Origin of the sequence: Streptomyces sp. NPDC002057, assembly GCF_040296665.1 — a bacterium.
In the GTDB taxonomy this organism is placed as follows: Bacteria; Actinomycetota; Actinomycetes; order Streptomycetales; family Streptomycetaceae; genus Streptomyces.
Genome location: NZ_JBEOXR010000044.1, coordinates 1 through 57,671, shown reverse-complemented (window position 1 = coordinate 57,671; position 57,671 = coordinate 1). Strand labels below are relative to the sequence as shown.

Annotated in this window: 49 protein-coding genes; 34 read left to right on the top strand and 15 right to left on the bottom strand. The window is 73.5% G+C overall.

What is annotated here, in order from left to right:
- Window positions 1-387 precede the first annotated feature (387 nt).
- A complete protein-coding gene (locus ABT129_RS27970; protein WP_351907146.1) occupies window positions 388-972 on the top strand; it encodes a suppressor of fused domain protein in 585 nt (194 codons plus the stop codon).
- Between the two features lie 105 nt (window positions 973-1,077).
- Here ABT129_RS27970 and ABT129_RS27965 read toward each other — a convergent pair whose 3' ends face one another.
- Window positions 1,078-1,350, bottom strand: a complete 273-nt coding sequence (locus ABT129_RS27965; RefSeq protein ID WP_351907144.1) for a hypothetical protein — start codon at window positions 1,348-1,350, stop codon at window positions 1,078-1,080.
- Window positions 1,351-1,523: 173 nt separating this feature from the next.
- On the opposite strand from ABT129_RS27965, the gene ABT129_RS27960 reads away from it, so the two are divergent.
- From ABT129_RS27960 to ABT129_RS27950, 3 genes are all read left to right on the top strand, one after another.
- Window positions 1,524-2,162 (top strand): DUF6758 family protein, encoded by a 639-nt coding sequence (locus ABT129_RS27960; protein WP_351907142.1) that lies wholly within the window; start codon window positions 1,524-1,526, stop codon window positions 2,160-2,162.
- Between the two features lie 138 nt (window positions 2,163-2,300).
- On the top strand, window positions 2,301-3,164 hold the full coding sequence (locus tag ABT129_RS27955) for a PHP domain-containing protein (protein WP_351907140.1): 864 nt from the start codon (window positions 2,301-2,303) through the stop codon (window positions 3,162-3,164).
- Between the two features lie 513 nt (window positions 3,165-3,677).
- The gene (locus tag ABT129_RS27950; RefSeq protein WP_351907138.1) at window positions 3,678-4,283 is read left to right on the top strand and encodes a MarC family protein; all 606 of its coding nucleotides are present in this window, start codon (window positions 3,678-3,680) and stop codon (window positions 4,281-4,283) included.
- Between the two features lie 99 nt (window positions 4,284-4,382).
- On the opposite strand, the gene ABT129_RS27945 is transcribed toward ABT129_RS27950, so the two are convergent.
- Entirely contained in the window at window positions 4,383-4,535 is a 153-nt protein-coding gene (locus ABT129_RS27945) for a DUF8834 family protein (RefSeq protein WP_086024648.1), read from the bottom strand.
- 175 nt (window positions 4,536-4,710) lie between these two features.
- Between ABT129_RS27945 and ABT129_RS27940 the strand changes: the two genes are divergently transcribed.
- The gene (locus ABT129_RS27940) at window positions 4,711-5,640 is read left to right on the top strand and encodes an NYN domain-containing protein (protein ID WP_351907136.1); all 930 of its coding nucleotides are present in this window, start codon (window positions 4,711-4,713) and stop codon (window positions 5,638-5,640) included.
- 54 nt (window positions 5,641-5,694) lie between these two features.
- Here the strand turns inward: ABT129_RS27940 and ABT129_RS27935 are convergent, their stop codons facing one another.
- The gene (locus ABT129_RS27935; RefSeq protein WP_351907134.1) at window positions 5,695-6,582 is read right to left on the bottom strand and encodes an alpha/beta fold hydrolase; all 888 of its coding nucleotides are present in this window, start codon (window positions 6,580-6,582) and stop codon (window positions 5,695-5,697) included.
- 104 nt (window positions 6,583-6,686) lie between these two features.
- On the bottom strand, window positions 6,687-9,242 hold the full coding sequence (locus ABT129_RS27930; protein WP_351907132.1) for a DEAD/DEAH box helicase: 2,556 nt from the start codon (window positions 9,240-9,242) through the stop codon (window positions 6,687-6,689).
- A gap of 485 nt (window positions 9,243-9,727) precedes the next feature.
- Here ABT129_RS27930 and ABT129_RS27925 point away from each other — a divergent pair, with 485 nt between their 5' ends.
- Window positions 9,728-10,450, top strand: coding sequence for a ferritin-like fold-containing protein (locus ABT129_RS27925; RefSeq protein WP_351907130.1), 723 nt, complete (start codon window positions 9,728-9,730; stop codon window positions 10,448-10,450).
- Between the two features lie 35 nt (window positions 10,451-10,485).
- On the opposite strand, the gene ABT129_RS27920 is transcribed toward ABT129_RS27925, so the two are convergent.
- From ABT129_RS27920 to ABT129_RS27905, 4 genes are all read right to left on the bottom strand, one after another.
- Window positions 10,486-10,758, bottom strand: coding sequence for a hypothetical protein (locus ABT129_RS27920; protein ID WP_351907128.1), 273 nt, complete (start codon window positions 10,756-10,758; stop codon window positions 10,486-10,488).
- Window positions 10,759-10,949: 191 nt separating this feature from the next.
- Entirely contained in the window at window positions 10,950-11,177 is a 228-nt protein-coding gene (locus ABT129_RS27915; RefSeq protein WP_030207540.1) for a DUF3107 domain-containing protein, read from the bottom strand.
- Between the two features lie 140 nt (window positions 11,178-11,317).
- Complete coding sequence (locus ABT129_RS27910; protein ID WP_189835731.1) at window positions 11,318-11,977, bottom strand: TetR/AcrR family transcriptional regulator; 660 nt, start codon at window positions 11,975-11,977, stop codon at window positions 11,318-11,320.
- 145 nt (window positions 11,978-12,122) lie between these two features.
- Window positions 12,123-12,338: an Rv3202a family protein gene (locus ABT129_RS27905; protein WP_351907126.1), complete on the bottom strand. Its 216-nt coding sequence runs from the start codon at window positions 12,336-12,338 to the stop codon at window positions 12,123-12,125.
- Between the two features lie 143 nt (window positions 12,339-12,481).
- On the opposite strand from ABT129_RS27905, the gene ABT129_RS27900 reads away from it, so the two are divergent.
- The 12 genes from ABT129_RS27900 (at window position 12,482) to moeZ (ending at window position 26,999) form a co-directional block, all read left to right on the top strand.
- Complete coding sequence (locus ABT129_RS27900) at window positions 12,482-13,450, top strand: alpha/beta fold hydrolase (RefSeq protein WP_351907124.1); 969 nt, start codon at window positions 12,482-12,484, stop codon at window positions 13,448-13,450.
- Window positions 13,451-13,458: 8 nt separating this feature from the next.
- Window positions 13,459-14,871 (top strand): DUF3152 domain-containing protein, encoded by a 1,413-nt coding sequence (locus tag ABT129_RS27895; protein WP_351907122.1) that lies wholly within the window; start codon window positions 13,459-13,461, stop codon window positions 14,869-14,871.
- A complete protein-coding gene (locus tag ABT129_RS27890) occupies window positions 14,871-15,068 on the top strand; it encodes an Ms4533A family Cys-rich leader peptide (protein WP_351907120.1) in 198 nt (65 codons plus the stop codon). Before ABT129_RS27895 ends, ABT129_RS27890 begins: the two co-directional genes overlap by 1 nt.
- 229 nt (window positions 15,069-15,297) lie before the next feature.
- The gene (locus tag ABT129_RS27885; RefSeq protein WP_351907118.1) at window positions 15,298-17,028 is read left to right on the top strand and encodes an ABC transporter substrate-binding protein; all 1,731 of its coding nucleotides are present in this window, start codon (window positions 15,298-15,300) and stop codon (window positions 17,026-17,028) included.
- The gene (locus tag ABT129_RS27880) at window positions 17,025-18,002 is read left to right on the top strand and encodes an ABC transporter permease (RefSeq protein WP_351907116.1); all 978 of its coding nucleotides are present in this window, start codon (window positions 17,025-17,027) and stop codon (window positions 18,000-18,002) included. The genes ABT129_RS27885 and ABT129_RS27880 overlap by 4 nt, the downstream gene beginning before the upstream one ends.
- The gene (locus tag ABT129_RS27875; protein WP_351907114.1) at window positions 17,999-18,988 is read left to right on the top strand and encodes an ABC transporter permease; all 990 of its coding nucleotides are present in this window, start codon (window positions 17,999-18,001) and stop codon (window positions 18,986-18,988) included. Before ABT129_RS27880 ends, ABT129_RS27875 begins: the two co-directional genes overlap by 4 nt.
- Entirely contained in the window at window positions 18,985-20,616 is a 1,632-nt protein-coding gene (locus tag ABT129_RS27870) for a dipeptide ABC transporter ATP-binding protein (protein ID WP_351907112.1), read from the top strand. Before ABT129_RS27875 ends, ABT129_RS27870 begins: the two co-directional genes overlap by 4 nt.
- A 190-nt stretch (window positions 20,617-20,806) precedes the next feature.
- On the top strand, window positions 20,807-22,507 hold the full coding sequence (locus tag ABT129_RS27865) for a DUF3492 domain-containing protein (protein ID WP_351907110.1): 1,701 nt from the start codon (window positions 20,807-20,809) through the stop codon (window positions 22,505-22,507).
- A complete protein-coding gene (locus tag ABT129_RS27860; RefSeq protein WP_351907108.1) occupies window positions 22,500-23,858 on the top strand; it encodes a hypothetical protein in 1,359 nt (452 codons plus the stop codon). The genes ABT129_RS27865 and ABT129_RS27860 overlap by 8 nt, the downstream gene beginning before the upstream one ends.
- Before the next feature lie 202 nt (window positions 23,859-24,060).
- Window positions 24,061-25,032 (top strand): NAD-dependent epimerase/dehydratase family protein, encoded by a 972-nt coding sequence (locus tag ABT129_RS27855; RefSeq protein ID WP_317878378.1) that lies wholly within the window; start codon window positions 24,061-24,063, stop codon window positions 25,030-25,032.
- Window positions 25,020-25,757 carry a spherulation-specific family 4 protein gene (locus ABT129_RS27850; protein WP_351907106.1) on the top strand — a complete coding sequence of 246 codons (738 nt, stop codon included), beginning with the start codon at window positions 25,020-25,022 and terminating at the stop codon, window positions 25,755-25,757. The genes ABT129_RS27855 and ABT129_RS27850 overlap by 13 nt, the downstream gene beginning before the upstream one ends.
- Before the next feature lie 63 nt (window positions 25,758-25,820).
- Window positions 25,821-26,999, top strand: a complete 1,179-nt coding sequence (moeZ, locus tag ABT129_RS27845) for an adenylyltransferase/sulfurtransferase MoeZ (protein WP_351907104.1) — start codon at window positions 25,821-25,823, stop codon at window positions 26,997-26,999.
- Between the two features lie 66 nt (window positions 27,000-27,065).
- On the opposite strand, the gene ABT129_RS27840 is transcribed toward moeZ, so the two are convergent.
- The 3 genes from ABT129_RS27840 to ABT129_RS27830 form a co-directional block, all read right to left on the bottom strand.
- Window positions 27,066-28,646, bottom strand: coding sequence for an alpha/beta hydrolase (locus ABT129_RS27840; RefSeq protein ID WP_351907103.1), 1,581 nt, complete (start codon window positions 28,644-28,646; stop codon window positions 27,066-27,068).
- Window positions 28,647-28,702: 56 nt separating this feature from the next.
- Window positions 28,703-30,277 carry an alpha/beta hydrolase gene (locus ABT129_RS27835; protein ID WP_351907101.1) on the bottom strand — a complete coding sequence of 525 codons (1,575 nt, stop codon included), beginning with the start codon at window positions 30,275-30,277 and terminating at the stop codon, window positions 28,703-28,705.
- A gap of 92 nt (window positions 30,278-30,369) precedes the next feature.
- A complete protein-coding gene (locus ABT129_RS27830) occupies window positions 30,370-33,021 on the bottom strand; it encodes a lysylphosphatidylglycerol synthase domain-containing protein (RefSeq protein WP_502981938.1) in 2,652 nt (883 codons plus the stop codon).
- A gap of 198 nt (window positions 33,022-33,219) precedes the next feature.
- On the opposite strand from ABT129_RS27830, the gene ABT129_RS27825 reads away from it, so the two are divergent.
- From ABT129_RS27825 to nudC, 7 genes are all read left to right on the top strand, one after another.
- Entirely contained in the window at window positions 33,220-33,585 is a 366-nt protein-coding gene (locus tag ABT129_RS27825) for an MGMT family protein (RefSeq protein ID WP_351907097.1), read from the top strand.
- Between the two features lie 224 nt (window positions 33,586-33,809).
- Window positions 33,810-37,097 (top strand): ATP-dependent helicase, encoded by a 3,288-nt coding sequence (locus ABT129_RS27820; RefSeq protein WP_502981937.1) that lies wholly within the window; start codon window positions 33,810-33,812, stop codon window positions 37,095-37,097.
- 141 nt (window positions 37,098-37,238) lie between these two features.
- Window positions 37,239-38,012 (top strand): hypothetical protein, encoded by a 774-nt coding sequence (locus tag ABT129_RS27815; protein ID WP_351907093.1) that lies wholly within the window; start codon window positions 37,239-37,241, stop codon window positions 38,010-38,012.
- Window positions 38,013-38,107: 95 nt separating this feature from the next.
- Window positions 38,108-38,917, top strand: a complete 810-nt coding sequence (locus ABT129_RS27810; RefSeq protein ID WP_351907091.1) for a hypothetical protein — start codon at window positions 38,108-38,110, stop codon at window positions 38,915-38,917.
- 176 nt (window positions 38,918-39,093) lie between these two features.
- Window positions 39,094-42,522 carry an ATP-dependent helicase gene (locus ABT129_RS27805; RefSeq protein WP_351907089.1) on the top strand — a complete coding sequence of 1,143 codons (3,429 nt, stop codon included), beginning with the start codon at window positions 39,094-39,096 and terminating at the stop codon, window positions 42,520-42,522.
- A 10-nt stretch (window positions 42,523-42,532) separates the two neighbouring features.
- On the top strand, window positions 42,533-43,960 hold the full coding sequence (locus ABT129_RS27800; protein ID WP_351907087.1) for a dipeptidase: 1,428 nt from the start codon (window positions 42,533-42,535) through the stop codon (window positions 43,958-43,960).
- Between the two features lie 35 nt (window positions 43,961-43,995).
- Window positions 43,996-44,943, top strand: coding sequence for an NAD(+) diphosphatase (gene nudC / locus ABT129_RS27795; RefSeq protein ID WP_351907085.1), 948 nt, complete (start codon window positions 43,996-43,998; stop codon window positions 44,941-44,943).
- 89 nt (window positions 44,944-45,032) lie between these two features.
- Here the strand turns inward: nudC and ABT129_RS27790 are convergent, their stop codons facing one another.
- Both ABT129_RS27790 and ABT129_RS27785 read right to left on the bottom strand, forming a co-directional pair.
- Window positions 45,033-46,103, bottom strand: coding sequence for an acyltransferase family protein (locus ABT129_RS27790; RefSeq protein ID WP_351907083.1), 1,071 nt, complete (start codon window positions 46,101-46,103; stop codon window positions 45,033-45,035).
- Window positions 46,104-46,477: 374 nt separating this feature from the next.
- Window positions 46,478-46,720: a mycoredoxin gene (locus ABT129_RS27785; protein WP_351907081.1), complete on the bottom strand. Its 243-nt coding sequence runs from the start codon at window positions 46,718-46,720 to the stop codon at window positions 46,478-46,480.
- 148 nt (window positions 46,721-46,868) lie between these two features.
- Here ABT129_RS27785 and ABT129_RS27780 point away from each other — a divergent pair, with 148 nt between their 5' ends.
- The 5 genes from ABT129_RS27780 (at window position 46,869) to ABT129_RS27760 (ending at window position 50,726) form a co-directional block, all read left to right on the top strand.
- Window positions 46,869-49,049, top strand: coding sequence for an ATP-dependent DNA helicase UvrD2 (locus tag ABT129_RS27780; protein ID WP_351907079.1), 2,181 nt, complete (start codon window positions 46,869-46,871; stop codon window positions 49,047-49,049).
- A gap of 172 nt (window positions 49,050-49,221) precedes the next feature.
- Window positions 49,222-49,563, top strand: a complete 342-nt coding sequence (locus ABT129_RS27775; RefSeq protein ID WP_351907077.1) for a hypothetical protein — start codon at window positions 49,222-49,224, stop codon at window positions 49,561-49,563.
- A 173-nt stretch (window positions 49,564-49,736) separates the two neighbouring features.
- Window positions 49,737-50,114 carry a WhiB family transcriptional regulator gene (locus ABT129_RS27770; RefSeq protein ID WP_351907075.1) on the top strand — a complete coding sequence of 126 codons (378 nt, stop codon included), beginning with the start codon at window positions 49,737-49,739 and terminating at the stop codon, window positions 50,112-50,114.
- A complete protein-coding gene (locus ABT129_RS27765) occupies window positions 50,111-50,434 on the top strand; it encodes a putative WhiB-interacting protein (protein ID WP_351907073.1) in 324 nt (107 codons plus the stop codon). Before ABT129_RS27770 ends, ABT129_RS27765 begins: the two co-directional genes overlap by 4 nt.
- Window positions 50,435-50,543: 109 nt before the next feature.
- A complete protein-coding gene (locus ABT129_RS27760; protein ID WP_351907071.1) occupies window positions 50,544-50,726 on the top strand; it encodes a hypothetical protein in 183 nt (60 codons plus the stop codon).
- An 88-nt stretch (window positions 50,727-50,814) separates the two neighbouring features.
- On the opposite strand, the gene ABT129_RS27755 is transcribed toward ABT129_RS27760, so the two are convergent.
- A complete protein-coding gene (locus tag ABT129_RS27755; protein WP_351907069.1) occupies window positions 50,815-52,164 on the bottom strand; it encodes an ABC1 kinase family protein in 1,350 nt (449 codons plus the stop codon).
- Window positions 52,165-52,205: 41 nt separating this feature from the next.
- Window positions 52,206-53,495, bottom strand: coding sequence for a TOMM precursor leader peptide-binding protein (locus ABT129_RS27750; protein ID WP_351907067.1), 1,290 nt, complete (start codon window positions 53,493-53,495; stop codon window positions 52,206-52,208).
- Window positions 53,496-53,703: 208 nt separating this feature from the next.
- On the opposite strand from ABT129_RS27750, the gene ABT129_RS27745 reads away from it, so the two are divergent.
- The 4 genes from ABT129_RS27745 (at window position 53,704) to ABT129_RS27730 (ending at window position 57,533) form a co-directional block, all read left to right on the top strand.
- Complete coding sequence (locus ABT129_RS27745; RefSeq protein ID WP_351907065.1) at window positions 53,704-54,279, top strand: M48 metallopeptidase family protein; 576 nt, start codon at window positions 53,704-53,706, stop codon at window positions 54,277-54,279.
- A gap of 133 nt (window positions 54,280-54,412) precedes the next feature.
- Window positions 54,413-56,065, top strand: a complete 1,653-nt coding sequence (locus ABT129_RS27740) for a TerD family protein (RefSeq protein WP_351907063.1) — start codon at window positions 54,413-54,415, stop codon at window positions 56,063-56,065.
- 14 nt (window positions 56,066-56,079) lie between these two features.
- Window positions 56,080-56,760 (top strand): AIM24 family protein, encoded by a 681-nt coding sequence (locus ABT129_RS27735; protein WP_351907061.1) that lies wholly within the window; start codon window positions 56,080-56,082, stop codon window positions 56,758-56,760.
- 17 nt (window positions 56,761-56,777) lie between these two features.
- On the top strand, window positions 56,778-57,533 hold the full coding sequence (locus tag ABT129_RS27730; protein ID WP_351907059.1) for an AIM24 family protein: 756 nt from the start codon (window positions 56,778-56,780) through the stop codon (window positions 57,531-57,533).
- Window positions 57,534-57,671: the final 138 nt, after the last annotated feature.

The window sequence follows — 57,671 nt, the reverse complement described above, 5'->3', positions numbered from 1 at the left end:
GAGCGTGGCACAGCCCGGAATGGGGACGTGGAGCTACGTCGTCCACAAAGCGGGCGGCACCGAGGGATCGCGGTGACGGCGTTCGCTACAGACAGGCAAAGGCGAGATGCTCTTCCGTCGTGCGAGATGCCGGGGAGCGGGCCCGTACGGTCACGGGCCGGGGATCACCGGAGGTACGTACGCACCGGGCTCGGGTGCGGGTCGGAAGAGCGGCTGGTACTGCCCGATCGACTTCGGTCCATCGCAGCCCCACCTCCTCCGGCCGGTCCCTCGTGAGGGATGACGTGTGACGAGTAGTCGGGAGTCCCGACCAGCGGCCAAGACTATCAGCCGACTGAGGGTCAATCCCTTACTTTGCCCGTTCCATACGCGCTTTATGCTCAACCCATGGGAGAAGTTCTTGCTCTGGTCGAGGCCCGGCTGCGGACGGCGCTCGGAGAACCGGACGCGCGGGCCGCGGTGACGTTCCTCGGCACGGACCGGATCGAGGTACTCCGTTTCATCGACGGCGATCTCGTGCGGTACGCCACCCTCGGCATGTCCGCCCAGCCGATGGCCGACCCGACCGCCGCGCTCGCCGACCCCGTCAAGGGGCCCCGCGCGGAGCTCGTCCTGACCGTGCGGGCCGGACTCGCCGACACCGACAAGGTGCTGCGCCCGCTCGCCGTCCTCGCCGCGACCCCGCAGGTCGAGGGCGTGATCGTGGCCGCGGGCGCCTCGCTCGACGTCGGCGACCCGCTCTGGCCGGGCGCCGCCTTCAGCTCCGTCCTGGTCGCGGAGTCGGGCGGGCTCGTGGCGGACCTGGAACTCGACGAGCCGATGGACCCGGTGCGCTTCCTGCCGCTGCTCCCGATGACCTCGAACGAGGCCGCGTGGAAGCGGGTGCACGGGGCGCAGGCCCTGGAGGAGCGCTGGCTCGCGCGGGGCACGGACCTGCGCGACCCGCTGCGCCGCTCCGCGAACCTGGACTGACGCACCCCGACGGCCGGGGCGCGCCGCGGACCCCGGAGGGCTCCACCGGGCGGGGACGGCGGGCGTCCGGCCCACCGGCGCCCCGCCTGCGGGCTCCGGTTCGGGTCACCGGGTGGTGGCGACCCGGCCGGCGACGAGGTTGGCGATCAGTACGTAGACGACGGCGGGGATGCCGTAGTCGAGCAGGACCTGGAAGGTGTGCTGGGAGACGCTGAACAGTCCGATCGACCAGCCGGCGAGCCAGTCCGCGGCGCTGTGGAACCAGCCGACCACGGTGTTGCCCCTGTTGGCGTCCAGCAGGTCCAGGGCGATCCAGACGATCAGGATGCCGGCGAGGACGTGGGCCACGGTTCTTATGACGGAGTCGATGCCTCTCATGGGTTCCGTCTAGCCCGAGCCCGCCGAAGCAAACCGGCCACGGCGGTCCAGGACCCCGCCGCCCGCCGGATTCCGGTCGCGGCGCCCACCGCGGGTGAACGCCACGGGCCGGACGGGTGATCGTCGGTGATCGTCCTTGACGCGGGGCCCCGGTGGTAGGACCGTTGAGCCCTATGAGGGGCGAACCCAGTTGTCCGAAGTGCGGTGGCCGGGTCAGGGCGCCCGGGCTCTTCGCCGACTCCTGGCAGTGCGACGTGCACGGCTCGGTGCACCCGCTCCAACCCGTGATCCCACCCAGTGTCGAGGCACTCGGCGTCGTGGTGCACCGGTCCCAGGTGCCGGTGTGGATGCCGTGGCCCCTGCCCGTCGGCTGGCTGTTCACCGGCGTCGCCTACGCCGGTGACGACCGCAGCGGCGGACGCGCGACCGCCGTCGCCTGCTCGGGTCCCGGACCGCTCGGCGGGATCGGCGAGCTGCTCCTGATCGCGGAGGAACTCGGAGTCGGCCTCGGCGCCCGGTACGCCGGCATCGACGGCCCCGATCCCGGCGCCGGCATGGCCATCGACAAGCCCCCGCAGACCAAGGTCCTCGCCGCCGGACGGCCCACCGCGCTCTGGCACGTCAACGGAGCCCCGCACGACCGCGCGGTCTTCGCCGGTGAGGCGCGCGGCCTCTGGCTGTGGGCGATCGTCTGGCCCGAGCAGTCCGGCCTGCTGATGTACGACGAACTCGTCCTGACGGACCTGCGGGACGCGGGGGCCGAGGTCGAACTGCTGCCCTGCGGCGCGCTGACACCGAGGCTGCTGAACTAGCCGGACCACCCCCGGCCGCTCCCGTCGACCGGAGCGCTCGCGGCCCCGGCGGCGCCGTCGCTTCCGTACGGGCGTGTTCGATTCGCCCGTTATGCTGGAGCGTCCCTCGTCCGTGCCGAGTTCCTGGAGTACCGCGTCGTGCGCATCGACCTGCACACCCACTCCACGGCCTCCGACGGTACGGACTCCCCGGCCGAACTCGTCCGCAACGCGGCAGCCGCCGGACTCGACGTCGTCGCGCTCACGGACCACGACACCACCCGCGGCCACGCCGAGGCGATCGCCGCGCTCCCCGAGGGACTGACCCTCGTCACCGGCGCGGAGCTGTCCTGCCGGGTCGACGGCATCGGCCTGCACCTGCTGGCGTACCTCTTCGACCCCGAGGAGCCCGCGCTCCTCGCCGAGCGCGAGCTCGTCCGGGACGACCGGGTGCCGCGCGCGCGGGCCATGGTCGGCAAGCTCCAGGAGCTGGGCGTCCCCGTCACCTGGGAGCAGGTCGCCCGGATCGCCGGCGACGGCTCCGTGGGCCGGCCGCACGTCGCCGAGGCGCTCGTCGAACTCGGCGTCGTACCGGACGTGTCGGGCGCGTTCACGCCCGAGTGGCTCGCCGACGGCGGACGCGCGTACGTCGGGAAGCACGAGCTGGACCCGGTCGACGCGATCCGCCTCGTCAAGGCGGCCGGCGGCGTCACCGTCTTCGCGCACCCGCTCGCCGTCAAGCGCGGCCAGGTGCTGTCCGAGGCCTCGATAGCCCGGCTCGCCGAGGCCGGGCTCGACGGCGTCGAGGTCGACCACATGGACCACGACGAGGCGACGCGCGCGCGGCTGCGCGGGCTCGCGAAGGAGCTCGGTCTGCTGACCACGGGCTCCAGCGACTACCACGGCAGCCGCAAGACCTGCCGCCTCGGCGAGTACACGACCGACCCCGAGATCTACGGCGAGATCACCCGCCGTGCCGCGGGGGCCTTCCCGGTCCCCGGCGCGGGGGGACCCACCGCCTAGGCCCTGTCCGGGCCCGGCTCGGGGGTGACGGTCCGCTTCGGGACCCGGCTCCTCCCGGCCGTCCCGGGGAGCGGGTCGGGTCCGGTCCGCCTGGGCCCGCTTCGGTCGGGTCGTCTCAGGCAGCCGGTCAGGTCAGGTCCGCCTCGGGCCGGTCGTCGGTCCGTCCCGGACCGCGTCCGGGACGCGGTTCCGCCGGCCCGGCCCGTCGGGCGCGCCCCGTCGGGACCCGTTCCGTCGGGCGGGTTCCGTCCGGTCGGCTCCGGCCCCCGTCCGACCCGCCCGCCCGTACCGCGTCCCGTCCGTCGCCGCTCCCGCGGTGACGTCCGCGCGTGCTCCGGGCTCCTGCCGGACGCGCCCGGGCCTCCTCAGGGCTTCTTCCGCCTCCTGGTCCGCCCCCGTACGGCTCCGTGCCGTGCGCGGGGCGGCGCTCCTCCTGCCCCGCCCGCGGAATCCCGCATTCCGTCGTGCCGGGCCACACCCCACCGTTCGACCTCTCCCGCAAGGCACTCCACCGTGTTCGACGTCGCCGTCTTCGGCTCGCTGTTCCTGACCCTCTTCGTGATCATGGATCCCCCCGGGATCACCCCGATCTTCCTCGCCCTCACCTCCGGCCGCGCGGCCAAGGTGCAGCGCCGGATGGCCTGGCAGGCCGTCGCCGTGGCCTTCGGTGTCATCACCGTCTTCGGCATCATGGGGCAGCAGATCCTCGCGTATCTGCACGTCTCCGTCCCCGCGCTGATGATCGCGGGCGGTCTCCTGCTGCTGCTCATCGCGCTCGACCTGCTCACCGGCAAGACCGACGAGCCCCAGCAGACCAAGGACGTGAACGTCGCCCTCGTCCCGCTCGGCATGCCGCTGCTCGCCGGGCCCGGCGCGATCGTCTCGGTCATCCTCGCCGTGCAGAACGCCGACGGCGCCGCCGCGCAGGTCTCCGTCTGGGCCGCCATCGTCGCCATGCACGTCGTGCTCTGGCTGACCATGCGGTACTCGCTGCTGATCATCCGGGTCATCAAGGACGGCGGTGTGGTCCTGGTGACCCGTCTCGCCGGCATGATGCTCTCCGCGATCGCGGTCCAGCAGATCATCAACGGCGTCACGCAGGTGATCCAGAACTCCTGACCCGCCGCGGGAGACCCCCGGACACCACTGCGCCCCCGTACGGATTCCGCTCTTGCGAAGTCCGTGCGGGGGCGCGGTGCGTGGTGTGGACCTGGCCTGTTACGAGGCCGAGGTCTCGGCGGGGCGGATCCAGATGCGCTGGCCGATCGAGGCGGCCTGCTGCACGATCCGGTTGACGGAGGCGGCGTCCACGACGGTCCGGTCGACGGGCGTGCCGTCGATGTCGTCGAGTCGCAGGATTTCGAAGCGCACAGGCTTCTCCCTTCGTCTGAGTTGATCCTCCTGGTGGAGAACTGCGTTACGTATGGGTTCAACGACATGCATCCTGCAAACATTCCTTACGCTAAGGAAAATTTTCGGATGACTAACTACTAGCTGGTAGGAGGGTGTGGCGGCCGGGCCTCCCACGGCGGACAATGAGCCCCGTATGAACGACGCAGACACCCCACAGGTGACCGAGACCGACGCCCGCCTTCGCGCACTGGACACGCGCCTGGAGCGCACCAATGAGCTCCTCCAGCGGATGCTGGCCGAGGTCGCCAAGACTCCCTCCACCCACGCCATCTTCGTCGACGCAGGTTACGTCCATGCTGCGGCCGGGTTGCTGGTGGCGGGCACCGAGGACCGGCGCTCCTTCGACCTCGACGCGGAGGGCCTCATCGAGGCCTTCATCGACAAGGCCCGCACGATCTTCGCCGACAGCCGGCTCCTCCGCGTCTACTGGTACGACGGGGCCAGACGCCGCATCCACACCCCCGAGCAGCAGGCCATCGCCGAGCTGCCCGACGTCAAGGTGCGCCTCGGCAACCTCAACGCCAACAACCAGCAGAAGGGCGTCGACTCCCTGATCCGCACGGACCTGGAGTCCCTCGCCCGCCACCGCGCCATCAGCGACGCCGCCCTCGTCGGCGGCGACGAGGACCTCGTCTCGGCCGTCGAGGCCGCCCAGGGCTACGGGGCCCGTGTCCACCTCTGGGGCATCGAGGCCGCCGAAGGACGCAACCAGGCCGAGGCGCTCCTCTGGGAGGTCGACAGCCAGCGCACCTTCGAGCTCGACTTCTGCCGCCCGTACGTCACCCGCCGCCCCGTCACCACGTACGAGAACGAGGGCGAGCCGCCGCCCTCCCGCGAGGAGGTGCGGTTCGTCGGCGCGCAGATCGCGGCGACCTGGCTCGGCGAGCGCGGCCGGGACCGGCTTGCCGAGCTGCTGCCGGGCGCGCCCTATCTGCCGGGGCCCGTCGACCAGGACCTCCTCGTCGAGGCGGAGCGCCTGCTCAGCCGCTCGCTGCGCGGCCACGCCTCGCTCCGGCGTGCCCTGCGGGACGGCTTCTGGCAGCACCTCAAGGCGCAGTTCTGACGGCCTTCGGCCCCAGGTCCCGCGGCGCTGTCCCGGCGGTTCCCGCTCCGGCCCCTATCGCGCCGTGCCGGCTCCGGCGGGTGCGGCCGTCTGCTCCCAGAAGCCGGTGAGCCGGTCCGTCAGCTCGCGCGGGTGCGACACGTTGGGGGAGTGGCCCGCGCCCGCCACCACCGTGTGGTGGGCGCCGGTGCGGGCCGCCGCCGCGGCGAGGTCCGCGACGGGCCAGACCATCTCCTCCGCCCCGTACGCGATGTGCAGCGGCGTCCGCAGCGCGGCCAACTCCGCCGTACCGTCCCGACGGCTGAGCAACAGCCGTCCCGCACCCGCCAGTTGGGCGATCCTGGTGCGCATCCAGCGCCGCCGCAGGAAGCCCGCGAGCTCCGGGGCGTCGTCCGTGTCCGGCTCCTCGCCGCGGCTGTCCAGCCAGCACATCGCCTGCCACACCCGCTCCTTCGGCAGCAGCGCGAGCGCGCCGCGCAGCACCCTGATCCGGATCCGCTGCGGCCGGGCGACCCGGCCGGGGCCCGAGGAGAGCAGGGTGAGGGACCGGAAGGCGGTCGGGGCGAGCGCCACCGCCGCACGGGCCACCAGGCCGCCGAACGAGTGACCGAGCAGATGGACGGGGCCGTCGCCGAGGGCGGCGGCCTGCGCCACGGCGTCGAGCGCCAGCGCCCTGCGCCGGTAGCCGGCCCGGCCCCGGGAGCCGGGGGACTGGTACTGCCCGCGCCCGTCGACCGCCACGGCCCGGTACCCGGCCTCGCTCAGCGGCCCGAGCAGGGCCAGGAAGTCCTCCTTGCTGCCGGTGTACCCGGGCAGCAGCAGCACCGTTCCGCGCCGCGCGCCCAGCGGTTCCGTGTCGAGGACGGCGAAGTCGCCCCGCGCCGTCGTGAGGTGGCGGGCGCGGGTGCCGGGCGGCAGGACGAGGGACCGGGGCTTGCTCATGTCTGGACTGTAACCGCGCGGGGTGCGGGCCCGCGCCGTGGGAGGACGACCGCGGCCCGGCCCCTGGGGAGGGGCCGGGCCGCGGTCGTGAGGGTCGGACGGGATCAGCTCTCCGGCTGAGCCGCCGCCTTCTTGGTGGTGCGACGGCGCGGTGCCTTCGGGGCCTCGGCCTCGGCGACCTCGGCGACCGGCTCCGCGACGGCCTTCTTCGTCGTACGGCGACGCGTCGGCGTCTTCGGCTCCGAGGCGTCGGGCGCCTCGGCGGCGACGGCCTTCTTGGTCGTCCGGCGACGCGGGGCCTTCTTCGGCTCCTCGGCCGGGGCCTCGGCGGCGGGCGCCTCGACGGTCTCGGCGACCGGCTCGGCGACGGCCTTCTTGGCCGTACGGCGACGGGGAGCCTTCTTCGGCTCCTCGGCCGGGGCCTCGGCGACGGGGGCCGGAGCGGCCTCCACGACCGGGGCGGCCTCGACGACCGGGGCCGCCGCGACGATCACGGTCTCGGCCGGGGCGGACGACGCCGGCGAACCGGCGGCCTTGCGGACCACACGGCGACGCGCGGGCTTCTTCGGCTCCTCCTCGACGACCGGCGCGGGCGCCGGCTCGACGACGGCCTCGACGACCGGGGTGGAGGTCACCGGCGAACCGGCGGCCTTGCGCACCACACGGCGACGACGCGGCGCGGGAACCTCGGCCGTGACCGTGACCGCGGGTGCGGCCTCGACGACGGGCGCGACGGGCTCGGCGACCACCGGGGCGGCGACGACGGGCTCGGCCACCACCGGGGCGGTGACGACGGGCTCGGCGACCGGCTCCGCGACGGCCTTCTTGGCCGTACGGCGACGGGGAGCCTTCTTCGGCTCCTCGACCGGGGCCTCGGCGACGGGAGCGGCCGGAGCGGCCTCCACGACCGGGGCGGCCGACGCGGCGCGCAGGGCGGCCGCGGCCGTCTCGACCGTCTGGAACGAACCGGTGTCCTCGACCGGCCGGGCCACCCGGGCACGGCGGCGGCGCGGCGCCGGAGCGAGCTCCTGTGCCACGGGGGCCGGGGTCGCGGGCTTCACGGCCTCCGGGCGGGCGGCGGTGCGGCTGCGACGGCGGGGCGCCTTCGGCTCGGCCGCCGGGGCCTCGGCGACGGGCGCCGGAGCCTCCTCGACCAGGACCGGGGCGGCGACCGGAGCGGCCTGGGCGACGGGGGCCGCCTGGGCCACCGGCGCGGCGGCCTGGGTCGCCGGCGCGAAGCCGGGGGCGCCGACGCGGGTGCGGCGACGACGGCGCGGGGTGCGCGGGCCGGACTCGGCCTTCGCCTCGTCCGCCACCGTCTCGACGGCCGGGGCCGCCGACGCCGGGGCGCCGTCGAGGTCGCCGCCGCCACGGGTGCGCCGGCGCTGACGAGGGGTCCGCGTCCGCTCCGGGCGCTCCTCGGTCCGCTCCGGCCTGTCGGCCTTCGGACCGCGCGCACGGCGTCCGCCGGGCTCGCCCAGGTCCTCCAGCTCCTCCGCGCCCAGACCCGCCCGGGTCCGCTCGGCGCGGGGCAGGACGCCCTTGGTGCCCGCCGGGATGTCCAGCTCCTCGAAGAGGTGCGGGGACGAGGAGTACGTCTCGACCGGCTCGTGGAAGTCCAGCTCCAGGGCCTTGTTGATGAGCTGCCAGCGCGGGATGTCGTCCCAGTCGACCAGCGTCACGGCCGTGCCCTTGTTGCCCGCGCGGCCGGTGCGGCCCACGCGGTGGAGGAAGGTCTTCTCGTCCTCCGGGGACTGGTAGTTGATGACGTGCGTGACGCCCTCGACGTCGATGCCGCGGGCGGCGACGTCGGTGCAGACGAGCACGTCCACCTTGCCGTTGCGGAAGGCGCGCAGCGCCTGCTCGCGGGCGCCCTGGCCGAGGTCGCCGTGGACCGCGCCGGAGGCGAAGCCGCGACGCTCCAGCTGCTCGGCGATGTCGGCCGCCGTGCGCTTGGTGCGGCAGAAGATCATCGCGAGCCCGCGGCCGTTGGCCTGCAGGATGCGGGAGACCATCTCCGGCTTGTCCATGTTGTGCGCGCGGTAGACGTGCTGCTTGATGTTGGCGACGGTCACGCCCTCGCCGTCGGGCGAGGTGGCGCGGATGTGCGTCGGCTGCGACATGTAGCGGCGGGCCAGGCCGATGACCGCGCCCGGCATGGTCGCCGAGAACAGCATGGTCTGACGCTTCGGCGGCAGCATGTTGATGATCTTCTCGACGTCGGGCAGGAAGCCCAGGTCGAGCATCTCGTCGGCCTCGTCCAGGACGAGGACCTTGACGTGCGAGAGGTCGAGCTTGCGCTGCCCGGCCAGGTCGAGCAGGCGGCCGGGGGTGCCGACGATGACGTCGACGCCCTTCTTCAGCGCCTCGACCTGGGGCTCGTACGCGCGGCCGCCGTAGATGGCGAGCACGCGGACGTTGCGCACCTTGCCGGCGGTCAGGAGGTCGTTGGTGACCTGCTGGCACAGCTCGCGGGTCGGGACGACGACGAGCGCCTGCGGGGCGTCGGTCAGCTGCTCGGGCTCGGCCCGGCCCGCCTCGACGTCCAGCGGGACGGTGACGCGCTCCAGGATGGGCAGACCGAAACCGAGGGTCTTGCCGGTGCCGGTCTTGGCCTGGCCGATGACGTCGGTGCCGGTGAGGGCGACCGGAAGGGTCATCTCCTGGATGGGGAAGGGGGTGACGATGCCGACCGCCTCAAGGGCTTCGGCCGTCTCGGGAAGGATTCCGAGGTCTCGGAAAGTCGTAGTCAGGGTGCTGCCTCTTCTGTGAGACGCGGTGCGAGGCGAACGAAGGGGGTCGTACCGTGCCGGGAACTGCCGGCGCGATCGGGAAGATCGCTGCCGGGTGGCGCGGGACCACTGCCGTCGCTCGAGCGTCGTACCGCTGAGGGTGACCCTTCCGCGGGTCCGCCGGAAGGGCTGTCGGGCCGGAGCCGATCGGGCCACCGACCGGGCATCCTCATTCATGAGTCGGCCCACCGGATACGTCCGAACGTGCGAAAGCATGTCCGCATACTCAGCAGGCGCCTTACCACTGTACCCCGGAATCGTGCATGTGTGTTGGGGGAAATGGTGATGAGGGCACCGTCACACTGACTGACCAGCGCCTTACCCGGGTGCGCGAGCGGGCTATTGTGCGCTCCATGGAGACGCCTGACAACGCCACACCCACCGGGATCGCCGCCAAGGACTGGGCGACGGCTTCCGAGGAGCCGCAGTACCGCGCCGCCGTGATCGACCTCCTCGGCGCCCTCGCCTACGGAGAGCTCGCGGCCTTCGAGCGGCTCGCCGAGGACGCCAAGCTGGCGCCGACCCTCGCGGACAAGGCGGAGCTGGCGAAGATGGCCTCCGCCGAGTTCCACCACTTCGAGCGGCTGCGGAACCGCCTCACCGCCGTGGACGCCGAGCCGACCGCGGCCATGGAGCCCTTCGCCAAGGCGCTCGACGACTTCCACCGCCAGACCGCGCCCTCGGACTGGCTGGAGGGCCTGGTCAAGGCGTACGTCGGCGACTCGATCGCCAGTGACTTCTACCGCGAGGTCGCGGCCCGCCTCGACTCGGACACGCGGGACCTCGTCCTCGCCGTGCTCGACGACACCGGCCACGGCAACTTCGCCGTGGAGAAGGTCCGCGCGGCGATCGACGCCGACCCGCGGGTCGGCGGCCGGCTCGCGCTCTGGGCCCGCCGTCTGATGGGCGAGGCGCTCTCGCAGGCCCAGCGCGTGGTCGCCGAGCGCGACGCGCTCTCGACCATGCTGGTCGGCGGCGTCGCCGACGGCTTCGACCTCGCGGAGGTCGGCCGGATGTTCTCCCGGATCACCGAGGCGCACACCAAGCGCATGGCGGCGCTCGGTCTGGCCGCCTGAGGGCTACCGGAGCGGGTGGGGGGCGGGCGGTGTCGTCACGCCGCGGCTGATCGGCGCAGCCGGCGACGCGAGGCCGGCCGGATCAGCAGCGAGAGCAGCACCGCCGCCACCGCCACCGCACCGATCAGGGTGGCGAGGAAGTGGCCGGGGCCGAGGGCCCCGTGGGTGACGAGTGCGCCGAAGACCCCACCGAGCGTGCCGGTGGCGAGGACGAGCACCCGGACGGGGAGGCGGTCGGACAGCCGGTGCGCGGCGGCCCAGGCCAGGGCGAAGCCGAGCAGGGCGGAACCGAGGGCTTCCAGGAACACGGAGAATCACCTCGCGAGGGGTGCGGGGCGGGTTGTGCGGTCGAGAACCCTCCTACCCAAGGCCTCCGGAACGCAATCCTCCCGTACGCCCCGCGGGGCCGTCGGCTCCGCCCCGGCGGGCCCGTTCCGCACAGACGAGAGGCCCGGTGGACCGAAGACGGTCCACCGGGCCTCTCGCGCAGATCCTGGGCTCAGAGCGCGCCGAAACCCACGCGGCGCACGGCGGGCTCGCCGAGCTCCACGTACGCGATCTTCTCGGCCGGGATCAGGATCTTGCGGCCCTTCTCGTCCGAGAGGCTGAGCAGCTGCGCCTTGCCGGCCAGGGCGTCGGCGACGGCGCGCTCCACCTCCTCGGCGGACTGCCCGCTCTCCAGAACGATCTCCCGGGGTGCGTGCTGCACGCCGATCTTGACCTCCACGGCTATGTCCCTCCGAACGGTCAGCGTTGCGCGAATACCCGCGCCGTACGCTGCACACATTAGCCCGGTGAGGGGACGCGTACGGCTCAGCCGCCGCACGCCAGGAGCGAACAGCCCGCGGGAATGTTCCGCGGGGACGCTCAGTGGCCCTCGGCGCTCAGCTGGCCCTCCACCGCGTGCAGCGGGAAGCCGGCGATGCCGCGCCAGGCGAGCGAGGTCAGCAGACCGACCGCCTTGTCGCGGGGGATGGCGGAGCCGCTCGACAGCCAGTAGCGGGCGACGACCTGGGAGACGCCGCCGAGGCCGACGGCGAGCAGCATGGACTCGTCCTTGGACAGGCCCGTGTCCTCGGCGATCACGTCGGAGATCGCCTCGGCGCACTGCAGGCTGACGCGGTCCACGCGCTCGCGCACGGCCGGCTCGTTGGTGAGGTCGGACTCGAAGACCAGCCGGAAGGCGCCGCCCTCGTCCTCTACGTAGGCGAAGTACGCGTCCATGGTGGCCGCGACCCGCAGTTTGTTGTCCGTGGTGGAGGCCAGGGCCGTGCGCACCGCCAGGAGGAGGGACTCGCAGTGCTGGTCGAGCAGCGCCAGGTAGAGCTCCAGCTTCCCGGGGAAGTGCTGGTAGAGCACCGGCTTGCTGACGCCCGCGCGCTCGGCGATGTCGTCCATCGCGGCGGAGTGGTACCCCTGGGCGACGAAGACCTCCTGGGCCGCGCCGAGGAGCTGGTTCCGTCGGGCACGTCGCGGCAGGCGCGTGCCCCGAGGGCGTGCTGCCTCTGTCTGCTCGATGGCGCTCACGCGGCCTCCCAAAAATCGATCCATGCGCGCTGTCGCACGCGCCGCCATCGTACTTTTGGGTAACCCGGCTGTGCGCGGTGCGAACGCAGAATTTCACGGACCGGACGCCCGGGTCGACAGTCGATTCAAGATTAAACCGAACAAATCAGCGGTAGTCGTCTTCGTCCAGGGCGACCACACGGGCCTGTTCCGACGAATCCGCCTCGTTCGCCGAGTCGCGTTCGACGTGGGTCAGCGGATCGTCCTCGCGCTGCCGCAGTTCGGTGTGCTGCTCCGCGGCGTCGGCCTCCGGGATTTCCTCGTCCAGCACGACGTCCTCTTCCTCGGCGAATGTGTCCGGTTCGGTCGGATCGACGGTCATGAGGTTCCTTCCGGAGCATGCGGGGTCGCGGTCCTCTCCGATGGCCCTCTCTTCGAGCCTAGGAGCACACGCGGCTCGCCGCACACGCACCTGTGACCGCACCCACACGTCCGGGCGCGTGATCGTCTCGTAATATTGCGGCCATGTCGTCGACCGAGCTGCCGGAAACCCGGACCGCCGCCGCACCACCCGCGTCGCGCACGACCCGCGCCGTGCGGGTCGCCGACGGCGAGGAGCTCCGCTCCGTCTCGCTGCCCGGACTCACCCTCACCGTGCGTGCCCGGCCGGGGGAGACCCCCGGACTGCCGCCCGCGCTGTACGTCCACGGCCTCGGCGGTTCCTCGCAGAACTGGTCCGCCCTGATGCCGCTCCTCGCCGACCTGGTCGACGGCGAGGCCGTCGACCTGCCCGGCTTCGGCGACTCGCCGCCGCCCGACGACGGCAACTACTCGGTCAGCGGGCACGCCCGCGCCGTCATCCGGCTCCTGGACTCCACGGGGCGCGGTCCGGTCCACCTCTTCGGCAACTCGCTGGGCGGCGCCGTCGCCACCCGCGTCGCCGCGGCCCGGCCCGACCTGGTCCGCACCCTCACCCTCGTCTCGCCCGCCCTGCCCGAGCTGCGCGCCCAGCGCACGGCCTGGCCCACGGTGCTGCTCGCGGTGCCCGGCGTCGCCGCCGCCTTCGCGCGGCTCAGCAGGGACTGGACGCCCGAGCAGCGGGTCCGGGGCGTCCTCTCGCTCTGTTACGGGGACCCCGGACGGGTCACCGACGAGGGTCTCCGGTACGCGGTCGAGGAGATGGAGCGGCGCCTGGAGCTCCCCTACTTCTGGGACGCGATGGCCCGTTCCTCGCGCGGCATCGTCGACGCGTACACCCTCGGCGGCCAGCACGGACTGTGGCGGCAGGCCGAACGGGTTCTCGCGCCGACGCTGCTCGTCTACGGTGGGCGCGACCAACTCGTCTCGTACCGGATGGCCCGGCGGGCGGCCGCCACCTTCCGCGGTTCGCGCCTGCTGACCCTCCCCGAGGCGGGGCACGTGGCGATGATGGAGTACCCCGAGACGGTCGCCCAGGCCGCTCGGGACCTGATCGCCGATCACGGCGGGAGCTGATCCGGGGCGTGGGACGTCACAGTCGCAAGGGCTCCGCGCCCTCGGTGGCCGACACCGGTCAACAGCGGCAACAACAACAGACGGCGTCGGCCGGACAGCCGACCGGGGCGGGACCGGGGGCGCCGGGTACGGCCGCCGGGCGCGCGCCCGGCACCGGACGCCGCCGCAGGACCGCCGGCACCGGCCAGGACGAGGCCGGCGCTCCGGCGTACGGCACCCCGGCACGCGGGACCCCCGTGTACGGCACCCCCGCGCACGGCACTCCGGGGTACGGCACTCCGGCCCACGGGACCCCCGCGCGCGGCGTCCCCTCCTACGGCGCCTCCGGGAACGGCGGCGGGGCCCACGACACTCCGGCGCACGGCACCCCCGGCACGCCCGCCCACGGCATCCCCGTCTACGGCGGCACCGCCGTCCGGGGCGGCCACCCGCAGCACGAGGAGGGCACGGCGCCCCGCCCCGGGGGCCACGGTCCCCGGCGTGCGGACCGGCGCGCCGCCCCCACCGCCGACGAGGCCGAACAGGCCTCTCCCCAGGGCCCGTTCATCCCCGGTCCGCGTCACGAGGACGGGGCCGGGGACGAGGAACCGGCCGGCCGGGGCGGGCTCGGCCGCACCCTCACCGGTGTCGCGGCCGCCGCCGTCGCCACCGTCCTCGCCGTGGTCGTCACCGGGCAGGTCGCCGACCGGGAGGGGGCGCCGGCCACCACCAGCGCCGCCGAGCAGCCGGCCGACCGGTCCGTGGACGACTCCTCCGCCTCCCGTTCCGACGAGCGGGTCACCCCGGCGAGCCCGGCGCCCGTCACCACCCCGCCGCCGCCCACGTACGCGCAGCTGATCGCCCGGCAGTACCCGATCGACCCGAAGCTGAAGGGCCCGGGCGCCTTCAAGGCCGTTCCGGGCTTCCAGAAGGCGCCCGGCAAGGGCCGCCTGGTCCGCTACCGGATCGACGTCGAGGAGGGACTCGGTCTCGACCAGGACCTCTTCAGCTCGACCGTGTTCAAGACCCTCAACGACCCGCGCAGCTGGGCCGGCCGGGGTGCGATGACCTTCGAGCGCGTCTCCAGCGGTGAGGCCGAGTTCGTCATCACGCTCGCCAGCCCCGGCACCACGGGCGTCTGGTGCGACAAGTCCGGCCTCGACACCACGGTCGAGAACGTCTCCTGCGACTCGGCCTCCACGGACCGCGTGATGATCAACGCGTACCGCTGGGCGCAGGGCTCGGCGACCTACGGACCCAAGGCGATGCTCGCGTACCGCCAGATGCTCATCAACCACGAGGTCGGCCACCGGCTCGGACACGACCATGTGAACTGCGGCACTCCCGGTGCGCTCGCCCCCGTGATGCAGCAGCAGACGAAGTCCCTGAACATCGGCGGAATCAAGTGCCGTCCCAACCCCTGGGTGTACCCGGGCAGTTGATGTTCCCTCGCGACGCGATTCGGTCACATCGTGAGACGGGTGTCTCACCGAATCCCCGAATCGCGTTGACATCGTTCGCGTGTTCGTCCATATTTCTCGGCATGTCGAACCGTCACGTCGTCTCCGATCGCGCCGCCTTTGAGCTGGCGCTCATCGGCGTGGCCGGACATTCCGTCGCCGACGTTCTCTGTAGCTGACCAGCCCCGGGCCCAGCGGCCCGGGCGGTACCCCCGGCCCGAGTGCGCCCGTCGGCCCCGCTTTCCCTCTTTCGCCGACGATCTTCCGCGCCCGGGTGTTCCCTCCCGCAGGCGCGGCTTTTCTCTGTGAATCCCCGATCTCGGCCATTCCTCATCGACGGCGCCGATCGCCGCTGCCTGCGCGGAATTCCCCTTTCCGTGCCCGCAGTTCTTCGAGAGGTTCTTTCCGATGCGTCAATCGTCCGTCATTTCCCGCCGCGTGGCAGCGGCCGCCGTCAGTCTCGTCCTGGCCTCCGGCGCCGTCGCCTGCGCCGGACCCGAGGACACCGGCGCCAAGAGCGGCACCTCCGGCAAGGCCGCGGGCACCCCGCAGAAGGGCGGCACGCTCACCGTCCTCAACGCCGAGGCCCAGACCGACTTCGACCCCGCCCGCCTCTACACCTCCGGCGGCGGCAACGTCCCCTCCCTCGTCTTCCGCACGCTCACCACCCGCAACCGCGAGGCGGGCGCCCCCGGCACCCAGGTCGTCCCCGACCTCGCCACCGACATCGGCCGTCCCAACAAGGACGCCACGGAGTGGACGTACACGCTGAAGGAGGGCCTGAAGTTCGAGGACGGCACGCCCATCACCAGCGCCGACGTCAAGTACGGCATCGAGCGCTCCTTCGCCGCCGAGCTCTCCGGCGGAGCCCCGTACCTGCGTGACTGGCTGGTCGGCGGCGACACCTACCAGGGCCCTTACAAGGACAAGAAGGGCCTCGCCTCCATCGTCACCCCCGACGCCCGGACGATCGTCTTCAAGCTGAGGAAGCCCGAGGGCGAGTTCCCCTTCGTCGCCACCCAGACCCAGTTCACCCCCGTCCCGAAGGCCAAGGACACCGGCGCGAAGTACGAGGAGCACCCCGTCTCCTCCGGCCCGTACAAGGTCGTCAAGAACGAGAACGACGGCGAGCGCCTCACCCTGGAGCGCAACGAGCACTGGGACCCCAAGACCGACGAGGAGCGCAAGGCCTACCCGGACAGGATCGACGTCAGGTCCGGGCTCGACGAGGCCGTCATCAACCAGCGCCTCGCCACCTCCTCCGGCGCCGACTCCGCCGCCGTCACCACCGACACCAACCTCGGACCGGCCGAACTCGCGCAGGTCGGCTCCGACAAGGCCCTCGCCGCCCGCGTCGGCACCGGCCACTTCGGCTTCACCAACTACATCGCCTTCAACCCCAAGGTGAAGCCCTTCGACAACCCGAAGGTGCGCCAGGCGATCTCGTACGCCATCAACCGCACCAGCGTCGTCAACGCGGCCGGCGGCTCCTCGCTCGCCGAGCCCGCCACCACCTTCCTGCCCGAGCAGAAGGCCTTCGGCTTCACGCCGTACGACCACTTCCCGGCCGGGAAGACGGGCGACCCGGAGAAGGCCAGGCAGCTCCTGAAGGAGGCCGGACACCCCAACGGCCTCAAGATCACCCTGCTGCACTCCACCGCCCAGAACCGCGCCACCAGCCCCGAGATCGCCACCGCCGTCCAGGAGGCCCTCGGCAAGGCCGGCATCACCGTCGAGCTCGACGGGCAGGAGCCCAACTCCTTCAACGAGAAGCGCTGGAGCGTCAAGGACGCCCCCGGCTTCTTCCTCTCCCGCTGGGGCGCCGACTGGCCGGCCGGCGGCCCGTTCCTCGCGCCGATCTTCGACGGACGCCAGATCGTCGCCAACGGCTCCAACTACAACCACGCGCAGCTGAACGACCCCGCGGTCAACAAGGAGATCGACGAGATCAACAAGCTGACCGACCTCAAGGCCGCCGCCGCCCGCTGGGGCGCCCTCGACAAGAAGATCGGCGAGCAGGCGCTCGACGTGCCCCTCTTCCACCCGGTCTACAAGCGGCTCGTCGGCAAGGACATCAAGAACGTCGTCATCAGCGACTGGACCGGCGTCCTCGACATCTCGCAGGTCGCCGTCAAGTGACCGCGTCGATCGACACGACGGCGCCCGTGGCGGGCATCCCCGCCACGGGCGCCGCCCGGCAGGTGTGGCGACGGCTCCGCACCCGCCCCGCCGCCCTCGTCTCCGCCGCCGTCCTCCTCCTGCTCGTCCTCCTCGCCCTCGCCGCGCCGCTGCTCGCCGCCCTGGAGGGGCAGGACCCGAACACGTACCACGACGACCTCGTCGACTCGGCCCGCGGCGGCGTCCCGTACGGCGCCTTCGGCGGCGCGAGCGCCGACCACTGGCTGGGCGTCGAACCCGGCACCGGCCGCGACCTGTTCGTCCGGCTCCTGTACGGCGCCCGGATCTCCCTCCTCGTCGCCGTCGGCGCCACCGCCGTCCAGATCCTCATCGGCGTCCTCGTCGGACTCGTCGCCGGGCTCGGCGGCCGCTGGATCGACGGCGTCCTCGGCCGGATCACCGACGTGCTCGTCGCCCTGCCGATGCTGGTCCTCGCCGTCGCGCTGACCGCCGTCGTCCCGCGCGACTTCCCCCGGCCCCTGCTGCTGATCCTCGTCATCGGCTTCCTCGGCTGGGCCGGGACCTCCCGGATCGTCCGCGCCCAGACCCTCACCCTCAGAAGCCTCGACTTCGTCGCGGCCTCCCGCCTGGCGGGCTCGGGGCCGTGGCGGACCGCACGGCGCGAACTCCTGCCCTCCCTCGCCGCCCCCGTCATCACGTACGCGGCGATCCTCGTCCCCACCAACATCGTCGTCGAGGCGTCCCTCTCCTTCCTCGGCGTGGGCGTCACCCCGCCCACCCCGTCCTGGGGACAGATGCTGTCGAGCGCCCAGACCTGGTTCCGGGCCGACCCCGCGTACGTCCTGCTGCCCGCCGGACTGCTCTTCGTCACCGTGCTCGCCTTCACCGTCCTCGGCGACGCGGTCCGCACGGCCCTCGACCCGCGCGAGGCGAGCCGGCTCGCCGTGGGCACCCGTAAGGAGACCTCCCGATGACCCGCTTCGTCCTCAAGCGGCTCGCGGGTGCCGTGCTCGTCCTCCTGGCGCTCTCGGTCCTCGTGTACTCGCTCTTCTACCTGGCCCCCGGCGACCCCGCCCGGCTCGCCTGCGGAGAGCGCTGCAACCCCCAGCAGATCGCCCAGGTCCGCGAACAGCTCGGCCTGAACGACAGCATGGTCACCCAGTACCTGCACTTCCTCCAGGGCGTGTTCACCGGCCGCGACTACTCCACCGGCACCTCCCTCGTCCACTGCGACGCGCCCTGCCTCGGCCTCTCCTACCAGAGCGACCAGCAGGTCACCCAGCTCGTCCTGGAACGGCTCCCCGCCACCGCCTCCCTCGTCGTGGGTGCCCTGGCCGTCTGGCTGGTCGTCGGCGTCGGCACCGGAGTGCTCTCCGCGCTCCGCCGGGGCGGCCCCACCGAGCGGATCCTGACCCTGCTCACCCTCGCCGGGAGCGGCACCCCCGTCTTCATCCTCGGCCTGCTGCTCCTCATGGCCGTCTGCGCCTACCTCCAGTGGCTGCCCTTCCCCAGCTACGTGCCGTTCGGCGAGAACCCCGAGCAGTGGGGCTGGAACCTGCTCCTTCCCTGGCTCACCCTCGGCCTCTTCGAATCCGCCAAGTACGCCCGGCTCACCCGGAGCGCCACCCTGGAGACGCTCGCCGAGGACCACATCCGCACCTTCCGCGCCTACGGGGTGGGGGAGCGGTCCGTCGTCACCCGCCACGCGCTGCGCGGCGCCGTCCCGCCGGTCATCGCGATCAGCGCCGTCGACCTCGGCTCGATGTTCGGCGGGGCCGTCCTCACCGAGTCCCTCTTCGGCATCCCCGGGCTCGGCAAGACCCTCATCGACGGGGTGCGCGCGATCGACCTGCCCGTCGTGGTGGGCGTGGTCATGGTGACGGGCACCTTCGTCGTCCTCGCCAACGTCCTCGCGGACCTGCTCTACGCCGCCGCCGACCGAAGGGTGGTCCTGACGTGACCCCGATCGTCGAAGTACGGGACCTGACCGTCGAGTTCAGCCGCGAGGGCGAGCCCGTGCGCGCCGTCGACGGCCTCTCCTTCACCCTCGACGAGGGCCGCGCCCTCGCCCTCGTCGGCGAGTCCGGCAGCGGCAAGTCCACCGTCGCCGCGGCCCTCCTCGGACTCCACCGGGGGACCGGCGCGAAGGTCGGCGGCACCGTACGCGTCGGCGGCGTCGACGTCGCCGCCGCCGGGGCCGGTGAGCTGCGGAGACTGCGCGGCGGAGTCGCCGCCATGGTCTTCCAGGACCCGCTCTCCGCCCTCGATCCGTACTACGCCGTCGGCGACCAGATCGCCGAGGTGTACCGCATCCACGCCGGAGGCTCCCGGCGCGCCGCCCGCGCCCGCGCCGTGGAGGTCCTCGACCGGGTCGGCATCCCGGACGCGGCCCGCCGCTCCCGCTCCCGCCCGCACGAGTTCAGCGGCGGCATGCGGCAGCGGGCCCTGCTCGCGATGGCCCTCGCCTGCGCCCCCCGGCTCCTCGTCGCCGACGAGCCCACCACCGCCCTCGACGTCACCGTGCAGGCCCAGATCCTCGACCTGCTGCACGAGCTGCGGCGCGAGACGGGCACCGCGCTGCTCCTCGTCACCCACGACGTGGGCGTCGCCGCCGAGAGCGTCGACGAGGTACTCGTCATGCGAGGCGGCCGGGAGGTCGAACGCGGCCCCGTGGAAGGGGTGCTGGGCGCGCCGTCGGAGCCGTACACGCGCCGGCTGCTCGCCGCCGTGCCCCGGCTCGACGGCCCGGTGCGCGCCCCCCTGGCCAAGGGCGAGCCGCTGCTCGAAGCGCGCGAGCTGCGCAGGGAGTTCGGGCGCGGCGGGAGGGCCGTGACCGCCGTCGAGGGAGCCTCCCTCACCGTCCACGCGGGGGAGACCCTCGGCGTCGTCGGCGAGTCCGGCAGCGGCAAGACCACTCTCGGCCGCATGCTGGTGCGGCTCCTCGACCCGACCGGCGGCGAACTCCGTTACGGGGGTACGGAGATCGGCGCCCTCCCGGAGCGGGAACTGCGCCCCTACCGCCACGAGCTCCAGATGGTCTTCCAGGACCCGGTCGCCTCCCTCAACCCGCGCCGCTCCGTCGGCGAGTCGATCGCCGACCCCCTGCGCGTGGCCGGGGAGCGCGACGAGACCCGGATACGGGGCCGGGTGCGGGAGCTGCTCGACCGGGTGGGGCTCGACCCCGACCGGTACGGGGCGTACCCGCACGAGTTCAGCGGCGGGCAGCGCCAGCGCGTCGGCATCGCCCGCGCGCTCGCCGCCGAGCCCCGGCTGATCGTCTGCGACGAGCCCGTCTCCGCGCTCGACGTCACCACCCAGGCCCAGGTGACCGCGCTGCTCGCCGAACTCCAGGCCGAACTGGGCCTCGGGCTCGTCTTCATCGCCCACGACCTCGCGGTCGTCCGGCAGGTCAGCGACCGGGTCGCCGTCATGCGCGCCGGCCGGATCGTCGAACAGGGCACGGTCGAGGAGGTGTACGGCGCGCCCCGGCACGCGTACACCCGGCAACTGCTCGCCGCCGTCCCCTCGCTCGATCCGGTGCGCGCGGCCGAACGCCGGGAGCGACGCCAGGAGCTGGCCGCCGCTTGACCCTCCGTGACCGTTCTGCCGCTTAGCGCGACAGAACGCGACCGGGGTGGGAAAGTTACGTGCATTCACCCCTTCCGGTGGTGCGACGGACAACCGTCCGTCGCTCCACCGGTATCTCCGCTTACGTTCTTCCCGCTGCGAGTCGCCGGACCGACGGTGACCGGCGTCAAGGGAGAACGGGGGTGCGCTCGTGCGGATCGGACTGCTCACGGAGGGCGGCTACCCGTACGCCACCGGCGAGTCCGGACTCTGGTGCGACCGGCTCGTACGCGGACTCGGGCAGCACCAGTTCGACCTGTACGCCCTCGGCGGGTCCGGCACCCCGCGCCCGCTCCCCCCGAACACCCGCGTCGCGCGCGCCGCGGACCCGTGGAGCCCCGACGCCGCCCCGGCGGGCAGAAGCCTCCTCGAGCGGAGCGCCTTCGGCGACCGCGCCGCCCGCCGCGCCTACGGCCGCCGCGAGCGCCGCCGCTTCACCGAGGCCCTCCACCAGCTGGCCGTGGGACTGTGCGCGGAGCCGGCCGCCGGTGACGTCGCCTCCTCCTCGGCTCTCTCCGCCGCCGATCCCTCCCCCGCCTCCGGCCCCTCCTTCGCCACCGGGCTCTACGCCCTCGCCGAACTCGCCCGCGAGCGCGGCGGACTGCCCGGCGCGCTCCGCTCCGACGACGCCGTCCGCACCCTCGAATCCGCCTGCCGCGCGCCCGGCGCACGCCGGGGCGCGGCCGCCGCCGGACTCCCCGACCACCTCGCCTTCGTCGACCACCTGGAGCGGGCCCTGCGCCCCCTCTCCCTCGACTGGTACGCGGAGGACGCCCTCGGCGCGGCCGACCTCTGCCACGCCGCCGCCGGAGGCACCACCGCGCTCCCCGGCCTGCTGGCCAAACGCTTCTTCGGTACCCCTCTCCTCGTCACCGAGTACGGCGTCCAGCTCCGCTCCCACTACCTCTCCGCCGCCGGCGCCGACCGCTCCGCACCCCTGCGCACCCTGCTCGCCGCCCTGCACGGCGGACTCGCCGCCGAGGTCTACCGGCAGGCCGCGCTCCTCACCCCCGGCAACGCCCACACCCGCCGCTGGCAGGAGAAGTGCGGCGCCGACCGGGCCCGCATCCGGACCGTCCACCCCGGCATGGCGGCCGACCGCTTCGCCGAGGTCGGCGAGGACGAGGAGAGCGGCGACCCCGCCACCCTGGTCTGGGTCGGCCGCGTCGAACCCGCCAAGGACCTCATCGCCCTGCTCCACGCCTTCGCCGAGATCCGGGCCCGCCGGCCCGACGCCCGGCTCAGGATCGTCGCCGTACCCGTACGGGAACCCGGAGCCGGCGCCTACCTCGCCCACTGCAAGGGCCTCGCCGCCCAGCTCTTCCCCGACGAGGCCGCCGGGGCGCACGCCGTCGGCGAGAACCCCGTCACCTTCGAGGAACTCGGCGGCCCCGAGGCACCCACCCTGGAGGACACCTACGCCTCCGGCGCGGTCGTCGTCCTCTCCAGCGTCGTCGAGGGCTTCCCCGCCGGTCTCGTCGAAGCCATGCTCTGCGCCCGGGCCACCGTCTCCACCGACGTCGGCGCGGTCGTCGAGATCATCGGCGGCACCGGCCTCGTCGTCCCCCCGCGCAACCCCCGGGCACTCGCCGACGCCTGCCTCGCGCTGCTGTGCGACCCCGAGCGCCGCCACCGCCTGGGCGCCGCCGCCCGCGCCCGCGCGCTCGAACTCTTCACCGTCGAACAGAACCTCGCCGCGTTCCGCGGCATCTACCTCGAACTCCTCTCCCACGCGCCGGTGCGCCACCGCCCCGGCGACGGCGTGCCCTTCGCCCACCCCGCCGAGGCGCACGTGCCGGGCAGCTGGGCGCAGAAGGCCGTGACCGCCGGGACAGGAGGCCCCGATGCCTGAAGGAGACACCCCCATGCCCGGCTCCGCCGCCCCGACGAGCCCCGGCGCCTGGGACGCCCGCTCCGAGGCCCTCCTCGGCGCCCCCGCACCGGCCCCCCGCGCCGTGACGGGCCTCGACCCCCGCACCCCCGACGACACCGCCGACCCCCCACCGTCCGGGATAGCCCCGGCCCCGGGGGAGGCCGCCGCGATGCCCCCACGACCGGAGACGGCGGGGGAGCCGACCGCCCCGGTCCCCACCGCCGCCCCCGTCGCACCCGCACCGGCCCCGGCCGGGCCCCCGGCCGACCGGGAGCGGATCGCCCCCGCCCCCCGCGCCCGGCGCGGGAACGCCGACCCCGTGAAAGTCCTCATGCACCGTCACCGGGAGCTCTGCGAACGGGCCGTCGACCCGCTGGAGATCGCCGCCGGCCTCGAAGCCCAGGGATTCACCGACCGGACCGCCGCACGGTTCCGGCACCGGGACGTCTTCTCGCTGGCCGAGGAGCTGTACGTCCGCGTGCCCCGCGGCACCGACACCGCCACGGCACCGGCGTCCACGGCACTCCGTACCGACGCGTGGCTGCTCGCCGCCCTCACCCCCGGCGCCGCCGCCGCCCTCACCGGCATCGGGCTCGCCGTCACCCACGGGCCCGTGCGCCTCGCCGTCGGCGCGACCGGGGCCCTGCTGCTCGCCGGGGCGCTCCTGTTCGCCGTCCGGCGCGGCCCCTTCCGCGCCCCCGAAGGCCGGGGCGTGCCCGCCGCCCGCCTCTGGACCCTCTGGCTCCTGGCGTACGCGGTCGGCGGCGACGGACTCCTGACCCAGGTGCTCGGCGGCGGCCCCGACGGCCTCTGGGAGCTGACCCCCGGCCCCCTCCTGGGCCTCGCCCTCGCCGTCGCCCCCGCCGCCTGGTGCGCCCGGCTCTTCGCCGACCGGGCACGCCGCCGGATCGCCGACAGCCGGGGCCTCGCCGACTTCGCCGCCGCCGCCCGGCCGCTGCTCCTCGGCACCGTGACCCTCCAACTCCTCGCCCTGACCGCCCTGCTCGGGCTCACCGGGTTCAGCCCCGGGGCCCTGGCCCTCGGCGCCCTCCTGCTGTTCGCCCGGCTCCTCACCGTCCACGGCTTCCCCGAGACGGCCGCCGCCGCCCTCGCCGCCGCCAGCGCCGCCGAGGCGCTCGCCCTCGCGAGCGTCCTCGCCGCCCGAGTCCCCCTCCCCGGCTTCGACGCGCTCGCCGTGCCCGTGCGGGCCGTCGTCGACGCCGGGGGCCCCGGAGCCGTACCCACCCTCGTCTGCGGCGCCGCCGCGCTCGGCCTGCTGGCCCACGCGACCGGCTCCCTCGCCCGGGCCTCGGCCCACGCCACCCCGTGAGAACCCGCCGCGACCCCCGCCGGAGGCCGGGCGGCCGCAGCGTCCCCCATCCCGCCGAGCCTCCCGTCAGGAAACCTCTTCGCACCCGCGGAGCCGACGCCGCGGGCGCGCCCCGTCACCTCTCCCACCACCCCGCAAGGAGTTCGAAGACCATGACCCCGCAACCCCAAGGAACGGCCGGTCGGCACGAAGGGGCCGCGCGATGAGGGTGCTACTGCTCGGAGCCAACGGCTTCATCGGCCGATTCGTCGCCGACCGGCTGCTCGCCGACCCGGCCGTCCACCTCACCGCGCTCGGCCGGGGCGACGACGCCGACGTGCGCTTCGACCTCGCCTCCGGCAGCCCGGGAGCGCTGACCCGCTTCCTCGACGCCGTCCACCCCGGGGTCGTCGTCAACTGCGCGGGCGCCACCCGCGGCGGCGCCCGCGACCTGACCCGGCACAACACCGTGGCCGTCGCCACGGTCTGCGAGGCCCTGCGGCGCAGCGGCTGCGGCGCCCGGCTCGTCCAGGTCGGCTGCGCCTCGGAGTACGGGCCGAGCCAGCCCGGCTCCTCCACCGCCGAGGACGCCGTCCCCCGCCCCGGCGGCCCGTACGGGGTGTCGAAGCTGGCGGCGACCGAACTGGTCCTCGGCTCGGGGCTCGACGCCGTCGTCCTCCGGGTGTTCTCGCCCGTGGGCCCCGGCACCCCCGCCGGCTCGCCGCTCGGCCGCCTCGCCGAGGCGATGCGCCGGGCCATGCAGGCCGGGGACGGGGAGCTCAAGCTCAGCGGCCTCGGCGTGCAGCGGGACTTCGTCGACGTCCGGGACGTCGCGCGGGCCGTCCACGCGGCCTCGCTCTCCGCCGCCCAGGGCGTCGTCAACATCGGCACCGGCCGCGCGGTCCGGCTCCGCGACGCCGCCGCCGTCCTGGCCAGGGTCGCCGGATACTCCGGCAACCTGCACGAGCTGGACGCCCCGCACGGCATGCCGCAGCGCCCGATGATCGGCGCCCCCCGCACCGAGGGGACCATCGCCGACCAGCTGGCCTCCGCCCCCTACCCGTACCCCGACGGCTGCGGACCCTGGCAGCAGGCCGACGTCCGGACCGCCCGCGACCGGCTCGGCTGGCGGCCCCGGATCAACCTGGAGGAGTCCCTCGCCGACATCTGGATGGAGGCGGCGTGTCGCATCTGACGGCGACCGGGGCGGTCCAGGCGCTCGGGGTGGGCGTGCCCGGCTACGCCCACCCGCTGCTCGCCCCGGTCGAGTGGGGCGAGCTGACCCGCCCCGGGACCCCGCTGCACTGGGCGGTGCTCAACGTGGCGGAGGGGCCGGGCAGCCGTCCCGACCCGCACTGCCTGGAGGCGGCGGGCAGGCTCCGCAGCGCCGGGGTCCGGGTCCTCGGGCACCTGGACGCGGCCCACGGCTCCCGGCCGTTCGGGGAGCTCGTCACGGACGCCCACCGCTTCCTCGACTGGTACAAGGTGGACGGCTACTACCTGGACCGCTGCCCCGCGGACCGGGCGGACCTGGCCGGGGTGCGGCGGGTCACGGCGACCCTGGAGGCGATCCTCGGCGGCGAGGCCCATCTCGTCCTCGGCCACGGCACCCACCCCCACCCGGGGTACGCCGAGACCGCCGACCAGCTGGTCACGTTCTCCGGCTCCTGGGTGGACTACCGCTGGTCGCAGGTGGCGGAGTGGACCGCCGAGTACACGGAGACGAAGTTCGTCCACCTCGTGCACGGAGTGCCGCGCACCCACCTGGAGGAGGCGCTGCGGATCGCCCGCTGGCAGGGGGCCGGGACGATCTTCTTCACCGACCGGACGGGGGCCTCGGGACAAACCGCCGCATTCCACTCGCTGCCCGGCTACTGGGACGAAATTGTCTCGCGGATCGGACCGGGTGTCTCGGAATGAGGAGGAGCGTGGCAGTGTTACGGGGAGAACAACCGTACTGACATACCGACAACCGGAGTCCCCGTGTCGCTGCCACCCCTGGTCGAGCCGGCTGCCGAGCTCACCGTAGACGAGGTCCGCAGGTACTCCCGCCACCTGATCATCCCGGACGTCGGGATGGACGGGCAGAAGCGGCTGAAGAACGCCAAGGTGCTGTGTGTCGGCGCCGGTGGCCTCGGCTCGCCGGCGCTGATGTACCTGGCCGCCGCCGGCGTGGGCACGCTCGGCATCGTGGAGTTCGACGAGGTCGACGAGTCGAACCTCCAGCGCCAGATCATCCACAGCCAGGCCGACATCGGCCGCTCCAAGGCGGCGTCGGCGCGCGACAGCGTGCTCGGCATCAACCCGTACGTGAACGTGGTCCTTCACGAGGAGCGGCTCGAAGCCGAGAACGTGATGGAGATCTTCGGTCAGTACGACCTGATCGTCGACGGCACGGACAACTTCGCCACCCGTTACCTGGTGAACGACGCCTGCGTGCTGCTGAACAAGCCGTACGTCTGGGGCTCGATCTACCGCTTCGACGGCCAGGCGTCCGTCTTCTGGTCCGAGTACGGCCCCTGCTACCGCTGCCTCTACCCGGAGCCCCCGCCGCCGGGCATGGTCCCGTCCTGCGCCGAGGGCGGCGTCCTGGGCGTGCTGTGCGCGTCCATCGGCTCCATCCAGGTCACCGAGGCCATCAAGGTGCTCGCCGGCGTGGGCGACCCGCTGGTCGGCCGCCTGATGATCTACGACGCCCTGGAGATGCAGTACCGCCAGGTCAAGGTCCGCAAGGACCCCGGCTGCGCGGTCTGCGGCGAGAACCCCACCGTCACCGAGCTCATCGACTACGAGGCCTTCTGCGGCGTCGTGTCCGAGGAGGCCCAGGAGGCGGCGCTCGGCTCCACGATCACTCCGAAGCAGCTCAAGGAGTGGATCGACGACGGCGAGAACATCGACATCATCGACGTCCGCGAGCCGAACGAGTACGAGATCGTCTCGATCCCGGGCGCGCGTCTGATCCCGAAGAACGAGTTCCTGATGGGCACCGCCCTCCAGGACCTCCCGCAGGACAAGCGGATCGTCCTGCACTGCAAGACGGGTGTCCGCAGTGCGGAGGTCCTCGCGGTGCTCAAGTCCGCGGGCTTCGCGGACGCGGTCCACGTCGGCGGCGGCGTGATCGGCTGGGTCCACCAGATCGAGCCCGAGAAGCCGGTCTACTAGTCGGCCGAACGAAGGGGCCCGGATCTCGACACGAGATCCGGGCCCCTTCTCATGCCCCGCCGCCTCTCATGCCCCGCTGCGGGCCGCCCCGCTGGAGCAGGTCTTGCCGTACGCGGGGACCTTGCCGGACAGGAGGTACGCGTCGACCGTCGCCGTCACGCACGACGACGTGCCGTACGCGCCGTGGCCCTCGCCCTCGTTGGTGACCAGCACGCCGACGCCCCCGCCGAGCTCCTTCGCCATCTTCTCCGCGCCCTCGTACGGGGTCGCCGGGTCGCCCGTCGTCCCGACGACCAGGATCGGCGCCGCGCCCGGGGCGCTCGCCTCCGGCGTCGCCCGCTCGCCCTTCACCGGCCACTCGGCGCACCAGCCGGCCGTGTCCCAGGCGAGGAACGCGCCGAACACGGGGGAGAGCCGGCGGAACTCCGGGATCAGCGCCTTCGCCTCCGCGGCGGTCGCCCGCGTGCTCGAGTCGGCGCAGGAGATCGCCCGCTGGGAGTGCGACTGGGTGGAGTAGTGGCCCTCGGCGTCACGGTCGTTGTAGTAGTCGGCGAGTTCGAGCAGGGCGCCGCCGCGACCCTTCTCGGCGTCCGCCAGGGCCTCGGTCAGGAGGGGCCAGTTGGACTGGCCGTACAGCGTCACCGCGATGCCCGTGAGCGCCAGGCCCTCGGTGAGCTTCCGCTCGCCGACGGTCAGCGGCGCGCGGTCGAGCTTCCGCAGCAGGCGCGCGATCCGCTCGCTGCCGGCCTTCGGCGCCTCGCCGTTGCTCTTCAGGTAGTTGTCCAGGGCCCGCTGGAAACCGATCGTCTGGTGGCGGGCGTGCCCGACGGTGTCGGCGGTCGGGTCGACGACCGCGTCGAGGACGAGGCGGCCCACGTTCTTCGGGAAGAGGTGGGCGTAGGTGCCGCCGAGCTGCGTCCCGTACGAGATGCCGAAGTAGTGGAGCTTCGCGTCCCCCAGGACCTGCCGGATCAGGTCCAGGTCGCGGGCGGTGGCGGTGGTCGTGGTGTGCGGGAGGAGCGCGGCGGAGCGGCGGGCGCAGCCGGCGGCGAAGTCGGCGTTGTCCTTGAGGTACGTGGCCTCCTCGGCTGCCGAGTCCGGGGTGAGGTCGACGGTCGCCTCGGCGGCGGCGTGTTCGGCGTCGCTCCGGCAGACCACGCCGGAGCTGCGGCTCACCCCGCGCGGGTCGAAGCCCACCAGGTCGTAGCGGGTGCCGAGCGTGTCGTAGTCCTGCGCCACCTGCGGCAGGATGTCGACGCCGGAGCCGCCGGGGCCGCCGAAGTTGAAGAGCAGCGAGCCGATGCGGTCGCCCTTCCGGCCGGCCTCCTTGCGGATCAGCGCGATCGGGATCGTCGCGCCCTCGGGCTTCGCGTGGTCGAGCGGCACCTTGACGGTGGCGCAGCGCCACTCCGCACCGGGCCTCTCGCCGCCCTCGGGGGCCGCGCACCGCTTCCAGTCGGGGCGCTGGCCCGTCAGGGAGGCGGGCAGCGGGGGAGCGGCGGGCGCGCCGTCCGACGGCTTCGCGTCGGTGGTGCGCGGCGGGGCCGTGGTGGGGGTGGCGGACGGCGCCCCGCCGCCGGCGCTCGTACAGCCCGCGACGAGCAGGCCGGTGACGGCCAGGACGGCCGCGCGGATACGTATGGACATGTGTTCCCCCCAGGAGCCTGCAAGGCGGCCCATCCTAAAGGGGCCTCGGGACGGGGCTACTTGCAGACCGTGCCGGAGGCCGGGACCCTGCCGTCCAGGAGGTACCCGTCGACCGCCTTCTTCACGCACGCGCTGCCGCTGGTGTAGGCACCGTGGCCCTCGCCCTCGTACGTCAGCTCCACGCCGACACCCGGGCCGAGCGCCTCCACCATCGACCGCGCTCCCTCGTACGGGGTGGCCGGGTCGCCGGTGTTGCCGACGACCAGGATCGGCGCCGAGCCGGGCGCGGAGACGTCCGGGTTCTCCCAGGTGCCGGGCACCGGCCACTGCGAGCAGCTGGAGAGGGCCCAGCCCATGAAGTCGCCGAAGACGGGGGAGGCCTCGCGGAACTGGCCGAGGCGCTCCTTCGCCTGGCCGAGGGTGTAGCGCTCCTTGAAGTCCACGCAGTTGATGGCGGCGTTGGCGGCCTGGATGTTGCTGTAGGAGCCGTTCGGGCCGCGGCCGTTCATCGAGTCGGAGAGGTTGAGGAGCAGCGCCCCGTCGCCGCCGTCGGCGTCGTCGAGCCCCTGCTCCAGATAGGTCCAGTACTCCTTGGAGTACAGGGCCTGCGCGATGCCGTTGGTGGCCTGCGTCTGGGTGAGCTTGCGCTCGCCGATGCCCGCGATCGGCTTCTTGTCGAGGGCGGCGAGGAGGTCGGTGATGAAGGACTCGATCTCGGCGACGCTCGTCCCGGGCAGGGTGCACTCGTCGCCCCGGTCCACACAGTCCTGGGCGAAGTTGTCGAGGGCGAGCTGGAAGCCCTTCGCCTGGCCGAGCGCGCCCTCCTCGACGCCCGCGTCCGGGTCGACGACGGCGTCGAAGACGGCCCGGCCGACGTTCGAGGGGAACTGGTGGGCGTAGACGCCGCCGAGTTCGGTGCCGTACGAGATGCCGAAGTAGTGGAGCTTGTCGTCGCCGAGGACCTGGCGCATCAGGTCCAGGTCCCGGGCCGCGTTCTCGGTGCCGACGTGCGGGAGCGACGGACCCGCGTTCTTCTCGCAGCCGGCCGCGTACCTCTTCTGCGCGTCCGAGAGGGTCCGTTCCTCCGCCTCGTCGTCGGGCGTGAAGTCCAGGGCGTAGTAGGCGTCGAGCTCCTCGTCGCCGAGGCACTCGACGGGGTCGCTGCGGCCCACCCCGCGCGGGTCGAAGGAGACCAGGTCGTAGCGGCCGCGCAGCCCCTCGTACTCGTTGGCGAAGGCGGGCAGCCCGGTGACGCCGGAACCGCCGGGCCCGCCGAAGTTGAAGACGAGCGAACCGATCCGCCGCTCCCGGTCGCGGGCGCGGGCCCGGATGAGCGCGAGCTCGATCGTCTCGCCCTCCGGAACCGCCCAGTTCAGCGGGGCCTGGAGGAAGGAGCACTCCCAGGCGGCGCCGCCGGGCAGCGGCGAGGGCGCGGCCCCGCCGCCCTCGGCGGCGGACGGCGGCGGGCACGGCGCCCAGGACAGCTTCTGCGACGTCAGGGTGGAGAGCGCGGCCGAACCGCTCGGCGTCGCCGGAGCCGCCGCCTCGTCTCCCCCGTCCGAGCACCCGGCGGCGAGCAGCACGGTCGTGGCGGTCAGCAGAGCGGCGCGCTGGGCGGCGGAGATCGGCATACGCCCATGGTGGGTCGCGGGCCCGGCCGCCGCGCGGGACGGAGGTCCAAGTGGGTGGGCCCGGCACCGGCGCCCCGCCCCACGGCCCCGTCCTACAGCGCTTCGCGTTTCGTCAGCCAGTTGAAGCAGATCCACCCCGGCAGCACCGGGATCCACAGCGTCAGCAGGCGGTAGAGGAGCACCGCCGGGGTCGCGACCTCCAGGGGGAGGCCCACCGCGACCAGGCCGAAGGTGAGCGCGCCCTCGACCGCGCCGACACCGCCCGGCGTCGGCGCCGCCGAGCCGAGGGCGTTGCCCGCGAGGAAGACCACCGCCACGCTCGCGTAGCTGATCGACTGGTGGCCGTGGCCGAAGGCCCGGATCGAGGCGTCCAGACAGAGCACGAACGCGCCGGTGAGCAGCAGCATCCCGCCGATGCCGGTCAGCAGCTTCATCGGCCGCTGGAGCACGTCCAGCATGCGCGGGACCACGCCCGCGAAGAGCGAGCGCAGCCGGGTCGACACGAACTTGCGCATGAACGGGATCGCCGTCACCACGAGCACGAGCACCGCGACCGTGAGCAGACCGGCGATCACCGTCCTCGACGGTGTGAAGGACTGCGACTTCTCCGTGCCCGTCAGGTAGCCGAAGGCGAGCAGCAGCAGGATGTGCGCGCCGAGGCCGAAGAGCTGGGAGGCGCCGACGCTCGCCACCGCGAGCCCCGGCCGGACCCCCGCGCGCTGGAGGAAGCGGGTGTTGAGGGCGACGCCGCCGACCGCCGCCGGGGCGACGATCTTCACGAACGAGCCGGCGACCTGCGCCACCACCGTCCGCCAGAACCCGACCCGCTCCGGCACGAAGCCCAGCAGGCTCATCGCCGCCGCCAGATAGCTGACCGCGGAGAACAGCACCGCGGCCGCCACCCACCGCCAGTCCGCCTGGCTGATCGTCGACAGCGGCGTCCGGGCGATCTGCGACAGCAGGAAGTACGCGGCGACCGCGCCCGCGATCAGGCTGACCAGGGTCCGCGGCTTGATCCGCTCAAGCCGGACCGGCTCCACGGGGGCCTGCGGACGGATCAGCAGCACCTGCTGGCGGATCTGGGCCAGCAGGTCCTCCTCGCGGGCCTCGTCGAGCGCCGTGTCGAGGGCCCGTTTCTCGGCCTTCTTGTCCGCCTTCTTCTCGGCCTTCGTCTCCGCCCGGACGACGGTCGGGTCCGCGGCGGCCTCCGCGGCCTCGGCCTTCGCCAGCTCCCGCTCGTGCTTGGCCGCCTCCGACGCGGCGAGCACCGCCTCCCGCTCGCGAGCCGACCGCTCGCGGGCCAGTCTTCGCAGCGTCGCGCGCGTGGAGCGGCTCAGCGCGATCGGCTGGAGCAGCGGCAGACAGTCGGCGACCGTGTCCGGGCCGAGCACCTCGACGGCCGCGGCGACCGCCCGCTCGGCCCCGACCCGCAGACCCAAGGTGGTGAGCAGCTGGGCGATGTCCATCCGCAGGATCAGGTCGCCGGCGGCGATCTCGCCGCCCCGCAGATCGGTGAGGATCACCCTGCCGGAACGATCCACCAGAATCGCGTCGCCCGTGAGCCTGCGGTGCGCGATCCGGCGCGACTGGAGCGCCCGCACCTGCCGGAAGGCGCTGCGGACCAGCTCGTCGGTGATGTCGTCGTCGTCCAGCGAGTCCAGGCTCCGGCCGCCGATGTGCTCGTACACGAGCATCACGGCGTCCGGGCCGAGCTCCGAGGTGGCGATCAGCTTCGGCGCGTTCGCCCCGGCGGCGATCGCCGCGTACGCGAGGAGCGCCTCCTGTTCCAGGGCTTGGCGCAGCGAGACGATCGAGCGGCGGGTGGTGATCGTCCGCAGGGTGATCCGCCGCCACGCGCGGTAGAAGAAGCCGTGCGCCTGCTGCTCCCGGTCGACGACGGTGACGTCGAGCGGTGGCCCGTCCTCCAGGGTCACGATGTACCGGCGGCCCCGGTCCCCGCTGTCCGCGGAGTCGGGGACGCCCTCGGCGCGCAGCGCCGTCACCGGCCGGAAGCCGACCCGGCGCAGCCCGGCGAGGAGGGTCTGGCCGGTGGGCCGCACGTTGGGGGAGCCCACCGCGTAGAGCGTGCCGTACGCCACCGTCCAGCCGATGAGGACGGTCAGGATGATCGAGAGCGCGGTGGTGTAGCCCGCCACCAGCATGGTGAAGGCGTCGAGCAGCAGCACCACCCAGAGCGACACCCGCCAGCGCGGTCTGCGGGCCATGCCGACGGCGGTCATGTACGCGATGACCGGGGCGAGGTAGTTGTGCACCGGGTCGGTCAGCCCGCCGCCGGACTGCGGCTGGGTCAGCGCGTCCTGGATCGTGCCGGGCGCGGCCTGGGCGACCCAGAGGTCGGTGGCGAGGGTGACGCCGTGGGCGAGGACGGCGGCGAGGACGCCGTCCGCGATCCGCAGCCCGTCCCGTTTGATCAGGCGTTCGATGGCGAAGGCGACGGGGACGAGCAGGACGGCGATGGAGGAGACGAGACCGGCGATCTTGACGAAGACATCGGGTGCGCCGACGGCACCCTTGTTGATGTCCTCCTCCAGGCCCGAGGTCGTCGCGTGGGCGAACGCGGCGACGGCGATGACGAGCCCGATGGCGAGCAGACCGGCGAGCAGCCGCATCAGGTCGGAGGGCCGGTGGACGCGGGCGGCGAGCAGCGGCTCGTCGCCGGAGACCCGCTCGGGCACGTCGGGCTGGGCCTCCTCCGGAGGCTGCGTGTCCTGCCCCATCACCATGTCCGTCTCTGCATGCGCGTCGTGTCGTTCCCGTGCCGGTACGTCTGCTCGTACGCCGTCTGGAACGTGCTCTTGTTCTTGTTCCGGTTCTTGTACTTGTCGCTCTTGATCTCGTATCACCAGTCACCGCCCGCACGATGGTGGCACGAAGAGCCACCGCGCGGAGGCATCAGGGCCATGTCGGTGGGGTGAGGCAGGATGGGGCGGATGAGCGTGGAGGAGCCCGTGGGGGAGACCGGAGAACTGCCCGAGTACGCGGAGCGGGTGCTCGACGTCGCCGACGGGATCCCGCCCGGCCGGGTGATGACCTACGGCGACGTCGCCGAATGGCTGGGTGAGGGCGGGCCGCGCCAGGTCGGCCGCGTCATGGCCCTGTACGGCGGGACGGCACCCTGGTGGCGGGTGGTCCGGGCGGACGGCACGCTGCTCCCCGGGCACGAGCTGAGGGCCCTCGGCCACTACCGCGAGGAGGGCACCCCGCTGCGCGAGGCGGGCCGGGCGGCCGAGGGACACGTACCGAGGATCGACATGCGGCGGGCCCGCTGGGACGGAACTCACACCTGACGGCTCCGGCCGGGAGGCCACGGGCCGGGCGGGGCGCGAGCGGCGCCCGGCGGGGCACCCGGGCGACGGAACGGGGTACGGAGTACGGCTCGGCGACGGTCCGTTTCGCGTAACGTCGACGTTCGCGTCTCCCGAGGCGACGGCGGGCCGACGAGCCCGCCGGCCGTCCGCCGCGGACGGCCGCCTCACCCGCACCACCACTCCCACCAGGACCGGCGACCCACGTGAGTACCTCCTCGACCACCCGGCGTACGCCGCCGCACCAGGGACAGCCGTACCCGGGTCCGGGACGGCAGCGGACCCCGGGCGCGTACCGACTGGTGCGTACCACGCCGGCCCCGATGGATCCCCCTCAGCTGGACGCAGCCCAGCGGGAAGTGGTTGACCACACCGCCGGACCGCTTCTCGTCCTCGCCGGACCCGGCACCGGCAAGACGACCACCCTCGTCGAGGCCGTTGCCGCCCGCATGGAGAACGGCGCCGACCCCGAACGCCTCCTCGTCCTCACCTTCAGCCGCAAGGCCGCCGTCGAACTCCGCGACCGCATGGCCGCCCGGCTCGGCGGCCGCCGCCCGCCCCAGGCCACCACCTTCCACTCGTACTGCTACGCCCTGATCCGCGCCCACCAGGACGCCGAACTCTTCGCCGAACCCCTGCGGCTGCTCTCCGGACCCGAGCAGGACCTCGCCGTGCGCGAGCTGCTCGCCGGCCACATCGACCTGGAGAAGGCCGGCCTCGGGAGCATCCGCTGGCCCGACGAACTCCGCGCCTGCCTCACCACCCGCGGCTTCGCCGACGAGGTACGCGCCGTCCTCGCCCGCTCCCGCGAACTGGGCCTCGGACCCGACGCGCTCGCCCGCTTCGCCGAACGGGTCGGCCGCCCCGACTGGAAGGCGGCGGCCGGCTTCCTCGCCGAGTACCTCGACGTCCTCGACCTCCAGGGCGTCCTCGACTACACCGAACTCGTCCACCGGGCCGTACCGCTCGCCGGGAACCCCGGCCTGCCCGCGTACGACGCCGTCTACGTCGACGAGTACCAGGACACCGACCCGGCACAGGTCCGGCTGCTCCACGCGCTCGCCGGCACCGGACCCCGCACGGTGATCGCCTTCGGCGACCCGGACCAGTCCATCTACGCCTTCCGCGGCGCCGACGTGAACGGCATCCTCGACTTCCCCGCCTCCTTCGGCGGCGCCGGCGTACGGGTCCTGCGCACCGCACGCCGCTCCGGCGCGGAACTGCTCGGGGCGACCCGGTTCCTCGCCCGCCGGATGCCGATGCCCCGGCTCCCCGCCGACAAGGTCCGCGCCCACCGCGACCTCACGGCCGCCCGCGACGGCGGCGGGGCGGAGGCGTACACCTACCCCACCGCCTCGGCGGAGGCCGAGAACATCGCCGACCTGCTGCGCCGCGCCCACCTGGAGGACGGCGTCCCCTGGCAGGACATGGCCGTCCTCACCCGCGCCGCCGCCGCCCTCCCGTCCCTCCGCCGCGCCCTCACGTCCGCCGGCGTCCCGGTGGAGACGGACGCGGCGGACACCCCCCTGCGCCACGAACCGGCGGTCGCGCCGCTGCTCCTCGCGCTGCGCGCGGTGTCGACCGCGGGCCCCGTCACCGACGAGCCCGACGCCACCCCCGACTGGCTCCCCACCGAGACCGCCCTGGAACTGCTCGCCTCCCCCCTCGCCGGAGTCGACCCCGCCGACCTCCGCCGCCTCGGCCGCGCCCTCCGCGACGAGGAGCGGGCCGCCGGGAACAAGGTCCCGCCCCCCTCCGACGTCCTCCTCGCCCGCGCGCTCGCCGAGCCCGAGCGGCTCGTCGCGCACGACCCCGCCCACGCGCGCGGCGCGAAACGGCTCGGCGACCTGCTCCGCGACACCCGCACCCTCCTCGCCGACGGCGGCACCGCCGAGGAGGCCCTCTGGGTGCTCTGGAACGGCACCCCCTGGCCCGGCCGCCTGGAGCGCGCCGCCCTCCGCGGCGGCCCCGCCGGACGGAACGCCGACCGCGACCTCGACGCCGTCTGCGCCCTCTTCGAGACCGCCGCCCGCGCCGAGGAGCGCGTCGGCGGCCGCGGCGCCCTCAACTTCCTCGAAGAGGTCGACGCCCAGGACATCGCCGCCGACACCCTCACCCGCCGCCACACCCGCCCCGACGCCGTCCGCCTCATGACCGCCCACCGGTCCAAGGGCCTCGAATGGGACCTCGTCGTCGTCGCGGGCGTCCAGGAGGGCCTCTGGCCCGACCTGCGCCGCCGCGGCTCCCTCCTGGAGGCCGACCGCATCGGCCGCGACGGCCTCGCCGAGCCCCTCACCCCCGGCGCCCTCCTCGCCGAGGAACGGCGGCTGTTCTACGTGGCCGCCACGCGCGCGCGGGAACGGCTCGTCGTCACCGCCGTCAAGGCCCCCGCCGGGGACGGCGACCAGCCCTCCCGTTTCCTCACCGAACTCGGCGTCGAGCCCAGGGACGTCCCCGGCCGCCCCCGCCGCCCCCTCGCCGTCTCCGCGCTCGTCGCCGAACTGCGCGCCACCACCGTCGACCCCGACGCCTCGCCCGCGCTCCGCGACGCGGCCGCCCACCGCCTCGCCCGGCTCGCCGCGCTCACCGACGAGGACGGCCAGCCGCTCGTCCCGGCCGCCCACCCGGACCGCTGGTGGGGCCTGTTCGAACCGACGCACAGCACGGTGCCGCTGCGCGAGCGCGACCGGCCCGTCGCCCTCTCGCCCAGCTCCCTGGAGAACCTCGTCGGCACCTGCTCCCTCCAGTGGTTCCTGGGCCGCGAGGTCAAGGCCGCGGCCCCGGCCACCGCCGCCCAGGGCTTCGGCAACGTCGTCCACGTCCTCGCCGACGAGGTCGCCTCCGGCCGCACCCCCGCCGACCTCGACGTCCTCATGGCCCGCCTGGACTCCGTGTGGGACGCCCTCGCCTTCGACGCGCCCTGGAAGTCGGCCCAGGAGAAGGCCCACGCGCGCGTGGCCCTGGAACGCTTCCTGAGCTGGCACGTCATGGACCGCGGCGGCCGTACCCCCGCCGCCTCCGAGCACGGCTTCGACGTGACCCTGGAGGCCGGCGCGTACGAGGTCCGCATCCGCGGCTCCATGGACCGCGTCGAGACCGACGAGCAGGGCCGCGCGTACGTCGTCGACTTCAAGACCGGCAAGTCCGCCCCCACCAAGGACGAGGTCGCCCAGCACCCACAGCTCGCCGTCTACCAGCTCGCCGTCCGGGAAGGCGCCCTCGACGAGGTCTTCGACGGACGGCGGCCCGAACCGGGCGGCGCCGAACTCGTCCAGCTGCGGCAGGCCGCCCCCCAGAAGGAGGGCGGCGACGCCCTCCCGAAGGTCCAGGCCCAGCAGCCGCTCGCCGGGGAGTGGGTCGGCGAGCTGCTCGCCAACGCCGCCGGCCGGGTCCTCGACGAACGCTTCACCCCCTCCACCGGCCAGCACTGCACGACCTGCTTCTTCCGGGCCTCGTGCAGCGCCCAGGCGGAGGGCCGCCAGGTCGTCGACTGAGCACCCCGGCGCCGACTGTGCGGCGCGTCACGTCCCCGCCCGTACATCCCTCGCGCTCCCTCGCGGGTCACTCTCCTCGCACCGCCCGGCAAGGGCGGCGTGAGGAAACGCTGTGAACGATCGTTGTTGAGGAGTACGGGCATGAGGGCGAACAAGAGCTTCTGGGTGGCGGCGACGGTCTGCGCGGCCGTGGTCGCGGGCGCCACGGGCTGCTCCCAGGGCGACGACAAGGCCGCCGACCCCTTCGCCGGGCTCACGGCCGACGCCATCGCCGAGAAGGGCGTCCAGACCACCAAGGCGGCGACCGCCCTGCGCATGTCCGGCACCGGCAAGACCGAGGGCAAGGAGATGACCACCGACTTCACCCTCGACGCCAAGGGCTCCTGCAAGGGCACCATGGCCGCGAGCGCGGGCAAGGACGGCAAGGCCGAGATCCTGCGGACCGGCGGCTTCACCTACATGAAGGGCGACGACGCCTTCTGGCGTTCCACCGGCGGCGAGGAGGGCGCCTCCGCCGACGAGGCCGGGGCCATGGCCACGCTCCTCAAGGGCCGCTGGATGAAGATGCCGTCCCAGGGCGACGACAACGACCTCGGCTCGCTCTGCGACCTCAAGACCATGATCAAGGAGATGGACGACGAGAAGAAGAGCGACCGCACGGGCCTGACCCGCGGCGAGGACGCCGACGTCGACGGCACCCCCGCGGTCGCCCTCACCAAGAAGAAGGGCGCCGAGACCACCACGTTCTACGTCGCCAAGGAGGGCAAGCCGTACCTCCTCCGGGTCGTCGCCACCGGCGGCAAGGAGCCGGGCACGGTCACGTTCAGCGAGTTCGACAAGGCCCTCACCGTCGCCGCGCCGCCGGCCGACCAGGTCGTCGACATGGCGCAGCTCGCGGAGCTCTCCGGCTCCTGACCCGCGCGGAGTAGCGGGCACGCGCGCGCGGGGCGACTCTGGTGGACAGGGACCCGGAGCCCGGGAACGGTCCGGGAATCCGCGAGGAGGCCCGCATGACGTCCCACCGCACGCTCCGCGCCGCGGCCGTCGCCTGCACCGTCGCCGTCGTCGCCGGCCCCGCTCCGGTGGCGGCCTGGGCGGCCGGCACGGCCGCCCGGCCGGCCGCCGTGTCCGCCGCTCCCTCCCCGTCACCGGACCCGTTCGCTGACCTCACCGCCGACGAGATCGCCGACCGTGCCGTCACCGCCACCCGGTCGGCGACCTCGCTCCGGATGACCGGCCGGGTCGTCACGGACGGACAGCCCCTCGACGTCGACTTCGCCGTCAACGACCGCGACGAGTGCACCGGCCTGATGAAGATCAGGGGCGGCACCGCCGAACTCCGCAAGGTCGACGAGGTCACGTACATCAAGGGCGACGAGGCCTTCTGGCGCGTCTCCATGACCTCCCAGGGCATGCCCGACGAGCAGATCGCCGTCACGATCGAGCTGATCAAGGGCCGCTGGCTGAAGATCGACCCCGGGCAGCCCGGCAGCGGTGACCTCGAGAGCGTCTGCGACCTCGGATCGCTCCTCGACGACCTCGGCGGGGACGAGGAGGACCGCACCGGACTGACCAGGGGCCCGGGCGCCGAGGTCGACGGCACCCCCGTCGCCACCCTGGTGAAGAGGGACGACGGCGAGACCACCACCGTCTCCGTCGCCCAGAAGGGCAAGCCGTACATCCTGAGGATGGCCAGGGCGGGCGGCGGAGAGCCCGGCACCGTCAGGCTCTCCGACTACGACAAGCCCGTCCGGGTCACCGCCCCGCCCGCCGCCGAGACGATCGACCTCGCCCGACTCCAGCCGGGCATGCGCGTGTAGGGCACCCGCCTCGCGGTACGGGGCAGAGTCCGCGCCTCCCGGTACGGGGTTCCGGTACGAGCTCTCGGTACGAGGTCCCGGTACGGGGGCCCGCCGGCGTCCGGCCGGTCCCGGTGCGGGGCCCGTCGGCGTCCGGCCGGACCGGACTGTCGGCGGTCCGCGTTAGCCTCTTTGAGGTGACCGCACGAATCACCGACCCCGAGCAGCTCAAGGAGCTCCTCGGCATCCCCTTCACCCCGGAGCAGACGGCCTGCATCACCGCGCCGCTCGCCCCGCAGGTCGTCGTGGCCGGAGCCGGCTCCGGCAAGACCACGGTGATGGCCGCCCGCGTGGTCTGGCTGGTCGGCACCGGCCAGGTCGCCCCCGAGCAGGTCCTCGGTCTCACCTTCACCAACAAGGCCGCCGGCGAGCTCGCCGAGCGCGTCCGCACCGCCCTCGTCCGCGCCGGGGTCACCGACCCCGACGTCATCGACCCGGACAACCCCCCGGGCGAACCCCGCATCTCCACCTACCACGCCTTCGCCGGCCAGCTCCTCACCGACCACGGCCTCCGCATCGGCCTCGAACCCACCTCCCGGCTCCTCGCCGACGCCACCCGCTACCAGCTCGCCGCCCGCGTCCTGCGCGAGGCCCCCGGCCCGTACCCGGCCCTCACCCGGTCCTTCCCGACCCTCGTCACCGACCTGCTCGCCCTCGACGCCGAGCTCGCCGAACACCTGGTACCGCCCGAGCGGCTCCACGCGTACGACTCCGAGCTGCTCACCGCCCTCGCCGACGCCAGGCTCAGCAACGCCGAGCTGCGCAAGATCCCCGAGGCCGCCACCGCCCGCCGCGAACTCCTCGACCTCGTCGTCCGCTACCGCGCCGCCAAGCGCTCCCGCGACCTCCTCGACTTCGGCGACCAGATCGCCCGCTCCGCCGAGCTGGCCACCACCCGCCCCGAGGTCGGCGAGATCCTCCGCGAGGAGTTCCGCGTCGTCCTCCTCGACGAGTACCAGGACACCTCCGTCGCCCAGCGACTGCTGCTCTCCGGCCTCTTCGGCCAGGCCACCGGCGGCCGCGCCACCGGACACGCGGTGACCGCCGTCGGCGACCCCTGCCAGGCCATCTACGGCTGGCGCGGCGCCTCCGTCGCCAACCTGGACGACTTCCCCGAGCACTTCCCGCACCGGGACGGCAGCCCCGCCGACCGCTACTCGCTCTCCGAGAACCGGCGCAGCGGCGGCCGCCTCCTCGACCTCGCCAACGGCCTCGCCGCCCCCCTGCGCGCCATGCACGCGGGCGTGGAGGCGCTGCGCCCCGCACCGGGCGCCGAGGCCGACGGCAGCGTCCGCATCGCGCTCCTCCCCACCCACGCCGAGGAGATCGACTGGCTCGCCGACTCCCTCGCCCACCTCGTCCGCACCGGCCGCGAACCCGGCGAGATCGCCGTCCTGTGCCGCACGGCCACCGACTTCCCCGCCCTCCACGCCGCCCTCGTCGCCCGGGACGTGCCCGTCGAGGTCGTCGGCCTCTCCGGCCTCCTCCACCTGCCCGAGATCGCCGACCTCGTCGCCGTCTGCGAAGTCCTCCAGGACCCCGGGGCCAACGCCGCCCTGGTCCGCCTCCTCACCGGCCCCCGCTGGCGGATCGGCCCGCGCGACCTCGCCCTCCTCGGGCGCCGCGCCCGCCTCCTGGTCCACCGGGGCGGCGACGACCCCGACCCCGAGCAGCGGCTCGCCGCCGCCGTGGAGGGCGTCGACCCGGCCGAGGTCGTCTCCCTCGCCGACGCGCTCGACACCTTCCTCGACTCCGGCGGCGCCGCCGACGACGGCCTCGCCTTCTCCGCCGAGGCCCGGGTCCGCTTCGCCCGCCTCGCCGCCGAGCTGCGCTCCCTGCGCGGCTCGCTCGCCGACCCCCTCATGGACGTCCTGCACCGGGTGCTCTCCGCCACCGGCCTCGAAGTCGAGCTGTCGGCCTCCCCGCACGCGCTCGCCGCCCGCCGCCGCGAGACCCTCGGCCACTTCCTCGACATCGCCGCCGGCTTCGCCTCCCTCGACGGCGAGGCGAGCCTGCTCGCCTTCCTCGGCTTCCTGCGCACGGCCGTCCAGTTCGAGAAGGGCCTCGACAACGCCCTGCCGGGCGGCGAGAACACCGTCAAGGTCCTCACCGCCCACAAGTCCAAGGGCCTGGAATGGGACGTCGTCGCCGTCCCCGGCCTGGTCACCGGCCAGTTCCCCAGCGCCCGCGCCCGCGAGTCGTGGACCTCCCAGCCGCAGGTCCTCCCGCACGCCCTGCGCGGCGACGCGGACACGCTGCCGGGGATCGACACCTGGAACGCCAAGTCCCTCGCCTCCTTCAAGAACGAGATGCGGGACCACCAGCACACCGAGGAACTCCGCCTCGGCTACGTCACCTTCACCCGCCCCCGCTCCCTGCTGCTCGGCTCCGCCCACTGGTGGGGCCCGTCCCAGAAGAAGCCCCGCGGCCCGTCGGACTTCCTCCAGGCCCTGTACGACCACTGCGCGGCGGGCCACGGCGACATCGAGACCTGGGCGGAGGAACCGGAGGAGGACGCCCGGAACCCGACGCTGGCCGAGGCGGACCACGACCGGGCCTGGCCCCTGCCCCTGGACGCGGAGTCGTTCGAGCGCCGCCGGAAGGCGGCGGAACAGGTGATGACCCGGCTGTGGGCCCTCGCCCCGCAGGAGGGCGGACACCACCCCGCCACCACGGCGCCCGCCCCCCAGGACCCGCACGCCCAGGAGGCGCACGGCCAGGACTCCTGGCCGGACGAGGAGGAACCCGTCTGGGACGAGGACGAAGAGGCCCTCCCCGAGGACACCCACGCGGACGCCGTCCCGGCACCCCGCCAGGAGTCCGAGCCCCCGCCCCCGGAGCCGGACGAGGACCTCGCCCCCGAGGACACCAGAACCATCGCCTCCTGGGACCGCGACCTCACCGCCCTCACCACCGAACTCCGCCGCGCCCGCGCCACCACCCGCGACGTCCTGCTCCCCGCGTACCTCTCCGCCTCCCAGGTCCTGCGGCTCGCCGCCGACCCCGACGGCTTCGCACAGGAGCTGGCCCGGCCCATGCCCAAGGCGCCGCAGCCCGCCGCGCGCCGCGGCACCCGCTTCCACGCGTGGGTGGAGTCCCGCTTCGAGGAACTGCCGCTGCCCCTCCTCGGCCCGGACGAACTGCCCGGCGGAGAGGAGTTCGCGGGCGAGCCGGAGATCCTCGACGAGCGGGACCTCGACGAGCTCAAGGAGGCCTTCGCCCGCACCCCGTACGCCCACCGCACCCCCCACCGCGTCGAGGTCCCCGTACACCTCTCGCTCGCGGGCCGGGTCGTCCGGGGCCGGATCGACGCCGTCTACCGGGACCCCGAGTCCGGCGCGTACGAGATCGTCGACTGGAAGACCAGCCGGGTGCGCACCGCCGACCCCCTCCAGCTCGCGATCTACCGGCTCGCCTGGGCCGAGCGGCACGGCCTCGCGCCCGAGGACGTGGCAGCCGCCTTCGTGTACGTCCGAACGGGTGAGGTCGCCCGCCCCGCCCGCCTGCCCGGCCGTGCCGAGCTGGAGGCCCTCCTGCTGGGAGGGGCACCCCCGGACGCCGGATAGGCTCGGGGGCATGAGCGAGACCCCGGACAGCGTCGTCCACGCCGTGCGTACGTACATCGAGCAGCACCGTGCCGCCTTCCTCGGCGACCTCTCCGAGTGGCTGCGCATCCCGTCCGTCTCGGCCCAGCCGGAGCGGGCCGGGGACGTACGGCGCAGCGCCGAGTGGCTCGCCGCCAAGCTCACCGCGACCGGCTTCACCACGGTCGAGGTCTGGGAGACCGACGGCGCCCCCGCCGTCTTCGCCGAGTGGCCCTCCGACGACCCGGACGCCCCGACGGTCCTCGTCTACGGCCACCACGACGTGCAGCCCGCCGCCCGCGAGGACGGCTGGCGCACGGACCCGTTCGAGCCGACCGTGATCGACGGCCGGATGTACGCGCGCGGGGCGGCGGACGACAAGGGCCAGGTGTTCTTCCACACCCTCGGCGTCCGGGCCCACCTCGCCGCCACCGGCCGCACCGCGCCCGCCGTGAACCTCAAGCTGATCGTCGAGGGCGAGGAGGAGTCCGGCTCCCCGCACTTCCGCGACCTCGTCGAGACCCACGCCGCCCGCCTCGCCGCCGACGCCGTGATCGTCTCCGACACCGGCATGTGGTCCGAGACCACCCCCACCGTCTGCACCGGCATGCGCGGGGTCGCCGACTGCGAGATCGAGCTGTACGGCCCCGACCAGGACATCCACTCCGGCTCCTTCGGAGGCGCCGTGCCGAACCCGGCCACCGTCGCCGGCCGGATCGTCGCCGCCCTCCACGACGAGCGGGAGCGCGTCGCCATCCCCGGCTTCTACGAGGGGGTGACCGAGCTGACCGACGCCGAGCGCGCCCTCGTCGCCGAACTGCCCTTCGACGAGGCGGCCTGGCTGCGTACGGCGAAGTCCCACGGCACCCTCGGCGAGGCCGGCTTCTCCACCCTCGAGCGGGTCTGGGCCCGCCCCACCGCCGAGGTCAACGGCATCGGCGGCGGCTACCAGGGCCCCGGCGGCAAGACGATCGTCCCCGCCTCCGCCCAGCTCAAGCTGTCCTTCCGACTGGTCGCCGGCCAGGACCCGGCCACGATCGAACGCGCCGTACGGGAGTGGCTCGCCGGCCTCGTCCCCGCCGGCGTCCGGTACGAGATCGTCTTCGGCGCCCCGACCCGCCCCTGCCTCACCCCCCTCGACCACCCCGCCCTCAAGGCGGTCGCCGGGGCCATGAGCCGGGCCTTCGACGGCGCCAAGGTCCGCTACACCCGCGAGGGCGGCTCGGGACCGGCCGCCGACCTCCAGGACGTCCTGGAGGCGCCCGTCCTGTTCCTCGGCATCTCCGTCCCGTCCGACGGCTGGCACGCCCCCGACGAGAAGATCGAACTCGATCTCCTCATGAAGGGCGTCGAGACGACCGCTCATCTGTGGGGTGACCTGTCCGCCGCCCTCGGACAGGTCCCCGTCGCCGAGCGTTGAACCCACACACCGAACCGGGGGAGTTGGAAGCACCTGTGAGCACCTTGAAGAACGCGTCAGCGGACCGCCCGATCTCGCTCACCGCGCCGAGCGGCATCGACCGGGCCGCTCACCACCGCCTCGACGAGGCCTGGCTGGCGGCCGCCTGGAGCCACCCCACGACCCGGGTCTTCGTGGTCTCCGGCGGCCAGGTGCTCATCGACGACCTGGCCGACGGCACCACCGCGCTCGTCATGACCCCGGCGTTCGAGGCCCCGGTCACCGAGACCCACCGCTACTTCCTGGGCACGGACGCCGAGGGCGTCTCCTACTTCGCGCTCCAGAAGGACTCCCTGCCCGGCCGCATGGACCAGTCCGCGCGGCCCGCCGGACTCCGCGAGGCGGGTCTGCTGCTCTCCGACCGCGACGCCGGCCTCATGGTGCACGCGGTGGCCCTGGAGAACTGGCAGCGCCTCCACCGCTTCTGCTCGCGCTGCGGCGAGCGCACGGTCATCGCCGCCGCCGGCCACATCCGCCGCTGCCAGGCCTGCGGCGCCGAGCACTACCCCCGTACCGACCCCGCGGTGATCATGCTGGTCACGGACGAGAAGGACCGGGCGCTCCTCGGCCGGCAGGTCCACTGGCCCGAGGGCCGCTTCTCGACCCTCGCCGGCTTCGTCGAGCCCGGCGAGTCCATCGAGCAGTCGGTGGCCCGCGAGGTCTTCGAGGAGGCCGGAGTGACGGTCGGCGAGGTCGAGTACATCGCCAGCCAGCCCTGGCCGTTCCCGTCCAGCCTGATGCTGGGCTTCTTCGCCCGCGCCACCTCCTCGGAGATCACCGTCGACGGCGAGGAGATCCACGAGGCCCGCTGGTTCTCGCGCGAGGACCTCGCCGCCGCCTTCGAGTCCGGCGAGGTACTGCCCCCGTACGGCATCTCGATCGCCTCCCGCCTGATCGAGCGCTGGTACGGCAAGCCGCTGCCGAAGCCCGGCGACGTGATCTGACCCGGTCAGCCCGGCGACGTGGTCTGAGCCGGTCCCGCACCTGAGGACGTCCCCGCCCGCACGGCCGGACGGGGACGGCTCCGCGGCGCTCACCGACGGAGCAGGTGACGCCTGAGGCTCCGGCCGAGCGGCCGCTCGACGAGACGGTGGACCAGGTACGACAGCACGAGCATCCCGAGCAGCACGGCGGTGAGCAGCACCCAGGGGGAGACCCGCGCCCCGAAGCGGGAGAAGAACTCCCAGCCGATGACCTCGTGCAGCAGGTACAGGGGATAGGTCAGCGTCCCGGCCACCGGCAGCCACCGCCACCGGATGCCGGAGAGCCTGCCGGTCGCGACGAGCGCCATCACCCCGAAGAAGGCGGCGAGCACGACGAGGACGGGCCACGCCGGCCGGTCGCCGAGGAAGGTGAGCCCCTTGAACTTGTCGATGGAGGGCGCGAGCGAGGCGCAGTAGCAGACGCCGACGACGCCGAAGAGCATCAGGTTCGGGCGGAACCGGTACATCAGGTAGAAGGCCATGCCCGCGATGAAGAACCAGCTGTGCTCGGGCATCAGCAGCAGCCGCAGGGGGCCGGGCGCGGCCGGGGCGACCAGGGCACTCGCCGCCCCCCACGCGCAGCAGAACAGCAGCACCCTGCGGTAGGTCAGGCCCCGCCAGGCGAGCACCGTGAAGAGCAGGTAGAAGCGGAGCTCGGCGAAGAGGGTCCAGTAGACCGCGTCGACCGGTTCGACCCCCAGCGGCTCCTGGAGCATCGTCAGATTGGTGAGGATGTCGTTCCAGGGCAGGTGCTCGCGCCCGCCGGGGATCACCGCGACGGTGACGGACGTGGCGACGACGGCGAACCAGTACGCCGGGTAGAGACGCGCCACGCGGGAGACGAAGAAGTCCTTCACCGGCCTGCCCCAGCCGCTCATGCAGATGACGAAGCCGCTGATGAGGAAGAAGAACTCCACACCGAGGTAGCCGTACGAGGCCACGGAGTAGGTGTCGGGGAAGAGCCGCTCGACCGGCGCGGGCCAGCCCTCACCGAAGGCGAGGTAGTGGTAGCCGACCACCATGAGGGCGGCGACGAGACGCAGGCCGTCGAGGACGTGGAGACGTCCGCGGCCTCGGCCCGCGGCGTCCGGCCCGGTGCCCGGCACGCGGCTCCAGGACACGGGCGCGGCGAGAGGGGCAGGGGCTGTCTGGTTGAGCACTAGGCATCCCACCTGGATATGCAGTCGCAAATCTCGGTCGGGACGAGAGCATAGGGGGGCGGGTGGAAGCCTCACAAAGTCGGGGTGGTGTGTGACGCTCTTCACGTCGGGAGGGCGTTCTTGGGGTTCGCGCAGGCGAAATCCCGGTCGTACGGCACCTCCTGGCCGGTCCGCGTCACCTCCGCTCCTCGCGGTCTCCGCAGGGGCGTTTCGCGATCTTCACCCGAACCCCTCGGGATCTCCTCGCCGCCCCGGACGCGCCCCCCCGCACGCACGGAGCCCCCGACCGGTCGTGTCACCGGTCGGGGGCTCCGTGCGTGCGGAGGCCGGGTGGCTCAGACGCCGAGCGCCTGCTTCACCTGCGCGAGGCTCGGGTTCGTCAGCGTCGAACCGTCCGGGAAGAGGACGGTCGGCACGGTCTGGTTTCCGCCGTTCGCCTTCTCCACGAACGCCGCCGAATCCGGGTCCTGCTCGATGTTGATCTCCGTGTACGCGATGCCCTCGCGGTCCATCTGGCTCTTCAGCCGACGGCAGTAGCCGCACCACGTGGTGCTGTACATCGTCACAGTGCCCTGCATGGCGAGGCGCTCCTCTTTGGTTCGCTGACGGGTGCCGAGAAGAAGAACGTATGCCGTGTCCCGGCCATTCCCGGAATTCGTATGACCGCGGTCGCCGCCTGTGGACAAGCCTCCGCGGCGAGCTCGGCGGACCTGGCAGCATTGGGGGGTGACAGCAGCAACGCACTCCACTCTCTTCCCGCGGGTACCGGAGACGGCCGACGCGGTGCTCGACGGGCTCGACCCGGAGCAGCGCGAGGTCGCCCTGGCCCTGACCGGCCCGGTGTGCGTCCTGGCGGGCGCCGGCACGGGCAAGACGCGGGCGATCACCCACCGCATCGCGTACGGGGTGCGGTCCGGCAGACTCCAGCCCGCCAGTGTGCTGGCCGTCACGTTCACCAACCGCGCCGCGGGCGAGATGCGCGGCCGGCTCCGGCAGCTCGGCGCGGGCGGGGTCCAGGCGCGCACGTTCCACTCCGCGGCCCTCCGCCAGCTCCAGTTCTTCTGGCCGAAAGCCGTCGGTGGCGATCTGCCCCGGCTCCTGGAGCGGAAGATCCAGCTGGTCGCCGACGCCGCAGCCCGCTGCCGGATCCGGCTCGACCGGAACGAGCTGAGAGACGTCACCGGCGAGATCGAGTGGGCCAAGGTCACCCAGACCGTCCCCGCCGACTACCCGGCCATCGTCGCCAAGGCCCACCGGGACGCCCCCCGCGACCCGGCGGAGATCAGCCAGATCTACGCGATGTACGAGCAGCTGAAGCGCGACCGCTCGGTGATCGACTTCGAGGACGTGCTGCTGCTCACCGTCGGCATCCTCCAGGACCGGCACGACATCGCCGACCAGATCCGCAGCCAGTACCAGCACTTCGTGGTGGACGAGTACCAGGACGTCTCCCCGCTCCAGCAGCGGCTGCTCGACCTGTGGCTCGGCGACCGCGACAACCTGTGCGTCGTCGGCGACGCCAGCCAGACCATCTACTCCTTCACCGGGGCCACACCCGACCACCTGCTGAACTTCCGCACCCGCCACCCCGGGGGCACGGTGGTCAAGCTGGTCCGCGACTACCGCTCGACCCCCCAGGTCGTCCACCTCGCCAACGGACTGCTCAGCCAGGCCCGCGGCCGGGCCGCCGAGCACCGCCTGGAGCTGATCTCCCAGCGCGACCCCGGCCCCGATCCCGTCTACACGGAGTACGCGGACGAGCCGACCGAGGCCGAGGGCACCGCCCGCCGCATCCGCGACCTCATCGCCGCCGGGGTCCCGGCCGGCGAGATCGCCGTCCTCTACCGCATCAACGCCCAGTCCGAGGTGTACGAGCAGGCCCTCGCCGACGCCGGAGTCCCCTACCAGCTCCGCGGCGCCGAGCGCTTCTTCGAGCGCCAGGAGGTACGGGAGGCGGGCATCGCCCTGCGCGGCGCCGCACGCGCCGGGGGCAACGACTCCCTCCTCGACGACGCCGACGACCTCCCCTCACAGGTCAGGGCCGTCCTCTCCACCAAGGGCTGGACCAGCACACCGCCGGCCGGCTCCGGCGCCGTCCGCGACCGCTGGGAGTCCCTCGCGGCCCTCGTCCGGCTCGCCGAGGACTTCGCCCGGGCCAAGGCCGGCGCCACCCTCTCCGACCTGGTCGCCGAACTCGACGAGCGGGCCGCCGCCCAGCACGCCCCGACCGTCCAGGGCGTCACCCTCGCCTCGCTCCACGCGGCCAAGGGCCTCGAATGGGACGCCGTCTTCCTGGTCGGCCTCACCGAGGGCATGATGCCGATCACCTACGCCAAGACCGACGAACAGGTGGAGGAGGAGCGGCGCCTGCTGTACGTCGGCGTCACCCGCGCCCGGCTCCACCTCACCCTCTCCTGGGCGCTCTCCCGCTCCCCGGGCGGCCGCGCCTCCCGACGGCCCAGCCGGTTCCTCAAGGGGCTGCGCCCCGGTTCCGGCGGCCTCGGCGCGGTGAGCGGCGGCGGCTTCGGCTCCTTCGAGCGGCCCGCCGGAGCGGCCGGCCGGCGCAAGCCGCGCGGCCCCGTCCTCTGCCGGGTCTGCGGAGCGACCCTCACCGAGGCGGGCGCCATGAAGCTCATGCGCTGTGAGGACTGCCCCTCGGACATGGACGAGGCCCTCTACGAGCGGCTCCGGGACTGGCGCTCGGAACAGGCCGCGGAGCTCGGCCAGCCCGCCTATTGCGTGTTCACCGACAAGACGCTCATGGCCATCGCCGAGCGCGTCCCCACGACCGGCGGGGAACTCTCCTCGATCTCCGGCGTCGGCACCCGCAAGCTGGACCGCTTCGGGGACGACGTCCTGGCCATCTGCGCAGGTGGGGAGGGCGGGGCAGGAGACGGCGAGAGCTGAGGAAAACTCGTCGGAAAAATAGTTTGCGCCTGCCCCGTCAAGCCCCATAGGTTCTTAACCACGACAACAGCGGCTTCTTCGAAGCCCTGTCTTCGTGCTGTACTTGTCCAAATAAACACGAGGGTCCGGCTCGCACCCGAGCCCTCCGAGACGCCGAGAGGAGGCGATTCCAGTGATCAGCAACATCATTCAGGCCAGCTCCGTCACCACCGCCAGCTTCGTCAGCACCGCCAAAATGACCGATCGCTCGGCCGTCTCCGCCTGCACCCTCGGCCTCTCCGCCTCGGTGTTCGTTGGCACCGGTCTGCCCGTCTCCGGTCTTTCCGGTCTCGGCGCGCGGCCCGTGGAGCTGCGCAATGAGCGACCGACCAAGGCACTGGAAGCAGGAGCAGCCGGCAAGGCCAAGGCCTATGCCTTTGCGGCGACCGGTGCCGGCACCCAGCAGCAGACGACGACGCACCACCACATGATGTGGGCCTTCCGTGGGCTCGAACCCTGGAGTGATCCAGTCTGATCCGATGATCGGACCGGCGCCTTCAGGGCCGCGGAACCCCACCCGGGATCCGCGGCCCTTCTGTTTGTCCCCGAACGGGGACGACGGCCCGAAGGCGCCTCGGGACAGACACACCCGGTACCAGCCGAAAACCCGGTCAACAGGCCGGAACGACCAGACGAGGAAAGACCACCGTGCAACTCGAAGCGCACGCCCCGTCCGTACCGCCTTCCGAATCGATCCCCCAGCCCGGCCTCACGGAGGACCCCGCTTTGACCCCCCTCGCTCCCCTCACGTCGCTCACCGCGCTCGACGACGCCATCGAGAACCTCGGCGTCCCCGTCCCCTGTCGCGCCTACGACCCCGAGGTCTTCTTCGCGGAGTCCCCGGCCGATGTCGAGTACGCGAAGTCCCTCTGCCGGACCTGCCCGCTCGTGGCCGCCTGCCTCGCCGGCGCCCAGGAGCGGCGCGAGCCGTGGGGCGTCTGGGGCGGCGAGCTCTTCGTCCAGGGCGTGGTCGTCGCCCGCAAGCGGCCCCGTGGCCGTCCGCGCAAGAACCCGGTCGCGGCATGAGCGCCACCGGAACCATCGACCGCCCCCTCACGCACGATCCCCAGAAGCAGGCCCCGATGACCTCTTCCGCAGCCGAGCCCGCCGGCTCCGCGACCCCAGTCTTCTTCCCCTCCGCCGCGCCCACCGCGCGTCAGAACAGGACCCGTGAAATGCAACTCATCCCAGAAGCCCTGGCCCGTGCCCATATGCACGAGCGACAGCGTGAGGCCGACGCGGAACGCCAGGCCCTGCGCCTGGTCGCCGCCCGCCGCATGCAGCGGCGCGCCGAGCGTGCCTCGCTGCGCGCCCGCCGCGCGCTGGCCATGGCCGTCATGCACTAGTCGATCCCGCGCCCCCAGGGGCGCCCCCACGGGGGCCGGTCCGCGACGGACCGGCCCCCGCGGTGCGTTGGCGGGGCCACCGGCCGTTCGCCGGGTTATCGTCACGAGGGTGAACGACGCCCGTACCCCCGAGGGGCCCCTCGCCTGCGCGCGCTGCGGCAAGACCGCCGACACCCTGCCGCTGACCTGGACCTGTTCGGTGGAGAACGGCCGGCGCACCTACTTCTGCGAGGAGTGCGCCCGCGCCAACCTCCGCGCGATCGAGGGCCGCCTCGACTCGGCGTGGTGGTGATTCCCGGCACCGGGGGGCCTCCCCCCCGCCCCTCCCCCCCCCGCCCCTCCCCACCCCCTCCCCTCCCCTCCGTCCCCCGTTCTTCGGTCTAGTCGGCCGGGGGCGTCACGAAGCCCGGTAGCCACTCCTCCAGTTCGGCCCGCAGGCTCACCGTCGCGTTGAGCTGACAGAGGACCCCGATGGTGCTCAGCGTCACCCGGTGTATCAGCAGGTACGAGGGCGGCAGGTTGAGCTGCTTGCCCAACTGGTGCGCGGGGGAGCGGGGGTCGGCGATGCGGGCCGCCTGGGTGCGCATCCAGCCGCGGGTGAAGAGGAAGGACTCCGCCTCGGCCGGTTCGATGATCGGCTGCAGGTACTCCAGGACCGTGTCCGGGTCGAGCACGACGGACTCCTTGACGAAGCCGTCCGCGCGCAGCAGTTCGTAGACCGTCTCGGCCTCACCGTCGAGCGCCATCCGCAGACAGGTGCCGATCGTCTCCGGCAGCCCTCCCGGCAGCCGGTCCACGGTGCCGAAGTCCAGCACCCCGAGCCGCCAGGCCTCCGGCCCCGCGTCCTCGTCGGCGCCCGGCATCAGCCGGAAGTTCCCCGGGTGCGGATCGGCGTGCAGCAGACCGGTCCGCGCCGGGCCCGAGAAGAGGAACCGGGCCAGCAACTGACCCGCGCGGTCCCGTTGCGCCTCCGTGCCGTCCGCGATCACCTCCGCGAGCGGAATGCCGTCCAGCCACTCGCTCACCAGGACCTGCTCGGCCCGGTGGACCACCGCGGGAACCAGCACATCGGGATCGTCCGCGAACTCCTCCGCGTGCTTCTGCTGGGCCGCCGCCTCCAGGGCGTAGTCCAGCTCCTCGGAGACCCGGTCCCGCATCTCGGCGATCAGCGGCTTGATGTCCATGCCCGGGATCAGCGGGCCGAGCAGCCGGGCGAAGCGGCTCAGCTGCGTCAGGTCGGAGAGCAGCGCCTCCCCGGCGCCGGGGTACTGCACCTTGACCGCGACCTCGCGGCCGTCGTGCCACACCGCCCGGTGCACCTGCCCGATCGAGGCCGCCGCCGCCGGCTTGTCCTCGAACTCCAGGAACAGCTCGCGCCACTCCGCGCCCAGCCGCTCCTCCAGCACCGCGTGCACGGTCCGCGTCGGCATCGGCGGCGCCGCGTCCTGGAGCTTGGTGAGCGCCGCCCGGTACGGTCCGGCGATCTCCTCGGGGAGGGCCGACTCGAAGACGGACAGCGCCTGCCCGAACTTCATGGCCCCGCCCTTGAGCTCGCCGAGCACCTTGAACAGCTGCTCGGCCGTGCGCTGCTGGAGCTCGCGGGCGACCAGCTCCGCCGATCTGCCGCCGATCCGCTTGCCCAGGCCCCAGGTGGCCCGGCCCGCGAAGCCGAGCGGCAACGCGGCCAACTTGGCGGTCCGGGTGACCGCCTTCCGGGGAAGATCAGACATACGCCCCTCCAAAACCCAGACTGCCGTGCCGCGCAGGGCCGTTACCCCGCCATTGTGTCCTGCGTGCCTCCGGCTGCCGAGACGCGCTCCCCCTCTTCCCTGCGGGCCGCCCCGCAGGGGCAGGCCGGATGGGGTCTCAGCCGCTCCGCCCGCCACTCCGAGAGCGGCAGCGACACCTCCCAGCGGGTGCCCGTGCTCGCCGGGAGATCACCGTCGAGGAAGGCCAGCGCGTGCGCGGCGGCGAGGCCCGCCACCGCGGTCGCGAGGCCCAGGTCGCACGCGGGCAGCGGGTGCGGGGCGCCGGAGCGCCACTGGGCGAGCAGCCGGGGCCGGTCCGGCTCCCGGTCCGTCCGCGTCTCCTGGAGGCACCGCGCGCAGGCCGTGCCGCCCGGCAGCACGAGCGGCCCGACCGTTCCCGTCGCTTCGAGGACCCCCGCGTACAGGTGGGGGGTGCCGGTGGCGATCCACGGTTCGGCCGGCACCGGGTCCGGGACGTACGCGCCGAGACCGTCCCTCGGAGTCACCACGACGAGTGACAGTCCCGGCGGACCGTGGCCGTCACCCGACCTGGATCCTCCCGGGACCCCGGAAGTCCCCGACGCCCGTGCGTACCCCGTTCTGTCCGTCCTTCCCGTCCTGTCCGTCCTTCCCGTCCTGCCCGTCCGTTCCGCCGCTCCGGTCGTTCCGCCCGCTTCCCCCGTCGTCCCGCCCGTCGGGGCGGCGTGTCCGGCGCCCCGGGCCCAGCGGCGGACCAGGCGGCGGGCGGCCGTCGCCCGGCGCTCGCCGACCGCCTCGGACGGCAGGCCGCCCGGGGCGGTCTCCCACGGCTCGACCCGGCCGGAGTCGAGGACCTCGACCGTGCCCACGCCCGCCGCGGAGAGCAGGGCCGCCACCGTCGCCCCCACCCGTCCCGCGCCCCGGACCTGGACGCGCAGGGCGCGCCGGGCGTCCAGGGTCCGGGTCGCGCCGTCCGGTTCGGGGTGAACGACGGAGAGGGAGGACAGGTCGGCGCGGAGCGGATCGAGCGCGGTGTCCACCGCCCCGGCGGACGGCCCCGCCTTCCCCGGCCGTCCCGCGGAGGCGTCCGCGAGGAGTCCGGCCGCCGCCAGCCGGCCGAGGAACGCCTCCAGGCGTCCGTCCGGCAGGCCGAGCGCCCGGGCCTCGGCCCGCAGCAGCTCCGTCCCCCGCGTGCCGTCGAGCAGCCCGAGCAGGGTCCCGGTGGCCGCGTCGACCGGGCTCATCACCACCGCGTGCGCGGGAGTGATCCCGAACTGGACGCACTGGAGACTCCGCCAGGCGCGTCGCAGCGCCGGTTTCACCATCGGATGCATTTCCCCGCCCCGCCCTCACCACATTCATGATCGACAACGGCGCTTTCGCCGTCACGAGGTGAGAATGCCCCGCCGCCGTGACGGTCGCCGAAAGTTGTCCACAGGCGAGGGGATTAGTCATTCGAATGGTGCGGGGTGTACTCGGATCGTTGTCGAAACCACCCCGGAGGCGGGACTTCCCCCGCTGACAGCGGGTAACGTCGGGGCCGTGCCCGCCGACCCACAGCGCAGCGTGACCGACACCCCGCACCGCGGTGCGGGGACGAGTGCGGTCGAGGTCCGCAGAAGCCCACGGCGGAGCAGAACGGTCTCGGCCTACCGCGAGGGCGACCGGACCGTGGTGCTCATCCCGGCCCGGATGTCCGAGGCGGAGGAGCGCCGCTGGGTCGGCGTGATGCTGGACAAACTCGCCGCCCAGGAGAGCCGGAGCGTCCTCGGCGACCGCGAGCTGACCGAGCGGGCGCTGCGTCTCTCCGAGCAGTACTTCGGCGGCCGGGCCCGACCCGGCTCCGTCCGCTGGGTCACCAACCAGAACACCCGCTGGGGCTCCTGCACCCCCTCCGAGGGCAGCATCCGCCTCTCCCACCGGCTCCAGGGCATGCCCGAGTACGTCGTCGACTACGTCCTCCTGCACGAGCTGGCCCATCTGCTCGTCCCCGGGCACGGTCCCCGGTTCTGGCGGCTCCTGGAGGCGTATCCGCGCACCGAGCGGGCCCGCGGTTATCTGGAGGGCGTGGTCGCCGCGGCGCGGCTTCCGCACCTGCCCACCGCTCGCGAGGAGTGACGTCGCGGGTACCCGCGCGTGAGCGGGTTTCCCGATTCCGTACCGAAAACGACCTGCCCTGTCTCAATGTCGCACTCAGCGGTTAGCCTGGCGCGAGCAAATCGCCATTCGGGATGGGGGACGGTCGTAACGCATGGCCAGGGAATTCCAACGCGGCCACAAGGCCAAGATCAGTGATCTCACCGCGGGTACCGATCTCTACGTCGGTGTGCACATCGCGGCGCCCGGACTGAGCTTCGACATCAGCTGCTTCGGGCTCGACGCGGAGGAGCGGCTCTCCGACGACCGCTACTTCGTCTTCTTCAACCAGCCGAAGACGCCGGAGGAGTCCGTCCAGCTGCTCGGGGCGCAGTCCGGTGACACCGAGTCCTTCCGCGTCACTCTCGACCGCATCCCGGCGAACATCCACAAGCTGTCGTTCACCGCGACCATCGACGGCGCCGGCCAGATGTCCCAGGTCGGCCCCGGTCACCTGCGGATCGTCGCGGGCGGCGAGGAGGTCGCCCGGTACGCCTTCACGGGCGCGGAGTTCACCACCGAGCGCGCCGTGATGCTCGGCGACTTCTACCTGAAGGACGTGTGGCGGTTCGCCGCCGTCGGCCAGGGCTTCGACGGTGGACTGGACGCGCTCCTGCGCAACTTCGGCGGCGAGGTCGCCGAGGAGGAGCCCGCCGCGCCGCAGGCCGCTCCCGGCTTCGCCCCGCCGCAGCAGGCGTCGGCGCCCCCGGCCTTCGGCGCCCCCGCGGCCCCGGCTCCCGCGCCGGCCTTCGGCGCGCCCCCGGCGCCCGCACCGGCCCCGGCGCCCGCGTTCGGCGCTCCGCCGGCCGCGCCCGCGCCGCCGGCCCCCGTGCACACGGCGCCCACGATGGTGGCGCCGCTGGCGCCCGCCCCCGTACCGCCGCCCGCTCCGGCCCCCGCCCCCTACGGGCAGCCGCCGCAGCAGCCCCCGTACGGCCAGGTCCCGGGGCAGCCTCCGGGCCAGTACCCCGGGCAGGTCCCCGGCCAGTACGGCCAGGGTCAGCCCCCGCAGGCACCGCCCTACGGGCAGGCCGCCCCCGCCCCGTACGGGCAGCAGCCTCCGTACGGCCAGCAGCCCGGCGTCCCGCAGGGCGTCCCGGCCGCCGGAGCGGGGCTCGCCGCCGCGCTCGCGCCGTACAAGGAGACCGCGACCGGCGCCCGCTGGACCCCGCAGAACCAGCAGCTCATGCGGGTCGACCTCGCCATGGGCGGCACCCCCGTCCTGGCCCGCCAGGGCTCCATGGTCATGTACCAGGGCAAGGTCGACTTCTCCCACAAGGGCGCCGGCTTCACCGGCCGGATCGTCGGCAACGCCACCGGCCAGGAGATGCAGCTGATGCGCTGCTCCGGCCGCGGCCAGGTCTTCCTCGCCGAGGAGGGTGCCCACCTGCACCCGATCGAGCTCCAGGGCGACGGGATCTGCGTCTCCGCCGAGAGCGTCCTCGCCTTCGACGAGTCCCTCCAGTACGAGGTGCGGCGCATCGAGGGCCACGGCATCCCCGGCGGAGCCCTGTTCACCATGCAGTTCCAGGGCACCGGCACCGTCATCGTGAAGACCCACGGCGTCCCCGTGGTGCTGCCCGTCACGCCGACGACCTTCGCCGACTGCAACGCCGTCGTCGCCTGGTCGGCCGCGTCCCAGGTCATCCTCTCCAGCCAGGTGAGGCTCCGCCGCAACGCCTACCCGGGCCACAGCGGGGAGACCGTGAACCTCCAGTTCCGGGGAGCCCCCGGCAACTTCATCGTCGTCCAGCCCTACGAGGTCTGAGGGAGCCCGAAGTCATGAACCAGCAACTCGCGGGCTACGCCCCGACCCCCGTCGCGGCCCGGATGGAGAACCACGGCCGCACCATGCTCAAGGTGGCCATGGCATCCGGCCAGGACCTCTACGCCCGGACCGGCTCGATGGTCTCCTACGAGGGGTACATCACCTACGAGCCCAACCCGCCCGCCGTCCGCCAGGTCGCCCAGCAGTGGGCGACCGGCGAGGGCGCGCCGATCATGAAGTGCTCCGGCGACGGACTGCTCTACCTCGCCGACTACGGCGCCGACGTCGTCGTGATCAACCTCCAGAACGACTCCCTCTCGGTCAACGGCACCAACCTGCTCGCCTTCGACGCCCACCTCCAGTGGGGCGTCGAGCGGGTCAAGGGACTCGCCAAGTTCGCCGGCCAGGGCCTGTTCAACGTGGAGATCTCCGGCACCGGCTGGGTCGCCCTGACCTCGCGCGGCACGCCGATCGTCGTCGACTGCGGCCGCGGCGACGACGAGACCTACGTCGACCCCGACGCGCTCGTCGCCTGGTCGCCGGCGCTCAAGGTCAAGGGCAAGCGCAGCTTCAAGGCGTCCTCGCTCATCGGGCGGGGCAGCGGCGAGGCCTACCAGATGGCCTTCTCGGGCCAGGGCATCGTCGTCGTACAGCCGAGTGAGGACAGCACCGACCGCCTGCGGGTCCGGGGCTGAGGGGGAGCGAGAACACCATGCAGAGCCCGCTTTTCAACCACGCGGAACAGCAGAGCCAGGAGCGGTACGTCCTCCAGAACCCGCAGCTCCTGCGGGTCAGCCTCACCGGGCAGGACGACATCCTCGCCCGCAAGGGCGCCATGGTCGCGTACCAGGGGCTCGTCGACTTCGACGGCGAGTACAAGACCCCGAGCCAGCGGCGGGCCCAGGCCCGCACCGGCGAGGGCCTCGACCTGATGCGCTGCTCCGGCCAGGGCACGGTCTACTTCGCCAACCTCGCCCAGTACGTCCACGTCGTGGAGGTCGAGCAGGAGGGCCTCACCGTCGACAGCGCCTACGTCCTGGCGCTCGACTCGTCCCTCCACACCGAGGTCATCGCCGTCGACAGCCAGTACGGCATCTCCGGCTCCGGCAAGTACCAGCTCAACATCTCCGGCCGCGGCAAGGTCGCCCTCATGACCTCGGGCCAGCCGCTGATGATGCAGGTCACGCCCGACAAGTACGTGAGCGTCGACGCGGACGCGATCGTCGCCTGGTCCACCGGGCTGCGCGTCCAGATGCAGGCGCAGACGCACAACTCCAGCATCCGCAGCCGGCGCGGCAGCACCGGCGAGGGCTGGGAGCTCAGCTTCCTGGGCCAGGGCTTCGCGCTCGTCCAGCCCAGCGAGGTCATGCCCCCGCAGAACGCGGCCATCGGCCAGGGCATCGCCGCCCAGTTCGGCGCGGGCCAGCACGGCTCCCACGCGCAGAACCAGAACAACGCCTGGAACTAGACACGGGCAGGGCAGGGGAAGGGGGCGGTCGCTTCCGACACTGTCTCCGTCGTCGAGACCACCGAGGCACGGGAGGTGGCCCGGGTGGCGGTGGGCCGGGGCCGCGGGACGGGGGGCCGCGGTCAGCCGATGGCCGCG

What these genes read in the sequence shown, in the direction of transcription:
- ABT129_RS27970 (WP_351907146.1), top strand. Translation starts at nt 388, where the DNA reads ATGGGAGAAGTTCTTGCTCTGGTCGAGGCCCGGCTGCGGACGGCGCTC.
- ABT129_RS27965 (WP_351907144.1), bottom strand. Translation starts at nt 1,350, where the DNA reads ATGAGAGGCATCGACTCCGTCATAAGAACCGTGGCCCACGTCCTCGCC.
- ABT129_RS27960 (WP_351907142.1), top strand. Translation starts at nt 1,524, where the DNA reads ATGAGGGGCGAACCCAGTTGTCCGAAGTGCGGTGGCCGGGTCAGGGCG.
- ABT129_RS27940 (WP_351907136.1), top strand. Translation starts at nt 4,711, where the DNA reads ATGAACGACGCAGACACCCCACAGGTGACCGAGACCGACGCCCGCCTT.
- ABT129_RS27935 (WP_351907134.1), bottom strand. Translation starts at nt 6,582, where the DNA reads ATGAGCAAGCCCCGGTCCCTCGTCCTGCCGCCCGGCACCCGCGCCCGC.
- ABT129_RS27930 (WP_351907132.1), bottom strand. Translation starts at nt 9,242, where the DNA reads ATGACCCTTCCGGTCGCCCTCACCGGCACCGACGTCATCGGCCAGGCC.
- ABT129_RS27925 (WP_351907130.1), top strand. Translation starts at nt 9,728, where the DNA reads ATGGAGACGCCTGACAACGCCACACCCACCGGGATCGCCGCCAAGGAC.
- ABT129_RS27905 (WP_351907126.1), bottom strand. Translation starts at nt 12,338, where the DNA reads ATGACCGTCGATCCGACCGAACCGGACACATTCGCCGAGGAAGAGGAC.
- ABT129_RS27900 (WP_351907124.1), top strand. Translation starts at nt 12,482, where the DNA reads ATGTCGTCGACCGAGCTGCCGGAAACCCGGACCGCCGCCGCACCACCC.
- ABT129_RS27890 (WP_351907120.1), top strand. Translation starts at nt 14,871, where the DNA reads ATGTTCCCTCGCGACGCGATTCGGTCACATCGTGAGACGGGTGTCTCA.
- ABT129_RS27885 (WP_351907118.1), top strand. Translation starts at nt 15,298, where the DNA reads ATGCGTCAATCGTCCGTCATTTCCCGCCGCGTGGCAGCGGCCGCCGTC.
- ABT129_RS27875 (WP_351907114.1), top strand. Translation starts at nt 17,999, where the DNA reads ATGACCCGCTTCGTCCTCAAGCGGCTCGCGGGTGCCGTGCTCGTCCTC.
- ABT129_RS27860 (WP_351907108.1), top strand. Translation starts at nt 22,500, where the DNA reads ATGCCTGAAGGAGACACCCCCATGCCCGGCTCCGCCGCCCCGACGAGC.
- ABT129_RS27855 (WP_317878378.1), top strand. Translation starts at nt 24,061, where the DNA reads ATGAGGGTGCTACTGCTCGGAGCCAACGGCTTCATCGGCCGATTCGTC.
- ABT129_RS27840 (WP_351907103.1), bottom strand. Translation starts at nt 28,646, where the DNA reads ATGTCCATACGTATCCGCGCGGCCGTCCTGGCCGTCACCGGCCTGCTC.
- ABT129_RS27835 (WP_351907101.1), bottom strand. Translation starts at nt 30,277, where the DNA reads ATGCCGATCTCCGCCGCCCAGCGCGCCGCTCTGCTGACCGCCACGACC.
- ABT129_RS27830 (WP_502981938.1), bottom strand. Translation starts at nt 33,021, where the DNA reads ATGGTGATGGGGCAGGACACGCAGCCTCCGGAGGAGGCCCAGCCCGAC.
- ABT129_RS27825 (WP_351907097.1), top strand. Translation starts at nt 33,220, where the DNA reads ATGGGGCGGATGAGCGTGGAGGAGCCCGTGGGGGAGACCGGAGAACTG.
- ABT129_RS27815 (WP_351907093.1), top strand. Translation starts at nt 37,239, where the DNA reads ATGAGGGCGAACAAGAGCTTCTGGGTGGCGGCGACGGTCTGCGCGGCC.
- ABT129_RS27810 (WP_351907091.1), top strand. Translation starts at nt 38,108, where the DNA reads ATGACGTCCCACCGCACGCTCCGCGCCGCGGCCGTCGCCTGCACCGTC.
- ABT129_RS27800 (WP_351907087.1), top strand. Translation starts at nt 42,533, where the DNA reads ATGAGCGAGACCCCGGACAGCGTCGTCCACGCCGTGCGTACGTACATC.
- ABT129_RS27785 (WP_351907081.1), bottom strand. Translation starts at nt 46,720, where the DNA reads ATGCAGGGCACTGTGACGATGTACAGCACCACGTGGTGCGGCTACTGC.
- ABT129_RS27765 (WP_351907073.1), top strand. Translation starts at nt 50,111, where the DNA reads ATGAGCGCCACCGGAACCATCGACCGCCCCCTCACGCACGATCCCCAG.
- ABT129_RS27755 (WP_351907069.1), bottom strand. Translation starts at nt 52,164, where the DNA reads ATGTCTGATCTTCCCCGGAAGGCGGTCACCCGGACCGCCAAGTTGGCC.
- ABT129_RS27750 (WP_351907067.1), bottom strand. Translation starts at nt 53,495, where the DNA reads ATGCATCCGATGGTGAAACCGGCGCTGCGACGCGCCTGGCGGAGTCTC.
- ABT129_RS27740 (WP_351907063.1), top strand. Translation starts at nt 54,413, where the DNA reads ATGGCCAGGGAATTCCAACGCGGCCACAAGGCCAAGATCAGTGATCTC.
- ABT129_RS27735 (WP_351907061.1), top strand. Translation starts at nt 56,080, where the DNA reads ATGAACCAGCAACTCGCGGGCTACGCCCCGACCCCCGTCGCGGCCCGG.
- ABT129_RS27730 (WP_351907059.1), top strand. Translation starts at nt 56,778, where the DNA reads ATGCAGAGCCCGCTTTTCAACCACGCGGAACAGCAGAGCCAGGAGCGG.